A 50,484-nucleotide genomic window follows, 5' to 3' on the forward strand; every position below is an offset into this window, starting at 1 on the left:
TTGCCGCACTAGCTGCGAAGTGACGCGTAGTCGTTCCGCGATCTCGGCGATTTCGATCAACCCGTGCGTACAGCTGAGTGCCTGACACTTCCTTGCTGCCATCAGTTCTCACCCCCTTCCCTCTGCGTAGTCGTTGCCGTCTTCGGCTGCCGCAGCTGCGCGCTTTGCGGCCTGCTCCTTATCGACTGCCTCCATGGCCGCTTTGATTGCCACGATCAGCTCGCGCAGCGTTGTCGGTGTGCCTTCGTGGTCGACGGTGGGCGCGCCGAGCATCCGATAGGACTCGACTTCGAGCCAGATCGCACGCAACTGCGTCATCTCTTCGACATCGAGAATCCGCTGCCGGAACTCCCCGACCGTGGGCACTGCCTGCCCGCTGTCAAGCCAGTCAGCGATCTGAGTCGCGAGTTCGGCTCCGGGTTGGGCGAAGACCTCGTTGGCCAGGAACGGCAGCCGGGTCTTGGAGATGTGCAGGTTGTTGCGCAGATCGAGATCACCGACGATGTCGAATTCGTACTCGAGCCCGTCACGCTGGACCGGCTTCGTGCCGACCTTGCGCGGGACGGCTTTGCCTTTGGAATCCTCTTCGACGAGGTATTCGGTCTTGGTCCGCAGCGTCACGATCAGATGCCCTGGATAGGTGAGCATCGCTTCGATCATCTTGCGCTCGTCGGGGGTGACTTCCTTCCAGCCCGAGAAGCTGTTGGTACCAGCCTTGCGTCGGTCGACCTGTTCGAGCATCCCGTCGGGGCCGAACCAGTAGTGCGACCACGAGTCGATGATGAACGGGTTGAACCCGCGCCCGGCGGCCGCACCGAGGATCTCGACCAACCCCAGAGGCGAGAACCGCTCGGGCTCAAGGGTTTCCCACTGCCAACCGTTCGTCCCTTGATACATGCTGGCGCGGCCATGTTCGGTATCGACCATCCCGATCACCGACTTCTCACGTTGCGCCCACTCCCAGGCCATCGCCAGCGCGGTATAGGTCTTGCCCGCCCCAGACGGGCCGGCGAGCGCCAGCCGTGCCGGAGTCTTGCGCCGCACCGCAGGCTTGAACTCGATCACCATCACGACCGCCTGTTCAGCGGCAACGCCGTGCGCCCGTCTGTCGCCTTCGCGACCGACGGGTTAAACTGAAATCGCATAACTACTCCCGTAGATGTGCGCCGACCCGGCGGAGTGCTAGCCCGCCGGGTCAACTATTTCTCTCCCGTAGATCTGTTGAGCACTGGCTCAGTTCACGCCTCCTTCCTTCTCGTCGGGGAACAGCTCATCAGTCGGGATCTCCAGTGCCGCAGCGATTTTCGCCGCCAGCTCCGGACTGCACGACCTTCGGGCTCCTGAGCGGAGAAATCCGATGATGCTCTTGCCGCAGCCTGCTCGGCTGGCCAGCTGCCGGACCGTAAAGCGCTTGGCTGTCATCGCATCTCGTAGCGCTGTCCGGTTTCTCAACTGCGCGCTGTCCGCCATCAAAGTTCCCTCCTGTGTACTACCTCCCCTGCTACAGACATTAACAACAGAAGACATTGATGTCTACTGTCATTGATCTCGGTATAGAGAATTACCGCAGGTAGTAGCGCTTGCTGGAAGGATCTAGTCGCACGGCGCACAGGAAATCAGCACCATGTCCACGGATGGTGTGGACGTATGCCTTACTCTTGTGGACATGGCACGAACACGCCCGATACCCGAACCGTGGGCCTCCGCGATGGCCGCGGTCGGCATCAAAAGTCGCAACCAGCTCGCCGACGAGGCGGGCGTGCACGCCACCACCGTCACTCGTCTGATCGACAACCCTGAGCACCCGGCAGCGATGGAGACCATCCGCGCGATCGCTACTGCGCTCAAGCTCGACACCCGCGACGTCGCACATTGGTCCGGTATCGCACTCGAGCTCGACGAGCCCTACATCCCGCCGCCCGAAGCCGCGATCCTGGATCGCGATCAGCGCAAACTCGTCTCCGACCTTATACGCGCCCTGGCCGCTAACAACCGACACCCACGGCCTCCGTTGAAGATTCAGACGACCGGCGTGGTCGTACTTTCCAACGAATGACCGAACACGTTGAAATGGGCAGATATTCGCATATCCGTTCTCACTGAATCATCGAATAGAGCTGCGGCCCCGTAGAATTGAAATGCACGACACCGGCTAGCACCGGTAAATCATCTACGGGAGTACAAATGAACAATACGAGCACCGCCTGCCGTGTCTTCGATGGATACGGACACCTCTGATGCCGCGGGCAAGAACGAAACTTGGTACGTGGGGCAAGATTACGCGGAACAAGCTTACTGCCGATGGCGAGAAGCCAGAGAAGTGGGAGGCCATTACCTACTATCGCGATATCGACGGGCGGAGCCGACAGGTGACCGCGACAGGTCCTAGTGGACCAAAAGCGGAATCCAGGCTCACCGAGAAGCTCGCCAAGCGCTACAACGCCACAGCGGACAGAGACGAGCTGACACCCGAATCTCTGGTTGAGGATCTTGCCCGAGCGTGGTTGACCATGGCGAAGACAAAACATCCGCCCTCGACATACCAGCGCTATCGCCGAGCCACCGAACGCCACATCGTCACGAGAGTAGGCCAACTGACCATCGACGAGCTCTCGATCGTCCGCATGGAGCGACTGTTCGACGACGTATCGAGCGAGGTGGGAAAACCCACTGCTCAGATCGCACGGGTATGCCTGTCCGCGATGTGGGTCTTGGCCACCAAACACGGGGCCGCCAGGTTCGGCAACCTCGTCAAGCTCACCACACCGGTCTCGGTAGATACGAAGCCAGTCATCGCGTTGAAGCCCGAGGAGGTCAAACGCGTTCGCAAAGGACTTCGCGCAGATCGGTTGGCCAAAGCCAATGGCATCGCCGACATTGTCGACTTCATGCTCGGCACCGGTGCCCGGATAGGTGAAGTGGTCGTCCTCAAATGGCGTCACGTCGACCTCAATGCAGCAATACCAACCGTGCTCATAGAATCAACCGCAGCATGGGGGGACGGTCGCTCGATTTACGCGCAGCCTTACCCCAAAGGTGGCCCGCAAGCCCGCCGACGCCTCAAGCTCCCGAAGTGGCTGGTCGCGGTGCTACGCAGCTGCCGCCAACGCACACCACATGAGCCCGAGGACCTTGTCTTCCCGAGCCGGAGGCGAACCATCCGGCATCCCAACAACGTTCGTCCACAGATCAAGGACGCTCATGCGCGGGCTGGACTAGACGAGCTGCCCATGTATCCGCACGTGTATCGCAAGACCGTCGGCACCAGGATCGGCCAGAAGGATCCCGACAAAGCTGCCTCTCAGCTTGGTCATTCGAACAGCGCAGTCACCAAACGCCACTACATTGAACCCACATATGAAGGACCTGATGCACGGAAGGAGCTGAAGGGCTTCGGCGATCTCAGCTGAATTTATGGAGTAAACATGGACCAGGCCCGTCTCGGGCCTGGCATCCACTCCCCCGAGATCCACGCTGGCCTCGCAACTTGCCTGGTCAACAGCTTGTGACCCTTTCAGCCCCTGCCGCAGCTGTGTGCAAGGTTGCAGAAGACTTCCTTCCGCAATCCGAACCTTCTTCCAAATTCCTTGTTGCTGGAGCCTGAGCGATGCGGGCCGATGGGCGGTTCCATGATCGTGAGCAGCGAAATGATTGAAAAATTACGTGTGTGGGGTAACGGGCCATGCGTGGCCGTCGATGAGACCTAGCGGTCCGTATGAGGGGACCGAAAGCCATGCATTGTCCCGTCAGGGAAGAGCGGCATCAGGGAAAGGTGAGCATGATTAGCGCAGGAGACGCCGAGCTTCCGATGAGAGATCGCGTCAGGGCGGCTCGGATCGAGGCGAAGATCATCGCGGTCGCTCTTGTTGTTCTGGGGGTGGTTCTGGGGCTGTGCTACTGGCAGCCATGGGCTCAGGCAGAGTATCAAAAAGTCAAGTCGGACGACGGGACCTACACCTGGTGCGTGACGTACAAAAACAGTGTGACGTGCCCGGGCTGATTTCCTGAGCGATCAGTCGGCACCGCGGGTGTCCGGTCTCGCGAGGAGTATCGGAATGAGACCGAGCGCACCGCACTGCGCGCCCTGTTCGCCTTGCCCACCGGTGAAAAGGAGTCTTTCCGCACCGAGATGACCGAACTGCTGCACCAGCACAACGCACTGCTCGACCGACTCTCCGAGCTGCGCGAACTATCCTCCTACCTGATCGATCGGCCACGCACTCGGCTTCCGCTCCGGCCACTCGCGTTGGCCACCCTGGCCTACCGCCATCACGGTTGGCCACCACCCGTCGAGTCCGACTACCTACCGCACACTCTGGTTACTGGATTCCACAATGTCGGGTGACCGGTCGGCATCGGAATTTGGCTGGTACAGAACAGGTTCGAATCGGCCGAGGCGGCACGAGAGTTCGAGTTCGCCTGCGGGCCACGCAGCACTTCGCGGACAATGACCATGCGACCCCGGTTGCGTTCGAATGTTGTTCGCCGCGACCGACGTTCATCACAGCGGCGAGCTGTTGCCCGGCATCGCAGGTCGATCGCGGTGCGTGCGGCAATGGTGTCGTCGAGATACCAGAGCAGGGGACATCGATGGACACTTCAGGGATTCCCGAGGGCGAACAGCTGTACTTGTTCACGGGCGGCACGATATTGACCGTTGACCGGGCCTTCTCGATTGCCGAGGCAATCGCGGTTCAGGGCAATCGGATCGTAGCGGTCGGCGCGGAGGCGCAGGTACGCGACATCGTGGGGGTGGGAGCCACGGAGATCGATCTGGCCGGCCGAACGATGTTGCCGGGCTTCGTCGATGCGCACACCCATGTATTGACCGGCAGCATGGTGGCGGCGCTGATGGAGTACGTCGGCATGGCACGCTTCGCCACCGCGCGAGAGGTGCTCGATCATCTGACGGACATGGCAAGCCAAGCGCCCGAAGGCAAATGGATCCTCGCCCGCAATTTCGATCCGGCCGTACAGCCGGACCTGGCAGCGCTGACGTTCGCCGAACTCGACGCGGTATCGACCACGCACCCGGTGTTCGTCCTCAACGCCTCCGGACACATTGCCTACGCGAATTCCGCGGCCTTCGCCGCCGCAGGCATCGGGGAGGATGTGGAGGATCCGGAGGGAGCCGAGTTCGTTCGCGATGCCGACGGAAAACTCACCGGGACAATGAAAAACGGTGTCGCATACAACCAGGTCCTTGGAAAATGCGACGCCGCTGCCGGATTGAACCCGGTCGACGCGCTGATCGACCTACTCGAAGGTTGGCGGCAGGTCGGGTTGACCACAGTAAGTGAACTGGGATTGGGCACCTTGAGCCACACGCCCGACGACCTCACCGTCCTGACGCAGGCGGCCGGCACCGGCAAGCTCAACACCCGTATCCGCGCCTACCCCTTCTACACCCTCGGCACTGACACCTGGGACGCGGCGGGGGTGCGGCCGGGCGACGGCGACGCGTTGGTGCGTATCGCGGGCTACAAACTCGTCGCCGACGGCTCCAACCAGGGATTCACCGGCCTGCAACGCGAGCCGTATCTCAATACCGACAACTACGGAATCGCCTACATGGAGCCTAAGGTGCTCGCCGCGGAGGCGGTCGACCGCGCGAGCAAAGGCTGGTCGCTCGCGATCCACGGCAATGGCGACGCCGGTATCGACAACATCCTGGATGCCTGCGACGCGATACGCGATGCCGGGGTGGAGCCAGGCGCTGCGCGGGTGCGGATCGAGCATTGCTCGATCCTGCACGACGAACAGATCACCCGCATGAAAGACCTGGGCGTATCCGCCAGCTTCCTGATCGGGCATGTCCACTACTGGGGTATTGCGATGCGCGACAAGGTCTTCGGCGCACAAAAGGCACTGCTGCTCGACCGGTGCCGCAGCGTGGAGGCAGCGGGAATCGGGTTCACGCTGCACTCCGACTTCATGGTCACCGACCCCCGCCCACTGCACATGATCGAGATGGCCGTCACCCGTCGCACCTGGAAAGAACCCGACTACGTGCTGGCACCCGAAGAGCGCATATCGGTGGAATCAGCAATCCGCGCCGTGACATCCGAAGCGGCGTGGCAGCTCTCCTCCGAACATGAAGTCGGCAGCCTCGAAGTCGGCAAATACGCCGACTTCGTCATCCTCGACCAAGACCCCCGCGCCTGCCCACCGGATCAGATCAAAGACATCACAGTCCTGGAAACCTGGATGAACGGCAACCAGGTCTATTCAGGGAGCCCGGCGGCATGAGCGGATGTTCTGAACCGCACCACCACCTCAGCCTGTAGGCCGTGCATGCAGGGATGCTGTGTGATTGGCCGACATCGATCGAGATACGTTGCTGGACAGGTGATCAGAGGGCACTGAGGTAAGTGGCCTCTCGACCGATGCCGCCCACAGTGCCCCCTGATCACGTGACCAGCTGCGGTCTCCGCGCGCACATCTGCGTTGTGGTGCGATTCGGCCGACGTCGGATCACCCTCGGCCCGTTGATCTTCCGCAGGCCCGCTCTGTCCCATCGGGTCCGTGCACCGAGGAGTGCTCCTGAATCCAATGCAGGCAAGAGGGCGGCATCGGGCGAGCTGCCTCAGTTCCCCTGATCACTTGTCCAGCGGTGCATCTCGGAAAATGCGAGCCAAAGCCGCATCGGCTCTACGACTGATGAAGTCGAAAACCAATGCAGCGCATACTATTCCCTCTGTTGGGGACAGATATTCTGACTACATGGTTCGGTGCGCGGTGCGAAGGATAGGCATGTTGGAGCGGATGTGAGCGGCAGTGCTCGTGGGAAGTTTTTGGAGTTGATCGGACGCATCCGCAAGCTGGCCGGGAAGATCGAGTTCGTCATGGACCACGATTTCCGCAGCCCGGCTCAGGCGGCAGCCGATGTGGTCGAGAAAGCCACCAATACCGATCATTCGTGGCTCGAAAAGGCCGTGGGGAATGCCGTGGATGACATTGCGGCTAAACAGAAGTACGCCGAGGAACTGGCTCCGCGCGTATTTGATGTCATCGCACTCTCGCCGACTTTGACCCGTCATTTGCGCGAATTGCGTGGACAGGGGTGGCGAATCAAGTACGACGGACCCGAATTCGGCGGTGATGAGTATTTCGACAGGAAGGTCCTCAACATACCGACGCCGGAGAAGACCATGTTCCGCGCAGATGTCGCTTGGACCACTAATGCCTTCGCGGAGGAGGTTGCCTGGCGCGCGCTGAGCCGGCGTCTCGAATCATCGCGCCGCCGGAGCCAGGTGCCAAGCTGCCCGACTGGCAGAAATATCAAGTGAAGAAGCTGATCGACGCACGGAGTGTTCGATACCTCGAGGCGGCAAGGGTGCGGCACGAGATCAAGGCACGACACGGCCCCGACATCGGCCCAGAGGTGTCCGAGTACGACAACGCGCGGACCGCGCAGAATTTGTACGATCGTATCCATCGAGAAGAAACCACCTGGGACGAGGCCGTTCGAGAAATGGGTGAGTCCTTGCGCGACCAGGTCGTGACACCGTGGGGCGACGATCGAAAGACATATTTCGCCAAGCTTGCCGAGAAACACTGGCACGATTTCCACGAGGGTCTGTGGCCGAAGTAGGCCGCTAGCCCCCCGTCACCGGCCACGAATTCCCCTCGGCGCGCGGTGAGCGTCACCCGCGTGCCCGGCCGGTATTTCAGGGTGCTGTTCGTCGAGGAGACCGAACTGCCCGGCACCCCGGGGTCGCCTCACCGCGGCGGGGCGCTGATATCCCCCGCGTGCCGCAGATCGGCCTGGTACCGGCCCGGGGTCTGGCCGATGATTGCGGTGAAGGCCTCGATGAAGCTGGTGGGATTGGACCAGCCGCAGCGAACCGCGATCTCGGTGACCGAGTGGCCGTGCACGAGATGCACCAGCGCGTGCTGCACGCGCAGCAGCGTGCGCCACTGGTTGAAGCTCATGCCCAGCTCGGTACGGAACAGGCGGCTGAGGGTGCGCTCGCTCGCACCAACGGCTCGTCCCAGTTCCTCGAGCGTGGCCGACTCGGCCGGATCGGCGTGCAGCCGGTCGGTCACCGCGCGCAGTCGGTCGTCGACGGGTTCGGGCAAGTGCAGTGACTGCTCGGGTAGTTCGGTCAATTCGTCGACGATCACCCGCAGCAGCCGGTCCGCGGCCGTCGGCCGCAGCGTGCTGCCGCCGGTGAGCTTCAACACGGCCTCGCGCAGCAGCCCGGACACCGCGAACACGCTCGGCTGCGCGGGAAGCACGGCACACAATGCTTCGGGCACCTCGAGGATGCTGATCTCAGTGTCGCCGTAGGCGCGGTGATAGTGCTCGAAATGCGGTGGGGTCCAGGATATTCGGTTCGCCGGCGAGACCCAGGTGCCGCCAACGGTGGTGGTGGCAAGCACCCCGCTGGCCGCGTACAGCAGCTGACCCTGCTCATGCGAATGCGGTGCGATGCCCTCGCCGTGCACGAGCGCCCAGCGGCCCTGAATGTCGTCGTAGCCGAACCACGGGATCTGGCGGTGTTGAGGCACACCCCATAGTGACACCGATCTTGGCGGAAATCCGGAATCCGCTGTCCGGATGACGGTAGCAGGCAACACCCACCGCGGACGACATTGGTTAGGCACACCTGACCAAGGAGATCGAGATGTCGATTGCGGCAACCGGAACACGGACGAGACCACCGGAGACCGAAGTGAACGTGGGCCTGGTCCTGGCGCCACTGATGCTGGGCGCGTTGGCATATGGCGTCCTGGGATCGGTGGTCGTCCCGGCGCTCCCCCTGCTCCAGCGAGACCTGCACACCAGCGAGAACGGCATCACCTGGTTGCTGACCGCCTACTTCCTCGCCGCCGCCGCGGCGACCGCGGTGATCGGCCGACTCGGCGACATGTTCGGCAAGCGGCGGATGCTGCTGCTCGTCCTGGCCGTCATGGCCGCGGGCGGACTCGTCTGCGCCGTATCGAATTCGCTCGCCCCGGAAATCGCCGGACGTGCGATGCAAGGCCTCGCGGGCGGGTTGTTCCCGTTGGCGTTCGGCATCATTCGCGACGAGTTCCCGCACGAGCGCGTCGCGGCGGGCATCGGCGCGGTGACCGCGATGATCGGCGTCGGCGCGGTCGGGATCATCCTGCCCGGCCTGATCCTGCCGTACCTGAACTGGCACTGGCTGTTCTGGATTCCGATGGTCATCACGTTGATCGCCTTGGCCGGGACCTGGATGCTGGTGCGCGAGTCTCCGGTGCGCCCGGGCGGTCGGGTCAACTGGCTCAACGCGGCGTTGATGGTCGTCGGTGTCACGGCTGTGGTGCTGGGGATCAGCGAAGGGGGCCAATGGGGTTGGGTGACGGGCCGGACCCTCGGGGTAATCATCGGCGGTGTCGTGGTGTGCGGTGTTTGGATCGCCGCTGAGACGTTCGGCAGCAGGCCACTGATCAACATGAGTTTGATGCGGCTGCGCGGGGTGTGGACCACCAACGTCGTCGCCCTGCTGTTCGGCGCGGGCATGTACGGCGCCTTCGCCGTCTACCCGATCTTCGCCCAACTCCCGCCGGAGGCCGGATTCGGTTACCACGCAGGCATTCTGGCGTGCGGGCTGTACTGCCTGCCGATGTCGATCCCGACGATCATCGTCAGCCCGTATGCCGGGCGGCTGGCCGCCAGGATCAGGGCGACGACCGCCCTCACCCTCGGAACCCTGATCACCGCAGCGGGATTCGGCTACATGGCCGTGTGGAGCGCACACCCCTACGACATGATGATCAGCCTCGGACTCATGGGACTCGGCTTCGGCATCGCCTTCCCCACCCTCATGACCGTGATCGTGCATTCGGTTCCCGTCGTGAACGTCGCGGAGACGACCGGCATGAACACCGTCGTCCGCATGCTCGGCGGCGCGATCGGCACCCAGGTCACCGCGGCCATGATCGCGGGCCATCAGCGCGACGGACTACCCACCCAGGCGGGCTTCACCGGCTCTTATCTCACGCTGGCCGCGTTCATGGTCGTGGCCGCGCTCGCCGCCATCGCCGTAGGCATCCGTCGACGTGAATAGCGAATCAGGACTCAATCAGTATGCGAACAAGGAGGTTTCGGACATGACCGATGATCGAATCGCCGACCGTCTGGCAATCAGCGAGCTGATGTCGGGCTGGATCCATCGCGACCGGCAGCAGTGGGAGGAACTGGCCGGGCTGTTCCACGAGGACGCGACACTGACGATCCTGTGGTTCTCCGGCAGTGCCCGCGACTTCATCGACGGCTCCCGTCGCCTCAGCGGCGGCCCGTTACGCAACAAGCACTTCATCGGCTCCCCCGCCATCGAATTCGCGGGCGATCGCGCGTTCGTCGAGACCAACGCGATCCTGCTCGCCGACCACCTCGAGTCCGGTCTCGGCGCGACAATCCACAACCGCTTCCTCGATCGCGTGCGCCGCCACGACGGCGTCTGGCGCATCGCCCATCGCGACTCCGTTTACGACCTAGGCGGATTCACCTACCCCTACGGCGTCGACGGCGCGGAACACATCGGCGCCGAGGCCCTTCGTGGTCGCCATCCCCGCGAATACGCGGCACTGGCGTACCTGCTCGAACGCAGCGGAGTCCCGGTGACCGGCACGTACCCGACTCGCTTCAGCGACAAGGAGCGCACCATCCTCGAATCGGGCCGCGCCTGGCTGGACGGGGAGTGACCATGGGAAACCTCGACGGAAAGGTCGCGCTGGTCACCGGCGGCAGCCGGGGCATCGGGCGCGGCATCGCCGAAAGATTGGCCAGGGACGGCGCTTTGGTTGCGGTGCACTACGGCAGCAATGAGCCGGCGGCGCAGCAGACCGCAGCGGCCATCGCCGAGGCAGGCGGCCGGGCGTTCATCGTGGGTGCCGAGTTGGGCGTTCCCGGCGATGTGGAGACCCTAGCGGACGGTCTGGCTGCCGAACTGAATGCGCACGGGGAGTGGGGAATTGACATTCTGGTGCACAACGCGGGGCACTACGTCATGGAGCGTCCGATCGAGATTCTCGCCGCCGAGGAGTTCGACCGCATGATCGCCGTCAACCTCAAGGCACCGGTATTCCTCACCCAGCGGCTGCTGCCACGGCTGCGTGACGGCGGCCGGATCATCAACATCTCCTCCGTCGTCGCCCGTCTCGCCACGGTCCCCGGCATCGGCTACGCGCTCACCAAAGGCGCACTCGACGTGTTCAGTCATACCCTGGCCAAACACCTTGGGCCACAAGCAATCACCGTGAACTCCGTCGCGGTCGGCTACACCCACACCGACATGACGGCCGACGCGCTCGCCGACCCGGCGAACATGGCCCGCACCATCGGCCTCACCGCCCTCGGCCGGATCGGCCAAGTCCCCGACATCGCCGACGCAGTGGCGTTCCTGGCCGCCGAGGACGCCCGCTGGATCACCGGCGCCACAATCGATGTCACCGGCGGTGTCGGGTTATGAACGGCAGTTCAGCTCCCGGACCGGGCTCAGGTCGGTTCTGGTTCAAGGTCAGTCAGAAACTGGGTAGCGTGTTGCCATGTCAGGTCGGTGGCCAGGCGATCGAAGTCCGGCAGAGTGTCGTCGGTGTAGAAATGCCCGGCGCCGGAATAGGTGTGCACTGTCGCTGCGGCTCCGTGGCGGCGGGCGCGAGCCTGCCAGGCAGTCAGCTGCTCTGCGGGTGCAAACCTGTCGGATGCTGAGATGTGTAGCTGCACCGGCAGGCCTGCCCGTGTTTCGGACGGAATATCAGCAAGGCCGTGCAGGAGCAGGACGGCCGCGGTAGCGGGTCGCGAGGGAAGTAGGTCGTGAATCACGCCGCAGCCGATCATCGGCACGAAGCGCTGCGGTAGCGGCCTCGTGGCGCGAATGTTCCATCCAGATGGCGCGGTGGTTCAAGCGCGCGCAGTACCGAAGCTCCGCCTGGCAGTCGACCCGACCGAGTTGCGGCCCGTGAGTAGCTTCATCTCCAACGGACATTCCCGACTACCGGTCTTCCTCACCACCTGAAGCGCGGTTTGTCTGTAGTGATCAACGCCTCGGTTCACGCTGCCGGAAGGCACGTTGCCGTCCGCATAGAATGGTGGTGTCGCGTGTACGCGCCAGGTGGACGGCGTCGGCATGGAGGCACCACATTTCCGGAGGCAGACATGGAACGACTCTTCCTGCCCTGCTGATATCGGGCGCGCCGTTCGAAGCGCATGATCGCTACTGCCACAACACCTTTGAGGCCCTCGCGCATTCTTTACCATCCGCGACGGCCGCCTCCCGCCTGCTTCGCGAAAGAGATCTCCATGTCCACCGACCCCCGTCGCGCCCGCGCTCTAGGCCGCGAACTGATCGACACTCACCACTGGTTGCGTAGCGAACTACGCCGCGTCGCCCGCGCACTGGACGAATATCCGGGTGACGAGCCGATCGGCCCGCTCCGGGACCTGCGCGCGCACTGCCTTGCCTTCTGCCAGGCCCTCACCGACCACCACACCAGCGAGGACCGAACAGCGTTTCCCGTTCTGGCCCAACACTTCCCAGACCTGGCCCCGGTACTCACCGAACTCTCCGCCGACCACCATCTGGTCGCCGACATCCTGACCCGGATGACCACCGCACTCACCGAACTCAACACCGAGAATCTCGCGACAGTCCGCAACGAGATCGCCGGCCTATCAGCCATTCTGGAATCCCATTTCCAATGGGAGGAACGCCGAATCACGACCGCCCTCGACAAACTACCCGGCGCCGAGTACACCGCAGCAGAACTGTTCAGTCGCAGGCAATGACGTCCTGATAGACGCGCACGACCCATCAGGGATTCGGCAGGTGCCGCTGTCCGCCGGTATCACCATCACGCCGTGAGAACTCAACCTGCATTCGGCAGAAGCGGCTGTTCTGAGCGGCACGCCCTAGTGGATTTGGAGACACACCCTAGATAGCCGAGAGGCCGGAGCTCACCTCGGGGAGCAGCGGGTTGATCTGAACAAACCTGTAGCACAACGAGGTTGGCCTCGGAGCCGAGTCGTGGATCAGCCGTGCCAGCGCGTCAGGCTATGACCCGATCCCGTCGGGCCGATTTCGAGATGTGCGGCATATGGATCCTATATTCTTGAGCCGCAAATACTTTCAGGCTCTTGGGGGTATCGTGCGTTACCGGACTTTCGTCACCACGATCTTGGCTGCACTGCTTCTTCTGGTCGGCCCACCGCTCCCGGCGCAGGCTCAGCCCGGCTCAGGGCAATCCATGTGCACCCCGGGAACTCCGGACACCGCGCCGGCGACGACCAGCTTCTACGACCCGAATCGACCGTATCTCGGACCCGACCCGCTGCCGCGAACGCCGCCGGTAGGGCCGCTCCTGATCGGATATCAGCGGTTCGAGTCACTGTCCGCGGAAGACTTCGTAGCGAAATACCGCAACGGTTCCGGCTGGATCTACCCACCCGCCGACGGATTCCTGATGCTCGGCGGACACGCGATCCGCTATGCGCAGGCACTGTGGCCCGGCCAGCGAATCGACCGATTCGGGTTTCCTGGTGGACGGTTCCTGGCACCGGCCGGTGATCGGTTCGCCGCGCGAGCGCTGCCGCCCCAGAATCTGAACACCCCTCAGGGAACATCGCAGAGCAACTACCACCTCTACTGTGTACTGAAGCCGTTCATGGTCGACGCCGGGCCGATCGCTCCCTGGTTCGAACAGCCCGGCGGCGGCACGCAATTCATGCTGCAGGCCACCTATCTGCCCGACGCCGGATCGGCACTGAGTGTCACCTGGCTCCTACAGAACGGCTACCTCGTCGAAGAAAGGCCCGCCTGAATGGATCGCAAGCAACTCAGCGCAGCGTTGCTCGGGGCCGGACTGCCCCCGGAATCGTTCCAGATCCCAGGTATCCACTCCCACGACCAGCTCCCCACCGATTTCTGGTTCTTGCGACCAGGCTCAGGCGGCTGGGAGGTCGGCGCGTTCGAACGCGGCACATACGATGTGCGAGAACGGTTCAGGGCTGAGTCCGACGCCACCGCCTGGCTGTACCGAGCCCTCACCGGCCACTCACCGATGTGATCGAGCGGTGAACAAGGCGGGCTATGCGAGTGCGTCTGGCTGACACCGTGAGCGCAGCCGCAGCTGCGTCGCCGGTTCGATCAGCGCGGCCGGGGCATGAGCGTGCGTTCCAGAGGTGAATTCGGCAAACGTGTCACCGTCGGTGACCAGCGTCACGTCGGCATCGTCGTCAGGACTTCCATGATCTGGTCTCGGGTTGCTTGTTGTCCCGGCGCCGTGTCGTGACCGCTGGCGTGGGTTCCGTCCCGGCGGCACCGAAGAGTGCGTCCACTCCACGGCCCCAGGCGGGATACCTCTCTACTTTGCTCGCGTGGATTGCGGAGATCTTATGCAGCAGTTCGGGGTCGGGATCGTCGGACAACCGCACTGGCGACAGTTTGGCCAATCGCGGCAGGATGTACTCGTCACCCTCCAGATGTACCGGATCGTGCATGTATCGCTCGAGCGCGTCCAGGTCGGGGATCGCGGTCAGATAGGCATGGGTGAAACCGTCGTCGGGGTCCCCGAGATCCTGGCCGACAGTGGCGAACACCGTTGACTCGACCGACGCGGTACGGCGCATTGCGGCCAGGACTTCTGCCTTCTCTTCCTCGGTGACACCGGGTTTGAAGCTGAACCGCAGCAGATTGATGATCATCGTCCCTCCAAAAACTCCAACTGCACTAGCCAGTGCAATTTAGCGCACTAGCGGGTGCTGACGCTATGGTTGCTTCGTGCGCGCAGAGAAACCGGGCGGCCCGACCGGGCGGATCGACAAGCGGCAAGCGATCCTCGACGCCGCGTTCACGATCTTCGCCCGCGACGGGTACCACCTGGCCGGTGTCGACGCGATCGCGGTCGAGGCTCGGGTCGCCAAGCACACGATCTATAACCACTTCGGCGACAAGGAGAATCTGTTCCGCGAAGTGGTTGCCGCACTGTCCGACCAGGCCCTGATTCGAAACCTCGCCGCGGTCGAACTGCTCGGTGGCCGCGGCGATCTGGCCGCACTGCTGACCGAGACCGGGCTCAGACTCGCCGAGTGCTATTGCGATGAGCGGTCCGAAGCGTTGCGGCGCCTGCTGCAGGCGAACGTGTTGAACATGCCGGATCTGCTCGACATCGTCAGCGACAGGGCCACCGACCGAGTCAACGACGCCCTGGCGGCGCAGCTGGCAAGGCTTGCGTTGGCCGACAGGCTGACATTCGATGGTGATCCCGCGATCGCCGCCGAACAGTTCGGCGCCCTGCTCACGGGCCCGTTGGAGAATCGTTCCCGGTTGGGAACACGGAAGGTCTCCCGAGCCGAGTTGCGCCGAGTCACCGAGAACGCAGTGACGACCTTTCTGCGTGCCTTCGGCAACGATGCGCAGTGAGACAGGGCGCGCAGCGATCCCCTGGCCCGCAGTCGTCGATCAATTCATGAAGATCATCGACAACACGAAACGGCTTCAGCCGTAAAGTAATCCTGTCCATCCGACCCCGTCGTCACGGTCGGTTGCGCGGCAATCGACTGGTACACCTCCGGCGGACAGTAGGCCCCCGAACAGTCCGAGAAGTCGAACAAGGCGGGATTCTCCACCCACTTACCGAACACCCACAACCCGCCGGACAACACCAACAGCACCCCGAACACGATCACGTACTTTTTGAACCACACGCGCGCCATGCTAGCCCGATACCGCCTCCGCATGCCCCGTACATTGACGGACTGAACTCGGCATGTGCGTGCGTCACCGACGCTGAAATGATCTCTGCCCGTTGATCTTCCGTCGACCCGCGCTGGCCGCGCCGAACCGAGTGGGTAGCGGTCGACCGCCCGAACCCGCAGACATCATCCGGCGTTCGGCAGGCCCCGGATCGCCACGACCGGTTGGCCTTTCATCCCACGCGAACCAGGTCGATCAGCGCGACCATGGGCGCGCTTTCGACACACCGAGAGGAACGACGGAGCGGAGTCGATGCCAGGGTGGTAGCCAAGCATCGCCGGGCCACCATCCTCGACCAGCTTGGTTGCCGGATTGTTTGGTATCACGGAGGGCCAATGAGCGTTTGGGCCGCCCGCTTGCGGGCGGCCCAAAATGGGGTCAGCGACCGGTGATTGCGCTCGCGGCCGGTCGGGTGCGGCGCGGGTAGGGGTTGCGGGCGTGCGGATGACGAGGGTCAGGAGATCGGGGTGCGGCCGGATCGGCGGGCATGGCGGGTTGCATGATCGTGTCCCACCAAGGGCGCAGGGGGCTGGGTTCGGGCCAGTACACCACGGAGGAGCCGTCGGGATCGGTTGCGGCGGCGGGTATCCGGTGCGTGGCGGTGCGAGGACGCGGGCGGCCGGTGGCCTGGGTCGGGTGTGTGGAAGTCATGGCGATTACCGGGGGTTGGGCTGTGCTGGTGAGGAGCTGTGCTGCGGTCGCGGCTGTGCTGCGGCGGGCGGTGGCAGGGTTGGCCACCGCCGGTGTCCGACTCACGCGGCGCGCGCACGGCAGCGGGAACGATGCGGCCGATCAGGTGGGGTTCGTGGGAGCGGTCGACCGGTGCCCGGCGCGGGTAGGGGCAGGACGCTGGTGGTGCGCGTGTAGGGCACGACGCGGGTGGCTTCGGAGCCGCGCGGGGTGTCGGCGGCGGTGAACGTCACCGGTTGCCCGGCAGTGAGCGTTTTGAATCCGGGGACGTCGATCACCTGGTAATCGACGAACACCGCGGGACCGGTATCGGGTGTCAGGAAGCCGAAGCCCTTCTCGGTGTTGAACCAGGCGACGTGGCCGTGCTGCCAGCGCGGCAGCGGCTGCGCGTCATGGGTGTGAGGTTCGCATCGCGAGGTGGCGAGGATTGGGCTGTCAGTCGGCATTGTGGTGGTCGTAGTCGTCGTCATCGCAGTCCAGTGGGGTGATCCAGGCTTGGTCGATACGGTCGGTGAGTGCGGCGTACTCGAGCGCGCCGCGCACGGTTTCCGGCGGCGGTGCCAGCGTGGTCGGATCCAGTCCGGCCTGGCCGTCGTTGTCGCGGAGGAGAACGTTCTGTTCGGCGCGGTCGAAGTCACTGCCTGCCGCAGCAAAGGGTGCGGTACTGCTCATTAGCTCTCTCCTCCTCTTGTGTCGATCGTGGTCGATGAAGTGAAGGGCCGGGTGAGCCCGGAAAACCCCAGCTGACCGGGCTCACCCGTAGACGGAAGGAATCTGAACAGGACTTCTCTGTGATGTGTTCGCGCGCGGGCCGACGAATCCGTGCCTGTCAACCGGATGCCACTCGCGGTGGCTGTGCACGTGCCGGACCGAGAGTGTTCGGTGCGGCGCTTGGTGCCGGTGTGCGGGTCCGGGCAATCGGCCGCCGGCCCTTGATCGCGAGAACAGCTGTGTAGGAGAACGTTTCGTATGGTCTGTGTTGTTTGTCGATGTGTTTGACGGGCATCACCTCGCTCTCACTGGTCGTCGAATACCAAGTCGAGCCCGGCTCGGATGTGCGGTGGGCGGGCCGCGTCCTCGACCCTGCTCGGGGCCGGGCCGGTGGCCGTGGTGACACATGATCGGCCACCTGCGGCCAGGCCGTGGCCGAGGTGTGCGGGGTTCACGTCGCGGCGGGCAGTCCCAGCGGTTGCGGGCCCGGCACAGGATGTCGTCGATCTCGGCGAACAATCCCTCGAGATCAGGATCCAAGCTCAGCAGCCGGGGATCCAGCCACGACAACTCCTCGGCAGTCTCGCTCGGCGCGGGACCGGTCGCGCCATTCGTCATGAGGATCATCACAGGGCCTTCCCGTGATGGCGCCGGGCTCAGGCGTTGATGGCCTGATGGTTGCTGTTGTGGTGGATGATCTCGATCTTGCGGGGTTTGGCCTTCTCCGCGACCGGGATCACCAAGCGCAGCACCCCGTCGCGGTAGTCCGCGCGGATGGCGTCGGTGTCGAGGTTCTCCCCCAGGAACAGCTGGCGGGAGAACACCCCGCGGGTACGTTCCGCGGCGATCATCGACCGGTCCGGGTCCAGTTGTGCGCGTGACGCCTTGACGGTCACCACGTTGCGTTCGATATCCAAGTCCAGGGATTCAGGGTCGATGCCGGGCAGGTCGAGTTCGACGTAGAACTCATCGCTCTCGCGCCAGGCGTCCATCGGCATGGCTGCCGGACGGGCCGACGTGCCGAACACCTGCTGGGTCAGGCGATCCAGATCCCGGAACGGATCGGTGCGCATCAGCATGGTCGCCACCTCCACTCACTCCAATCTCTTTCGACGGCACTCAGATAACCTCTGTCATCTGGCTGAGATTTGTTTTAGCACTCTACTGAGAAGAGTGCAAGTGTCGTGGTTAGGTAATCTGGAAGTATCGAGAAGAAGGAGCAGGATGCTGGATCGAAACGACCCCATGCCCGGCCCCACCAGTGATCACCGGCCGGGCCACGGGCAAGCGGTGTACGGGATCTCGGTAGCCGCCGAGCTGGCCGGGATGGGGGCCCATTCGCTGCGCTTGTACGAGCAGCACGGCCTGGTTACGCCAGCCCGCAGCGCGGGAGGTACCCGCCGCTACAGCAACGACGACCTCACCCGGTTAGCGCGTATCTCCGCGCTGGCCGGCCAAGGGATCAACCTCGCCGCGATCGCGCGGATCCTTGACCTCGAAGACACCAACACCGCCCTCGCGGACGCCAACACCGCACTACGCCACTCCAACGCCGCGCTCACCGCCGAACGCGACCGGCTCCGCGACACACCATGACCACCACATCCGAGCGGATCGGCCCTGGGATGCCTGACATCGCCCGTTGACCTGGCCACCCTGCGCCAGCTCGAACACATCCAGCGCCAGATCACACTCGCCCGCACCGAGACCGTCACCACCGACATGTGCGCCGAGATCATCACGCTGGCCCATCGCGCCCCTTGCCCAAGGATCAGGAACTCGTGCACCCGCACGCTCTTCCCAGGTCACGTCCGCGGGGATCGGAACAACGTGTCACGCACCCGTAGCGGTCGACAGCCGGTCAGTCCGAGTGCAGCGAGTTCGGCGTCGAGGTAGACCAGCACACTGGAGCTCGTGGTCACGAGCAGATCCCCACAGGCGCTCAAATGGGCGAAGTCGATCGTGCCTTCGGCCGAAACACACAGGCCGACAACGGATCCCGTCAGAAGGCATGCCGGGATGACGAAGATGGGTGCTGGAGACTGCGAACACCCAAGACATGAGAGCTACGGCACCCGGAGCTGACAACGAGGTGCGCGAGAACGTCCAGCATGCCCGTCAACGATTACCGCGCACCGACTTTCGCGCCAGTACTGCCGTGTACAGCGCCACCGGCGACCCGAGCCATCCACAACGAGTGCCAGCGCCGGTGTCCACGGTGCATGACTGTGACGGAACCAGTGCGCTCGGCCTCCGACCTTTTGACTGTCGCGACACGTATTCTCACCCCGTGCCGACTGGCGGTAGCAAACAGGTTCGCGCCGCGCGCAAGCGCAAGAAGCGGATGGCGCGTGTCACCCACGACCTCACCGATGCGCAATGGGACGCGCTCAAGGCGTCCTGGGGTGGGTGTGCTTACTGCGGCTCCCCCGGCACCTCGCTGCAGAAGGACTGCGTGCAGGCCCTCTCGCGCGGCGGCCGCTACACGCTCGGCAACGTCGTGCCCGCATGCGGGTCGTGCAACGCCAGCAAATGCAACATCGAGGTGACTAGTTGGCTGCGGCGCAAGAAGCTCGACGAACGCTTGTTCCTCGTGCGCCACTACGAGATCTCGACCGAGCTCACGACACGATTCGCCTAGAGAACACACGTTATTCGGGCCCCCTAACGCCCACCCGTTCCAACTGAAGTCAGCGTGGACGAGCACCGCCTTATGGTCTGAAGTGCGCCACACCTCAACCGGTTAGCCGTCCGGCATGTTGCAACGCCGCGTGGCTGGCCGTCACCGAGATACGTTGCTGGACAGCCGATCAGGAGGCACTGAGGTAACTGGCCTCTCGGCCGATTCCGCCAACAATGCCCACTGATCAACCGTCCAGTCGCGGTCGCCCCACGCTCATCGACATTCAGTGATGCCGCAAACCACCTGAGGTGAGCTCGCAGACCCGATTCATGGCCACGCTAGAGTCGGTCGTGCACGGAGACTTACGTCGGATTCGGGGTATGAGGTGGCGCTCACCAGCCAACAACAGGAAGAACTACTCGACGAGATCGAGCGGGCGTTGCGCGGTGGACTGCCCGAGGGGGCACGCGGGGTGTTCACCTGGTCTTCGGTGGGCGACGGAGGCTCTCAGGCCGGGTTCGCGGTCGTCGATGGCGGAGGAAAGCCCATCGCGCATCGCCATCCCGAGGGGCTGGCCGACCTGTGCTGGCAGTTGAAGAAGGGCATGAACCGGCCCGAGGTCGGGACATGGTTCACCGTGCGGTGCGAGGTCGACGAAAGCGGTTCGTTCCGTGCTGATTTCGACTACGACGAAGAGCCCTCGCTCAGAGCGATACCGGAGCATTACGCCAAGGAGATGGAGTGGTTTCCCCGTGACGCTGCGCATACTCCCGACTGGCTGAGTGCGGTCCTCGAGCGAGTTCCCAACGTGTACATGGGAATCGTCGCCGAACCAGGCGACCAGTACGAGGACGAGATCGGCCCGCATCTGGGTGAGGTTGCCACCGCGTTTCGCCGGGCCGGTTGGGAAGTCCGTCGCGGCCACCTCGGCGAACTCGACCTCAGCGTCGAATGGGGAACCCTCGAAACACTGTCCAGCTACGGACACATCCGCTTCGCAGGAAAGATCGATCCCGACCGCTGGACCGTTCTCGTCGACCTGATGTCACAACACGGTTGGAACTCCGGCGGTGAGCTCTACGAAGGCGGCACAGTCACGGCCGAATTCCACCGACCCGACGAGGGCGACGCACCATCGGCTCGGTGACCAGAATATCGATTGTCTTGGGTACCTTCAGGATTCGTCGATTGCCGCGCGGCGGAGCTGGTCGATCTTGCGAAGAATCTCCGTTCGATGCTTGGCCGACTTGATCCACCGCGGCAGTCGTTCGACCGCGGTATGCCCGATCCCGCCGTCCTCCCACGGCGCGTGCTCGCGCAGCGATGCGTGAACATAGCGCCTGATCAAGTATGCGACACACCGGGCTGCCCCCGGCAGCACCCAAAGCGGCCCGATTGCGTTGTGTCCGCCCTACTGCCCCAATGTCTTCGATCCACTGCGGGGGATACTGAAGTCTGGATCTCTCGCCGAGTTAGGACTCGAACTGTCCTATCCCTGCGACACACTCGAATCATGAGCCACAGCGAATCGACTGCCGGACAGCAGGAACGGGCCGACATCACCGACTACAACGATCCGAACGCGCCGTGGAACCAGGCTTGGGACCAGGAGGGCGGTATTGCCAACTGGAACGATGACGTGATCAAGGAGTTCAGGGAGAACTCGGGCAAGGTGGGCGGCGCTTACGCGGGCGGGGACCTCATCCTGCTCACCACCACCGGAGCCAAGAGCGGCAAGCGGCACACGACTCCCCTTGGACCCCTGTACCGGGACAACACCATGTACGTGAGCTCGTTCATCGATGACAAGTACCCGGCCTGGTGGTACAACATCAAGGCGAATCCGCAGGTCACCATCGAACTCCAGGACAAGAGCTACCAGGCGACCGGGAAGACGCTCGAAGGCGCGGACTACGACGAGTTCGCGGCCTGGGTGCTGGCCAACAACCCACTGCTGGCGGACTTCCAGTCCAAGATCGACCGGCCCATCCCGCTGGTCGTGCTTACCCTCCACGGCGAGGGCTGACCCTCCCCTCGGCCCGGCGCGCCGACAACGGTGCGCACGGGGCCGCACAGCGGCACCAGAATGCCGCCGAGGTGGGAGCGACTACACCGAATCGGTCAGTGTGGTGGTGGGCGTGGACAATTGGCTCGACGCGAGGTTGCCTCGGTGCCTACGGTTTTTGCATGTCCTCTGTGCCGGGATCGAGTGCTCTCGAGTTGATACGTCTGCGCCCGCTGCGGGAATCGGATGAGCGGGTGGTGCGCGCTGCCCATCAGGAGATGGCCGCCGACGACGGGTTCGGGTTCGCGTTGGGATTGACGCCGACTATGACTTGGGCACAGTACCTTTCGGCACTCGAGGACTACCGACGCGGCATCAACCTGCCCCCGGGGATCGTCGCTGCCGAATTTCTGGTCGCCACAGTCGAAGACCGCGTGGTCGGGCGCGCCTCGATCAGGCACACCCTCAACGAGTCGCTGCGGCGCCGTGGCGGTCACATCGGATACGCCGTCTTAGCTCAGCACCGAGGTCGCGGCTACGGGACGGCCATTCTGCGGCAGAGCATCACTGTCGCCCGTGCAATCGGTATCGAACGGATCTTGATCACCTGCGACGACACCAACGTCGGATCGCGGCGGATCATCGAATCTTGCGGCGGCGTACTGGAATCGGTGGAACCGTGGACTGACGGCACGCCGATCCGGCGGTACTGGATCGACTGACCATCGGGAGTTGACATCCGCGTGCTGCGGCCAGTAGCCGGTGGGTAGGCCCAACGGGCGCGGCAGGTCTGGCCGACCAGCGACACACCTTGCGCCGACGGCGCACGGGCACACAGCCGGAACGGACTGCCGCTTTCAAGCACCGTCCCGGAGTTGGTACGACGTGCGGGACACTTCGAATCCGTTGCCACTGCCGTCATCTCGCGCGCAGAACACGGCCGGTGCCGCTGCGGTGCCGGTGACAGCGCAGCGGAACACGCCGATTTGTTGGGAGTGTCCCACCTGCCAACGCACGGCGTTGGGTCCGCCGAGCGCTCCTGTACATCGCCAGCTCGCGGTGGCGGGTCCCGATCGCGCGAGCGTGAGTGCGACACGGGGGCCGGGGCACGTGGACGGCTTCTCGCCGGGCGCCGGGTAGGTGGGTTCGATGGGAAAGCACTGCACCGCGGTGATTCCTATGCGGCACACCACATCCGCAGGTGAACCCATACCCGGGTAGTCGCCGACGAAGACGACGAGATCTTCCGCCTGTGCGGTGCCTGCGGCTCCCACGACGGTCGCGACTGCGGCGGTGGCCGACACCAGAAGCCGGCCGATGATCGAATTCTTCATGCGGTCACGGTAGGAAGCGGCCGTCTCAAACCGATTTCAAGCCGATTTCACGGCTCCGGCGGTCAGTCGCGGAGGCGGGAGAGCACGCGGTCGAGGGCGCGGCGGACGGTGTCGGGCACACCGTCATGGCGGAGGTCGGTGAGAAGTTGGAGGTTGATTCCGCCTGGAGTCATGTGTTTTTCGGTGAGGGTGGGCAGGGAGTCGGTCGGCTGCAGGAGTGATTGGCCGAGTTGGCCGAAGATGTGGGTGGTGTAGGTGGTGGCGGCGCTGTGGTCGACGCCGTGATCGGTGAGCCAGGTCGCGATGGTGGTGAGATAGTCGAGGTGCGCGGCGAAGGTGGAGGTCGCCGCACTGAACGCGTCGAGGGCGGGTTCTTCGGAGGGGACGAGCACATCGCCTACCCGAGTGAACAATTCGCGGGCTGTCGCGTTCTCCGGGTACATCGCGGTCAGGCTGCGCGCGCGAGACGCCGAGGGCAGCGGGATGGATCGGACGACCTCGCGGGCGGGCGCGGACCAGGCACGCAGCCGGTCCAACGGTATCCCCGCCATCGCGCTCATCACCACATGCTGAGGTCGAAAGCTCAACTCCGTCAGCACTGCTCGCGCGATCGGCGGGCGGACGGCCACGACAATCGAGGTGGCACACTCGAGCACCTCTTGGTTGCTGCCGCAGACATGGACGCCAGGGAACCGGTCGGCCAGCTCCTGCGCCACTTGCTGATTGCGTGGCGAGAGGAAAACCGTGGGCGGCGCACCGACGTGCAGACCCTCCACGATGGCGGTCGTGATCGCACCGACACCGATGAATCCGTAGGTGGCGGACGCTGATCGGGGCGGTACCCCGGACTTGGCCGGTTGCTGCATGGTTCGCCTTTCTCTTCGGACTGGTGCCCACGAGTGCCGGTCAGGACCGCGCCCGCACGTCGGCAATCATGGTTGGCGAGGCCCTCCCCCGACGGGCGCACCGGAGCGTCATCGCCCCATGACCCGGACACGACCAACTGCCAAGCGCCCGTATGCATTCCGGCCACAGCGGTGGCGCAGGAGCAAGCCGAGACCCTACCAGCCACCGGGGAACGCCGATTGCGCTCCCTGGTGCGGTGATCGAGCATGGACCCGTGATCAACACACGACGACTGATCGGCGACGACTGGCAGCTGCACCGTGACGTCCAGCTGGCCGGGTTGCTCGATGCGCCGTATGCAGCACTGGTGACGCACGCCGAGGCAGCGCAGCGTTCCGAGGCGGACTGGCGACGCAGGCTGGCGGAGGCGGTGCAGTTCATGGCCTTCCTCGACGACGTTCCGGTCGGCATGGGCGGTGGCTCCCTCCCCAGGGGGTCGAATGTGCCGACGCTCGATTCGATGTGGGTGGCGCCGGAGGCCCGCGGGAAGGGTGTCGGCGACGCGCTCGTGCTTGCCGTCCTCGACTGGGCCCGCAGCGAGCATTTCGACCGCATCGCCCTCTGGGTGCTGGATGGCAATGACGCCGCCGAGCGGCTGTACCGTCGCCACGGCTTCGCCCGCACCGGCCAGAAGGAGGCGATGCCGCGCGACGCCACACTGGTCGAGGTCGAGATGATGCGCACGCTGGACTGACCGGCGCGCCAGGGCGGTAACGGCCGCAAACAACCAGATCCTTTGTGCCCCAGCACAAGCACCACCCCGCCTCTGACCATCCACGTCCGGATCAGTTCTCCGAACGCGGCATGTGATCGGGCCTACATCGCAAGCCGGCCCCGAATAGTGGTGCGGCTCACTGCCTCAGCCCGAAAACACAGCGGGGGCCTCAGCTCGTCACTGAGGCCCCGCTGTCGTGCCGACCGATGTCCGAGTGGTTTCCTCTGGGCCCCGGCCTCGATACATGAGGCTCTCACACTTGTGCGCATTCGGCTCACCGAGCGAACACGGTGACGGCGAGGTCACGCGCCCGTGCATCTGTACGCGCGGTACGACGGTGTCGAACGTCGGCAATCGAACCGTCAAAGATGCTCGCAGATAACGAAATAGCAACATCGTTCACCTGTTGTGCCCGAACTGTTCTGAAGATCGACACCGACACCACGCACAGAACACACCGCGCAGCAACACCACCGCTCGTTACTGTCCTGCGTCACTCGGCTAGCCTGGCCCGATGTTCTTGGCCCAGATCGTCGCCGCACGTGTCCCGAGTCGGATGCTGTCCGTGTTCGTACGGAACGCGGAACTGTTGAAATTCCTGACCGTCGGAGCGATCGCGTTCGTGACGACGCTGGTGCTGTTCTTCGGGTTGAAATGGACGGTGTTGGACGGGAAGCCGGTGACCGCGAACGTGGTCGCGGTGCTGATCGCGACCGTCGTGTCCTATGTGCTGAACCGGGAGTGGGCGTTCACCGCACGCGGCGGCCGTGAGCGGCGTCACGAAGCGGCGCTGTTCTTTCTGGTGGCCGGCATCGGCATGGTGATCAACCAGCTGCCGCTTGCTGTGTCGAGCTACCTGTTCCAGCTGCGCACCCCGCACGTTTCGGTGCTGGTGGAGAACATCGCCGACTTCGTCAGCGCGACCATCATCGGCACGCTGCTCGCCACCGTCTTCCGCTGGTGGGCGATGCGCAAGTTCGTGTTCCCGCAACCCGCCCAGCCCGACATGGCTGACCACCAGGTTTCCGAGACCCGGGCGTAGTCGTGCAGACCATCCCGGCCGGGAAGGTGACGCTGTCGGATCGGCGGATGCAGCGCAGCTGGCAGGTCGAGGTCGCCGCCTTCCAGCTCGCCGCGCATCAGGTCACCCAGGAGCACTACGCGCAGGTCACCGGGCTGCGGCCGAGTCGAACGCACGGCGACCGGCTACCCGTCGAGAGCGTCTCCTGGTGGGACGCGCTGCGGTTCTGCAATGCGTTGTCGGTGCGTGAGGGCCTGACGCCGGTGTATCGCCTCGACGACGAGAACGCCGCGTGGGACGCCGCGGCGGACGGCTATCGACTACCGACCGAAGCCGAATGGGAACACGCCTGCCGCGCGGGCAGCACCGGCCCTCGCTACGGCGAGCTCAACGAAATCGCCTGGTATCGCGCTAATTCCGCCGAACGCATGCACGAGGTCGGCGGCAAACGCCCGAACGCGTTCGGCCTCTACGACATGCTCGGCAACGCGTGGGACTGGTGCTGGGACATCTACGATGCCCAGGTCTACGGCAGCTATCGGGTGCTGCGTGGCGGCGGCTGGTTCGATGAACATTGGAGCTGCCGCGCTTCGGTCCGCCGCCGCAGTCACCCGACCTTGCAGCTGGAGGACGTCGGTTTCCGCGTCGCCCGTTCCCTGACGCCTTGAGCCGAGTCGGTATCCCCGCAATCGTCTCTGCGCTGCCCGAGGTGAATGTCCATCCTGTACTGGACGTTCCGCATGGATTGGAAACGGTTGCGATTCCCTTTGTCCTCGCGCACCTGATCGCGACCGCGCACCCACATCGCTGATCGGACATTCCCGACAGATTTTCTCGTCCGCCGCACGAAATCGACGGCGCCCCACATACTGTGCGGGACAAGCATGGCTATCACCCAGACAACATGCCGTGCCGCCGGATCCCGGTGGCGCATCTACCCGAAGCGAGCGCATTCATGGTCATCATCGCTGTGCACGACGCTTTCCTCGCGCAACTCGGCAACCCGACGCCGGAGGCTCCGCCCGTCTCGGACAAGATTCTGCAGATGGTCCGCTACCTCACCTGGCTGGTGCTGCTGTCCGGTGTCTGCGGAATCACCTACGCCGGTGGCCGCTTCGCCTGGGAGAAGTGGCAGGGCGGCCCGCTCGACTCGCCGAAGATGATCGCCGGAGCCATGATCGGCGGCGTCGTCGCCACCAGCGCGGGGACCATCATGAACGCCGTCGTCGGCTGACCGCGCCGATCGCGGAAGGAAGCTTTCCGCGATCACTGGGATGATCGAGGAATGTTGGAGACCTCGGCACGGCTGCTGCGCTTGCTGTCATTGCTGCAGTTGCCACGCGACTGGACCGGGCCCGCGCTCGCGGAACGACTCGAGGTGTCGACCAGAACCGTCCGCACCGACATCGAACGGCTGCGGACCCTCGGCTACCCGGTGCACGCCACCCCCGGCGTCGCGGGCGGATACCGGCTCGGCGCAGGCTCCGCGCTGCCACCGCTGCTGCTCGACGACGACGAGGCCGTCGCGGTCGCGGTCGGCCTGGCCACCGCGGCCAACGGCGCGGTCACCGGAATCGAGGAGACCTCGGTGCGGGCACTGGTGAAGCTGCAGCAGGTGCTGCCCGCCCGGCTTCGCCACCGAGTCGAGGCGCTCACCTCCGCGACCATGCACCTGCCCGGCATCGGCAGGCCGACCGTCGACGCCTCGACACTGACGACGATCGCCGGTGCGATCCGCGTCAGCGAGCGGCTGCGCTTCGACTACGAAACCCACTCCGGCACTGCGTCGCGGCGCGACGTGGAGCCGCATCGGCTGGTGCACTGGCGCGGCCACTGGTATCTGGTCGCGTGGGATCCCGCCCGCGACGACTGGCGGACCTTCCGCGTCGACCGGATCACGCCGAAAACGCCGAACGGACCACGGTTTACCCACCGGGAGGTGCCGGAGGCCGACATCGCCGAGCGGGTGCAGGGCGGAGTCGGCTCCGCGACCTGGCGTTACCGGGCGCAGGTACGAATGGCCGCGCCCGCGAGCGAGATTCGCGCGAAGATGCCTGCCGCCGTGACCGTCGAGCCGGACGGGCCGGAACACTGTGTGGTTCAAGTGGGTTCGGATTCGCCGCAGTTGCTCACGCTGTATCTCGGTCTGGCCGATGTCGATTTCGAGGTGCTCGACAACCCCGAACTCGCGGCCGAGTTGCTAGCGACCGCCGAGCGATTCCGCAGAGCGGCGGGGCGCGAATGAGTTCCCACGTTCGTCACGAATGAAACATCGATGCACCGGAATTCGACGCAAAGAGAAACCCGGCCGCTCGGGACAACCACCCCGAGTGCGGCCGGGCTACTACTACTATTGCGATGCCCTATTAGGGCTGGTTCGCGCCTGCGATACCGCCGATGATCCCGCCGATGACGCAGCCGAAGATCGCGCCGACAATGATGAAGAGCAGTCCGATCAAGAACCCGATGGCGCAGCCGATCAACACGCCGGCGACGGTGGTACCTGCGTCACCGATGAACTGCGGCGCACCGGGCTCCGGGACGGCAGCACCGACCGGCTTCAGCGTCAAACTCGTTGCTGCGGCATTCACCTCGGGAGCGACCTGCACCTGCTGACCCGAGACGGACTGCACCGTGGTCGGCACGGTGGCAACCACCGATCCGTCCGGCGCCACCACAGAAATGCCCTGATCAGGCGTCAGCACGAACTTGCCGGACGCCAGCGTGACGGTCGCGCTCGAGTGATCGGGTGCGACCGATGCCGTGTAAGCGACGCCCTGGTCGACCCCGTTGAACGAGGCCTCGGCCACCTCTGCCTGACCCTGTGCGGTCGCAGCGGCGATCCCTGTTGCGGCAATAGTAAGCGCTGCTGCCGCTACCAATTTCCTGATACCCATAAGGCTTTCCAATCCATCTAGCCCAATCGATTGGCGTTTCCCTGAAAAACGGCCACTAACACCATCGATCATGCGCCCTTGACATGCGATGTGTCGAGAGCAACCAGCAGTTTGAATTACCTTGCAAGATCATATTTTTCGAATTCCCCCAAGAATTGGGGGGTTGCCATTCCCGCTATTCCAATTCCCCTTCGGTCTCCAGATAGACCTGCCGCAACCGATCCAGCGTCGCCTGCTCCGGATGCTCCCACAGCTCCCGCTCGGCGGCCTCCAGCAGCCGCTCGGCAATGCCGTGCAAGGCCCACGGGTTGGACTGCTCCATGAACTTGCGGTTCACGTCATCGAAAACGTAGCTCTCCGCGAGCTTCTCGTACATCCAGTCGGCGACCACGTTGGTGGTGGCGTCGTAGCCGAACAGGTAGTCGACGGTGGCGGCCATCTCGAACGCGCCCTTGTAGCCGTGCCTGCGCATCGCCTCCAGCCAGCGCGGGTTCACCACGCGGGCACGGAAGACCCGGGAGGTCTCCTCGGACAGCGTGCGGGTCCGCACCGCGTCGGGGCGGGTGCTGTCACCGATGTAGGCCTCCGGGTTCTTGCCGGTCAGCGCCCGCACCGTGGCGACCATGCCGCCGTGGAACTGGAAGTAGTCGTCGGAGTCGGCGATATCGTGTTCGCGGGTGTCGGTGTTCTTGGCGGCCACCGCGATTCGACGGTAGGCGGTGCGCATGTCGTCGGCGGCGGGGGCGCCGTCGAGGTCGCGACCGTAGGCGTAGCCGCCCCAGGTCGTATAGACCTGCGCGAGATCGTCGTCGGTGCGCCAGCTCTTCGAATCGATCAGCTGGAGCAGGCCCGCGCCATAGGTGCCCGGTTTGGAACCGAAGATCCGGGTGGTCGCGCGGCGGGCATCACCGTGCTCGGCGAGATCGGCGTCGGCATGCGCGCGAACGTAGTTCGACTCGGCGGGCTCGTCCAGCTCGGCGACCAGCCGCACCGCGTCGTCGAGCAGCGCGAGCACATGCGGGAACGCGTCGCGGAAGAAGCCGCTGATGCGGACCGTCACATCGATACGCGGCCTGGCCAATTCGTCGAGCGAGATCACCTCGAGAGTGGTCACCCGACGGCTTGCCTCGTCCCACACCGGTCGAACACCGAGCAGCGCAAAGACTTCGGCGATGTCGTCACCGGAGGTGCGCATCGCCGAGGTGCCCCACACCGACAGGCCGACCGAGCGCGGGTACTCGCCGTGGTCGGCCAGGTAGCGGGCCAGCAGCGAATCCGCCATCGCCTGACCGGTTTCCCACGCCAGCCGGGACGGGACGGCTTTCGGGTCGACGGAGTAGAAGTTGCGGCCGGTCGGCAGGACGTTGATCAGGCCGCGCAGCGGGGAACCGCTGGGGCCTGCGGGGATGAAGCCGCCGTTGAGCGCGTGCAGGACCCGGTCGACCTCGACGCCGGTCTGGCGGAGGCGGGGGACGACCTCGGTGGCGGCGAAGCGGAGGACCGAACGGACTGCGGGGAAACGGGAGTCGGTGTCGGCTCCGGCTCCGGCTCCGGCTCCGGCTCCGGCTCCGGCTCCGGCGAGAGTATCCGCGAACTCGTCAACCAGTCGATCGACCGCGTCGGCGGACCACTCGGCGGCCTGCAGCGCGGCGACCAGACCACGGGCCTGGTGCTCCACCGTGTCCACCCGCTCACGGGCTTCGGTGCCGGACTCGTCCAGCCCCAACGCTTCCCGCAGACCGGGCACATTCCGCTCGCCACCCCACAGCTGACGGGCACGCAGCATGGCGAGCACCAGGTCGACCTCGTTCTCCCCCGCCGGCGCCTGGCCGAGGATGTGCAGGCCGTCGCGGATCTGCACGTCCTTGATCTCGCACAGCCAGCCGTCGACGTGCAGCAGCATGTCGTCGAAGACGTCCTCCTCCGGGCGCTCGGCGAGGCCGAGGTCGTGGTCCATCTTCGCCGCGCGCATCAACGTCCAGATCTGCTGGCGGATGGCGGGCAGCTTCGCCGGGTCGAGGGTGGAGATGTTCGCGTGCTCGTCGAGCAGTTGCTCCAAACGGGAGATGTCGCCGTAGCTTTCGGCGCGCGCCATCGGCGGGATCAGATGGTCGACCAGGGTCGCGTGTGCGCGGCGCTTCGCTTGCGTACCTTCGCCCGGGTCGTTGACCAGGAACGGGTAGATGAGCGGCAGATCGCCGAGGGCGGCGTCGGTGCCGCACGAGGCGGACATGCCGAGAGTCTTGCCGGGCAGCCACTCCAGGTTGCCGTGCTTGCCGAGGTGCACCATCGCGTCGGCACCGAAACCCGCTGGGGCACTGTGCTCGTCGGTTGAATGCTCCGAGAGCCATCGGTAGGCCGCCAGGTAATGGTGGCTCGGCGGCAGATCAGGGTCGTGGTAGATGGCGACCGGGTTCTCACCGAATCCGCGTGGCGGCTGCACCATCAGCACGACATTGCCGAAACGCAGTGCCGCGATGACGATCTCGCCATTCGGGTCGGCGGAACGGTCGACATAGAGTTCACCGGGCGGCGGGCCCCACGCCTCGACAATCGCTTCCCGCAGATCGTCGGGCAACGTCTCGAACCAGCTCGTGTAGGTGGCGGCGCTGATCCGAATCGGGTTGCCCTCCAACTGTTCCGCGGTCAGCCAGTCCGGATCCTGGCCACCTGCCGCGATCAGCGCATGGATGAGCTTGTCGCCGTCTTGCTCGTCGAGGCCGGGAATCTCCCCCGGTGCGCCGAGATCGTAACCAGCGCTGCGCATTTCGGTGAGCAGGCGGATGGCGCTGGCCGGGGTGTCCAGGCCGACCGCGTTGCCGATGCGCGCATGCTTGGTCGGGTACGCGGACAGCATGAGCGCGATCCGCTTGCGCTCGTTGGGGATGTGCCGCAGGCGCGCATAACGCACCGCGATGCCCGCGACCCTGGCCGCGCGCTCAGCGTCGGGCACGTACGTCGACAGCCCGTCGGCGTCGAACTCCTTGAACGAGAACGGGACCGTGATGATTCGCCCGTCGAACTCCGGCACCGCGACCTGCGTGGCGACATCCAACGGGGACAGGCCGTCGTCGTTGGCCGCCCACTGTTCGCGACCGCTGGTCAGGCAGAGGCCTTGCAGGATAGGCACATCCAGGTCGGCGAGGGCGCCGACATCCCACGCCTCGTCCTCCCCGCCCGCCGAAGCCGTGGCAGGCTTGGTGCCGCCCGCGGCAAGCACGGTCACCACCAGTGCGTCCGCCTGCCGCAGCGTCGCGAGCAACTCGGGCTCAGCGGTACGCAGCGACGCACAGTACAACGGCAACGGGCGCGCTCCCGCTGCCTCGATCGCCTGACAAAGCCCCTCGATGTAGCCGGTGTTCCCGGCGAGATGCTGCGCGCGGTAATAGATCACCGCAACGGTCGGCACGGCAGGCGCATCGATCTCGGCGGAAACCCGTTCCAGCGCACCCCAACTCGGCAGCTGCACCGGCGGCTCGAAGCCGTGCCCCGTGAGCAGCACCGTGTCCGACAGGAAGTTGTGCAGCTGCCGCAGGTTCTCCGCCCCGCCCGCCGCCAAATAGTTGTGCGCATCGGCAGCGACACCGCCGGGCACCGTCGAGCATTCCATCAGCTCGGCGTCCGGCGCGATCTCGCCGCCGAGCGCGACGAGCGGCACGCCGCTGGCGCGCACCGCGTCGAGACCGTCCTCCCACGCGCGCTTGCCGCCGAGGATGCGCACGATCACCAAATCGGCGTCGTCGAGCAGTGCGGGCAGATCATCGACGAGCAGCCGAGCGGGATTGCCCCACCGATACTCCGCGCCACTGGCGCGCGCACTCAAAAGATCAGTGTCGGACGTGGACAGCAGCACAATCACAGGTGACGGCCTTCCTCGGGTTACGCGCCCATCGGGGGTTGCTGCTCGCCACCGGGGTCGGCAGCCAGCGGAGCCGGCGGGGTGGGTTAGCACAGAGGGTCTGGCTTTCACAGTGGCGCGACCGCTCCGGATTTCCACCGGTTTCCTCGTAACCCGCCGAGCCATGGGATGCTACCGCGCGGGCCGACACCCGCTCGTCACCGCGTCTGTCGCGTCGCCTACGTCAGGTCGACGTTCCCGTCGATGACCTTCAGGTGGTAGTGGAACCGGTTGACCCGCCACCCTTCCGGAGTCCGCACGGTGCCGAGGTCGTAGCTGCCGACGAACCGCCGCGTGTGCCCGTTGCTCGCCGAATTCTTGACATGCACCGCGATCGAATCGGCGTGCACGGTCGCCGCGTCCCCTTGCAGGTCGATCAGATGATTCCCCGACTGGTGATGAATCGCGTCCAGGTCGGCCAGCCCCTCCCGCCAACCCTCGACGACATCGACCGCGTTCCGTTCGCTGACCCCGTCACCGAACCCACCATCGAAATCCACCTTCGCGGTGAACACCTCGCCCACCAACTCGCTCCAACGCCGCTGATCGGTATACACAAACATCCGAGTAACCACCTCGATGATCGCGAGTCGGTCAGCCACAGAAGAGTTTTCAACCATAGCCCACCCTAACCACCCACCACCCCACCCGCGCACCCTCCAAGGCCCGCATCCCTCCCATCGTCCGCACCCCCTCCGGCGATCCGCACCCCCTCCAAGTGCACGCGGCCTTCCACGCCGCACCCCCTGCCAATGGCCCGCGGCCCTCTACGGATCGCACCCCTCCAAGTGCACGCGCTCCTCCCATGGATCGCCCCGACTCCGACAGTTCGCACCTCTTCTGCGGATCCGCATCCGTTCCGGACGCCCGCAGCCAGTGCGGATCGACAGAACGAGTGCGGATCTCAAGAACCGACAACTCGCCCCGGGAGGGCAAGCCGCCCTGGCCCAACGGAACCCGACCGAGGAGGCTTGCGGCGCGGCGGCACAGTGATGCCCTGACCGTGGATCCGCACCACTTCCGACAGTCCGCACCCCTCCGTGGATCGCATCCTTCCCAGGTCCGCCCCTTCCCAGGTCCGCGCCCTTCCAACGATCCGCACCACTTCTCTGGGTCCGCACCGGTTCCGGACGCCCGCAGCCAGTGCGGATCGACGGAACGAGTGCGGATCTCGACAACCGACAACTCGCCCCGGGAGGGCAAGCCGCCCTGGCCCAACCGAACCCGACCGAGGAGGCTTGCGGCGCGGCGGCACAGTGATGCCCTGACCGTGGATCCGCACCACTTCCGACAGTCCGCACCACTTCCGTGGATCCGCACCCGTTCCGGGCGCCCACAGCCAGTGCGAATCCACAGAACGAGTGCGGATCTCGAGAACCGACGACTCGCCCGGGTGGACTCGGCGCGGGGATTCGATGAGCGACGCATGGTCCAGGAGTTGAGTGCGTCGGCCGCCGGTTCGAGGGCGGCGGCTCGCTGGATGGTGGGTTGGGTTGGGTACGTAGGCTGAGGGTCTATGACTCGACGTGTTCCGGACTCCTGTCCCGGTGTGCTGCGGCTGCATCAGGCGGCCGATGGGCCGCTGGCGCGGATTCGGGTGCCTGGCGGACGGGTGGCGGCTGCGCAGTTGCAGGCGCTGGCGGAGGCGGCGCGGGATCTCGCGGACGGGAACATCGAGTTGACGTCGCGGGGGAATGTTCAGCTGCGGCAGGTTCGGGATGCGGGCGAGCTGACCGGGCGGCTCGAGGCGGCCGGGTTGTTGCCGAGCCACAGTCATGAGCGGGTGCGCAATATCGTTGCGTCGCCGCTGGCCGGTCGGATCGGCGGAGTGGCGGATGTGCACCCGCTCGTTCCGGCTCTCGACGCGGGTCTGGTGAGCGCACCACGGTTGGCCGAGTTGCCGGGGCGCGTGCTGTTCACCCTCGACGACGGACGCGGCGATGTCAGCGTGCTCGGCGGCGATATCGGCGTACATGCCACGGGCGCAGACGAATTCGCGCTGTTGCTCGCCGGGCAGGACACCGGGATCCGGATCTCGACCGCCGACGCGGTGGACATCATGCTCGCCGCCGCGCACGGTTTCCTCGATCTGCGCGGCGACGATCCCGGGCAGTGGCGGCTGCACGACATCACCGACGGCGCCGAGCGAGTCGCCGAACTCCTCGGCCTGACCCGCGGCGCAGATCGCCTGGAACTCGGTGCGGCCCACGATATTCCGATCGGCTGGCTGGATCAGGACAACGGACTGGTCAGCCTCGGCGCAGGCGTGCGCCTCGGCACGCTCCCCGCCCGCACCGCCGAATTCATCGCCGCCGCCGAACGCCCCGTCCTGATCACCCCCTGGCGCAGCCTGATCATCGCCGACCTGGACGAATGGACCGCCGAACAGGTCGTCCGAGTCCTCGCCCCGATGGGCCTCATCTTCGACGCCAACTCCCCCTGGCTCCAGGTCAGCGCCTGCGCAGGCCGCCCAGGCTGCGCAAAATCCCACACCGACGTCCGCGCCGACGCAGCGGCCGCCGTCGACTCCGGCCGCGTCCTCCCACCAAACCCGGATCCCCCTGCGCACCACAATGTCCCGGCGACCGGCACCGCCGAAACGAACACCCTCCCCCCGAACACGAATCCCTCAACACACCAAGAGGTTCCAACACCAACCACCGAATTGGGCAACACCCGCCCACCGGAACCGACCCCCCTTGCGCACCAACTTGTCCTCGTGACCGACGTAACCGTCGCAGGCCGCCAACACTGGTCCGGCTGCGACCGCCGCTGCGGCCGCCCCCGCGGTCAAGTCACCGACATCGTCGCCATCGACCCCACCAACTACCGCATCACCTAGACATCATCCTGCCGAGTGGGAACTGGTGGCGGCATCGCGCCCGAGATCGGTCCGCCACCAGTTCCCACTCTGTGTGGGATGGGTTGAGTCCTAGTGGATTTCCAGGGTGCAGCACTTCACGCTGCCGCCCGCTTTGAGCAGTTCGGACATGTCGATGCCGACCGGGTTGTAACCCCTGGCCCGCAGCTCCGCGTGGAGCGAGGTCGCCTTGTCGCTGAGGAAGACGTTGAAACCGTCGGAGACACCGTTCAATCCGAGCACTTCGGCGTCCGCGTCGGTCGCGACGATGGCGTTCGGGAACAGCTCGGTGAGCACCGCCTGGCTCGCCGCGCTGAAGGCGGGCGGGAAGTAGGCGATGGTGGCGGCGTCGAGCGGCAGCAGCACGGTGTCGAGGTGGTAGAAGCGCGGGTCGACCAGCTCGAGCGAGATCACCGGTCGGGAAAAGTGCTGTGCCACTTCCTCGTGCGCGGCCAGCGAGCTGCGGAAGCCCATGCCTGCCAGCATCCGGTCGCCGACCAGCAGGAAGTCGCCTTCGCCCTCGTTGAGTTCTTTGGCGTCGACGAGGCCGGCGAGGCCGTGCTGCGCGAACCACTGGTGGTAGGCGGGGCCCTCGGCGGCGCGCTCGGTGTGGGTGAATCGCGCCGACATCGCGCGATCACCGACGACGAGGCCGCCGTTCGCCGCGAACACCATGTCGGGCAGGCCTGGCACGCCGGGCACCACGTCGACCTTGTGTCCGTGTTCTTCATAGGTGGCGCGCAGGGTTTCCCACTGGTCGATGGCGAGGGACCGGTCGACCGGCTCGTCCGGGTTCATCCACGGGTTGATCGAATAGGTGACCTCGAAGTAGTCCGGACGGCACATCACGAACCGGCGCGGCAGCGGCTGCCGGGCGGCGGTTTCGGCGGTGAGGGTGGCTACAGACGTCAACGTGTCTCCCGGTAGGTCGGCGCGATCTTGCGGCTCACATGACGGTAATTCGCCTACTATTGCGCTAGAAACAACGATTCATTGCACATTTCAGCCCCAAAACAGCGAATCGTTGCGTGGCGAGCGATTGGATGTGACGTGGACGACATCGACCGGCGGATATTGGAACACCTGCTCAGACAGGCACGCGCCTCGTTCCAGGAGATCGGCAGCGCGGTCGGCCTGACCGCGCCCGCAGTGAAACGGCGCGTCGACAAGATGGTCGCGAGCAAACAGATCACCGGCTTCACCGCGCTGGTCAACCCCGCCGCGCTCGGCTGGAAGACCGAGGCGTACGTCGAGGTGTACTACCGCGACAACATCTCGCCCGCCGAACTGCGCCGCACCCTCGAGCCGATCCCGCAGGTCGTCGGCGTATGGACCATCGCGGGCGAGGCCGACGCCCTCGTGCACGTGATGGCCACGGACATGGCCGAGATCGAGGTGACCGTCGAGCGCATTCGGGAGAACGCCCGCGTCGGACGCACCCGCAGTTCGATCGTCATGTCCCGCATCCTCGAACGTCCCCGAACCTGATCGGTGCCGGGTTCGTTCGGCGATTCGTCGGCGACCCGCGCCGAACCGGCCGGAAGCACACCTCTTAGGGTGGACGCCATGTCCGACGTGCGCGCCAGCTACCTCACCGACGGGGCCGAGATCTATCGGCGCTCGTTCGCGATGATCCGTGCCGAGGCGGACCTGAGCGGCTTTCCGCCGGACGTGGCGCAGGTGGTGGTGCGGATGATCCACGGATGCGGTCAAGTGGATCTAGCCGGGGACATTGCCTTTTCGCCGGGGGTGGTCGCCGCGGCCCGTACCGCGCTTCGTGCCGGCGCGCCGATTCTGTGTGACGCGACCATGGTCGCGTCCGGGGTCACGCGCAAGCGGCTGCCCGCCGAGAACCCGGTGATCTGCACGCTCGCCGATCCCAGGGTGCCCGAACTTGCTGCGGCCATGGGCAATACGCGCTCGGCGGCGGCACTGGAGCTCTGGCGTGACCAGCTCGACGGCGCCGTCGTCGCCATCGGCAACGCGCCGACCGCATTGTTCCATCTCCTCGACATGCTCGACGCGGGCGCCGCACGCCCCGCCGCGATCCTCGGCATTCCGGTCGGCTTCATCGGCGCCGCCGAATCCAAGGACGCCCTCGCCGATTTCGGCGGCGTCGAGTTCCTCACCGTCCGCGGCAGGCGCGGCGGCAGTGCCATCACCGCCTCCGCCCTGAATGCGATTGCGAGCGAACAGGAATGACGGACGAGTCGGTGACAACGCCGGGCAAACTGTGGGGCGTCGGGCTCGGCCCCGGCGATCCCGAGCTGGTGACGGTGAAGGCGGCACGGGTGATCGCCGCGGCCGACGTCATCGCGTTCCACAGCGCGCGGCACGGGCGCAGCATCTCCAGAAGTATTGCAGCACCGTACATGCGGCCGGATCAGCGCGAGGAACACCTCGTCTATCCGGTGACCACCGAGACGACCGATCACCCCGGCGGATACCAGGGCGCCATCGACGAGTTCTACGAGCAGGCCGCGCAGCGGCTGGCCGCACATCTGGCGGCGGGCCGGTCGGTGGCGCTGCTCGCTGCGGGTGACCCGCTGTTCTACAGCTCCTATATGCACATGCATCGCAGGCTGGCCGACCGGTTCGACGCGGAGATCATCCCGGGCATCACGTCGGTGAGCGCCGCGTCGGCCGCGCTGGGCACCCCGCTGGTCGAGGGCGAGCAGGTGCTGACGGTCCTGCCGGGCACCATGCCCGTCGACGAGCTCACCCGCCGCCTGCGCGACACCGAAGCCGCCGCAATCATGAAACTCGGCCGCACCTATCCCGTTGTGCGCCAGGCTCTTTCGGACTCCGGGCGGCTCACCGACGCTTACTACGTCGAACGCGCAAGCAGCACTGGCCAGCGCATCCTGCGCGCAGCCGACGTCGACGAGGCTGACGTCCCCTACTTCTCCATCACCTTGGTCCCCGGCCCGACCCCCACCACTCCCCCGCGCGTGGACAGCGAACCCGTTGCGATACAGCAGACGTCGGCACAAGCTCCCGAACCCGCGATTGCCCGGCTAGGCACCACGGCTGTCTCCGCCCGCGAGTTCGACTCCACAACTACTGGTTCCACCCCACACCAGTCGGGTCAGGTCGTTGTCGTCGGGCTCGGTCCCGGTGCGGCCGAGTGGACGACCCGGGAGGTGCACGAAGCACTCACGGAGGCAACCGATCTCGTCGGCTACACGACCTACCTGAATCGGGTGCCGGTGCGCCCCGGCCAGCGCAGGCATGCCAGCGACAATCGGGTGGAGTCGGAGCGCGCCGCGATGGCGTTGGATCTGGCCAAGCGGGGCGCGCGGGTCGCGGTGGTGTCGTCGGGCGACCCCGGCGTGTTCGCGATGGCGGCGGCCGTGCTGGAGGAAGCCGCCGACCCGCAGTGGCGCGGGGTACCGGTGCGAGTGTTGCCTGGGCTCACCGCGGCGAACGCGGTGGCGAGCCGGGTCGGCGCCCCGCTCGGGCACGACTACGCGATGATCTCGCTGTCGGATCGGCTGAAGCCGTGGGAGGTTGTCGCCCAGCGTCTTTCGGCGGTCGCCGCCGCCGACATGGCGATCGCGATCTACAACCCCGCGTCGTCGCAGCGCACCTGGCAGGTCGGCGCCATGCGCGATCTGCTGCTCGAGCACCGCAAACCCGACACGCCCGTGGTGCTCGGCCGCGATGTCGGCGGCCCGACCGAGTCGGTGCGGGTGGTGCCGCTCGCCGAACTCGACCCGGCCGAGGTCGACATGCGCACCTTGCTGATCATCGGCGCGTCGACCACCGCGACGCTCGAAACCGACCAGGGCGTCCGCGTTTATACCTCGCGACGCTATGCGGGCATAGGCGACGTCACGTCGACCGGCGCGTAAGATCTGCTGACGCACTGACGATTGGAGGGACCTTGGCCGCGACACTGTCGGAGCTGACGCTGCGCGCCCGAGCCCTGGAGGCCCGCGCGAACGCCAGCGAACAGGCACTCGACGAGCAGGGTGACGTACTCGGCGAGCTCGCGGCTCTCACCAGAAGGGCGCTCGACGGCATCGACCGGATCGATGAGCGCACCGAGAAGATCGAGGAAGATCTCGTCGAAATCCGCCTCGGCCAGGCTCGGCTGGAGGAAGGCATGGCGCAGGTCCTTGCTCGGCTGGAACAGCTGGTCGGCGGCAAGTAGGTCTCGGCCGCGGAACCCGGCGCACGTTCGTATAACATTCCATTATGGAAGGTTGATAGCGAAGGGAGCAGTCGGTTGACGAACATCGCGACGACCCGCAAGCCGTTGAACTCCACGGCCGCGTCGCTGCTCGGATTTCTCCACGAAGGCCCGATGTCCGGCTGGGATCTGGTCGCCAAGGCGCAGGACCGCATCGGCGACTTCTGGACCATCACCCAAAGCCAGGTCTACCGGGAACTCAACGCCATGGACACCGCAGGCCTGGTCGAGAAGGGCCAGCCCGGCGCCCGCGAACGCACCCCGTATCTGATCACCGACGCGGGACGAGAAGCATTCCTGGAGTGGATCGTCCGCGATCCCGGCGGCGAAAACATCCGCTTCCCACTGCTGCTCACCCTCTCCTTCGGCGAACACCTCGACCCCGCGCACCTCGCCCGAATCATCGACGCCAACAAGGAGATCCACGAGACCAGGCTCGCCAAATACCTGGCCGACGACCCGACCGAGCTCCCGCCGTACGCCCGCGCCACGCTGGACTTCGGCATCGGCTACGAACGCGCCGTCCTCGACTGGTTCGACCGACTCCCCGGCCTGCTCGGTCGCTGACCCAAACCTGCAACTGACGTCGCCGACCGCGCGCCGGCGACTCACCATGCTCGGCCACCAACCCGACTCCGCAGCCCACCCCGGCGGGCCCACCACATCTGGCACCACCAACCGCGCGCAGACAACTCACATACTCGGCCTACGCGTCACTGGCCTCGCACCCGCGGCTGGCACTACCTGCCGCACGCACAGGCGACTTGCCGTGTTCGGCCTAACTCAGCCGCGGGTTTCCCGTTGCTCGCACAGCCACTTCCAGGCCTCCGCAACGGTTTCCACGACCGCGCTGCCCACCGGGAGCGCGGGCCGATCGATCATCACGACCGGCAGGCCAGCCGCGCGGGCCGCGGTCAGCTTGGCGTCGGTCTGATCGCCGCCGCTGTCCTTGGTGACGACGACATCGATGCGCCGGTCCGCCAGCAGCCCGGCTTCGTCTTCGACCGTGAAAGGCCCACGCGCCAGCAGCAGTTCGTGCTGCGGCGGCAACGGACCGTCCGGTGGATCGATGGCGCGAATCAGGAACCACGCGCCGGTGGTTGCGGCGAAAGCGCCGACACCTTGGCGACCAATCGTCAAGAACACGCGGTTACCCAGCTCTGCGGCGGTTTTCGCGGCAGCAGCGAGATCAGGCACCCGGAACCATCGATCGCCCGGCTGTGCCGACCACGACGGCCGCCGCAGGTGTACCAGCGGCAGCCGCAGATCCGCCACTGCCGAAGCGGCATTCGCGCTGATGATGCCCGCGAACGGATGGGTGGCGTCGACCACGGCGGCGATCCTGTTCACCGCCAACCATTCCCGCAGGCCGTCGACCCCACCGAAACCACCGACGCGGACCGCGCCGTCCGGCAGCATGGGGTCACGAACGCGTCCGGCGAGCGAGGAAACGATATCGAATCCTGGCTCGCCGGAAGCGATATGGGCGAGGTCTCGGGCTTCCCGAGTGCCGCCCAGAATCAGGGTTTTCAGGGTTGACCGCTGAAGTAGGCGATGCCCGCGTTCAGCAGCGACGGCCCGCCCGCGACGGCGAGGCCGATGAGCGCGCCGAGCACGACACCGGGGATGAGCCCGACACCGAAGAACAGCAGACCGACCGCGGCGCCGATCAGGCCGCCGACCAATGCGCCGAGCGACGCGCGCTGCAGCTCGGCGAAGAACCAGTCCTGCGCGCCGATGAACTCGGCGGCGGCAGGCGCATTCGCGGCGGGTGCGACCTGCGGGGTCAGCGTCAGCTGCTTGGCGTCATCGGCGATGACCGCGGCGAGCTGCACCGACTGGCCCTTGGCCGTGGCGGTGAGTGGAATGGTGGTGACGGTCTCGCCTGCGACGTTCTTCAGCGTGACCGACTGCTTGTCGGCGTCCACGCTGAACGCGCCGCCAATGACGCTGGTGACCAGAGACTTGCCCGCATCGGCGATGTTCAACGCATAGTCGACGCCGTGGTCCTGTCCCTTGACGGTGGTCACCGCCGAGGCCTGGTCCTGCGCCGCGGGCGGCACCGGCGCGGGCCCGGCGTAGGCAGTGCCAGCGGTGACGCCGGTGGCGGCGACGGCCAAAAGTGCAGTAGCGGCGAACTTCTTGTACTTCATCTATCTCCCCAACAGGAACCGGAAATCCGATCATGACCGGATCTGGGCCCCGACCCTACCCGCCGCCAGGCACCGGTTTCAGCCGTGGGACTCATTTTGCGACCCAGCTTTGTGCATTTTCACTACGGACCATTGCGTAACCGGCAGTTGTGGGCGCCACGTCGTGAATGATCCCAGTGGCTCGGCGCGGTAGATCTGAAACTTCCGCAATGTGCCGCCGTGGGTGGAAGCCAAGTGCAGCAGCAAAGATTCGGATTCCGCGGTCACGGCGTTCACGACCAGCCTGCCGCCGAGGCGCAGCTTGGACCAGCAAGCTTCGAACAAGCCGTCGGCGGTGAGGCCGCCGCCCACGAAAATCGCGTCCGGTGGCGCGGATTCGGCTCCGCTGAGCTCGGCGAGCACCTCGCCGCGCACGACAATGTTCGGGACACCGAGCGTCGCAGCGTTTTCGGCGATCTGCTGGCGGCGGTGTTCCAGCCGCTCGAAAGTGACCGCGCGGCAACCGGCATGAGTGCGGCACCATTCGATCGCGATGCTGCCCGATCCGCCGCCGATGTCCCACAACAGCTCTCCCGGTGCGGGCGCGAGGGCGGCGAGCGTCAAAGCGCGCACCTCGTTCTTGGTGAGCTGGCCATCGCCGCCGAACAGTTCGTCCGGCAGACCTGGCACGCGCGTCGCGCGGAGCTGCCCTGGCGTAGCGACACATTCGATCGCCACGATGTTCAACGGGTCGCCCGCAGACCGCTGCCACTGCTTCGCGATGCCCGCGTCGACGCGCTCGGCCGGACCGCCGAGCTGCTCGAGCACCGTCACCGTGGAATCGCCGAACCCGTTGCTCACCAACAACTCCACCAGCTGACCAGGTGTCCGCTCGTCCGCGCTGAGCACCAGCACCTTTCGCCCGTCGATCAACTCGGGGAGCACCGTCGCCAACGCCCGCCCCACCACGCTGACCACGGGCGTTTCCGCCAGTCCCCAACCGAGCCGTGCACACGCCAGCGATGCCGACGACGGTTGCGGCAACACCCGTAGCGCGTCCGCGCCCAGCAGCCGCGCCAGCGTGACACCGATTCCGTAGAACATCGGGTCACCGCTGGCCAGCACGCAAATCCGCGCGCCCGCATGCCGTTCGAACAGTTCGGGGAGGGCGGGCAGCAGCGGTGACGGCCACGCCGCCTGCTCCCCTGCCGCATCCGCCGACACCAGCGCGAGCTGTCGCGCCGATCCGAAAATCACCTCAGCCGTCGCAACCGCCTCGCGTGCCGCCTGCCCGAGCCCTGCCCAGCCGTCGGCCCCGATACCCACCACGGAAACCGGTGGGCCGGAATGCGTTCCGGTCACCGGGGCATCCGACGCCAGATCGCTCGAGGCGTCAGGCACATGCCGAAGAAGACCAGACGCAGGATGCCGGGCACGACAACGACTTCCGCGCGCTTGTCCAAACCCTTGACGACAGCGGCCGCCACCTGCCCCGGGGTGCTGGAAAAGGGTGCAGGGTCCATGCCCTCGGTCATCTTGCCGATCACAAAGCCGGAACGGACGAGCAGAAGGTGAACACCGCTGCCGTGCAACGCATCCTTGAGCCCGCTGGCGAAGCCGTCGAGACCTGCCTTCGCTGAGCCGTACACATAGTTCGCACGGCGAACCCGGACGCCCGCTATCGAACTGAACACCACGAGCTGCCCGGCGCCCTGGGCACGAAACATATTCGCGAGCGTGGTGAGCACGCTGATCTGCGCGACATAGTCGGTATGCACCACCGCCATCGCGTGCGCCGGATCCTGTTCCGCACGAGCCTGATCCCCGAGAATCCCGAACGCGAGCACCGCGACCCCGATCGGCCCGTGCTCACTCGCGATCTTCTCCAGCAACGCCGGATGTCCGGCCGTTTCATCGGCATCGAACTCGACAGCATGCACGGCAGTAGCCCCCGCCGCCACGATCAGCGCACTCTCCTGCGCCAACTCCCCACTGCGCCGCGCCGCGAGGATCACCACCCGGCCCGGCGCCAACCGCCGCGCCACCTCGAGCCCGATCTCGCTGCGCCCGCCGAGCAGCAGCACCGCTCCCTCGGCAATCCCTCGCAATCCCATGCCCCCAGTCTGTCAGCCCGGTGCCCAGCGCTACGGTCTGGGGATGCCGACCAAGACTGTCGATCTTTCCGCCGCCGCGCTCGAGTTCGTCACCGAGCGGCACCTGGCGACATTGACCACGGTGCGGGCCGACGGGACGCCGCATGTGGTCGCGGTGGGGTTCACCTGGGATCCCGAGGCGCGGATCGCGCGGATCATCACCGACGGCGGATCGGCGAAGGTGCGCAACGTCCGGCGCGGCGGGTACGCGGCTGTCAGCCAGGTGGCCGGGCCTCGATGGATCACGCTCGAAGGCACCGCGACGGTGCTCGACGAGCCCGAGGACGTCGTCGAGGCGGAGCGTCGATACGCGGGCCGCTACCGAGTCCCCCGCGAGAACCCCACCCGAGTGGTCATCGCCATCGCCGTCCAGCGCGTGCTCTCCAGCCGCACCCTCGCCGCACCGACGGAGACTGCTCCGCAGGAGTAGGCCGAGCACGTCGTAGCCGGACGGACTCTCCCCCGAGGTTTCGCCGTCCAAAGCACCGCTGAGCTAGGCACGGGTAGGCCCGTGGCGCTCGAGTTCGCGCATGCTCCGGTTGCGTGTGGCGGTTTCGGAGTTCGCCCGCACTCCGGTTGTCCCGGAATGCGTGCGAACCCGAAACGTATTGCAGCTGGCCGGGTTACAGGACCGTCAGACCATGCGGCCGCTGGTTCATCGATTCGCAGCCGTCCGCGGTGACGACGACGATGTCTTCGATCCGCGCGCCCCAGTTGCCGCGGAAGTAGATGCCGGGCTCGATGCTGAAGGCCATCCCTTCCTGCAGGACAAGGTCGTTGCCTTCGACGATGTAGGGCTCCTCGTGCACCGACAGCCCGATACCGTGGCCGGTGCGATGCACGAACGCTTCGCCTAAACCGGCCTCCTTCAACAGGTTTCGGGCAGCGGCATCCACCGATTCCGCGGTGACACCCGGTCGCGCCGCGGCGACAGCGGCAGCCTGGGCCTGTTCGAGGACCGCAAACTGGGCGGCGACCTTCGGGTCCGGCTCGCCGAGCGCGTAGGTGCGGGTCGAGTCCGAGTAGTAGCCGGGCTGCACCGGGCCGCCGATATCGATGACGACCACGTCGCCTGCTTCGATGCGCCGCTCGGAATCGTGGTGGTGCGGGTCGGCGCCGTGCGGTCCGCTGCCGACGATGACGAACGCGGCCTCGAGGTGGCCCTCCTCGACGATGGCCGCGGCAATATCGGCGCCGACCTCGGCTTCGGTCCGGCCGACCTGCAGGAACTCACCCATCCGCGCATGCACCCGATCGATGGCCGCGCCCGCCCGGCGCAGCGCGTCGATCTCGGCGGCATCCTTGATCATGCGCATCTCGCGCAGCACCGGAGTGGCGGAGACCGGCAGGCCACCGAACGCGTTGGCCAGCGGGATCAGATGCAGGGCAGGCATGGCGTCGGCGACCGCCACCCGCGAGCCTGCGTGCAGCGCGGACTTCACGATGCCGTACGGGTCGGTGCCGTCGACCCAGTCCAGCACCTGCAAGCCGAGCTCACCCGCCGCGGAGCCGGCGAGCGAAGCCAGCTCGAGCTTGGGAATGACAACAGACGGGGTTGCGCCGTCGGCGGGGATCACCAGGCAGGTCAACCGTTCGAACGATTCGGCGGCGGATCCGATCAGATACCGCAGATCCGGGCCGGGAGTGATCAGCAAGGCGTCCAGATGAGCGGCCCGCATCAGCTCCACCGCCCGTTCCAAACGCCCACCGTAAACATCCGCCGCGAACCTGGAATCCGTATGCGAGCTCATTCATCCGACGTTACCTGCCGCACCCGCCGCCACGAACTCGAACTCCTGGCAGTCGGTCTGTAATCCGAGACTTGTCGGGCGCGGGAGGTAGCCTCAGCGCGTGACCTCAAACGCCGGTGGACCGCTGCTGCTCCTGGATGGGGCGAGCCTGTGGTTCCGCGCCTTTCACGCGATTCCCGAGAAGATCACCGCGCCCGACGGCCGGTCGGTGAATGCGCTGCGCGGGTTCACCGACATGGTCGCGTCGCTCATCACCAAGCACGCGCCGAGCAGGCTCGTGGTGTGCCTCGACCTGAACTGGCGACCGACGTTCCGGGTCGACCTGGTGCCGTCCTACAAGGCGCATCGGCTCGACACGTCGGCGGACGCGGGACCCGGTGCCGAAGTGGTGCCGGACACACTGACCCCGCAGGTCGACATGATCCTCGAGGTGCTGGCGGCGGCAGGCATCGCCACCGGCGGCGCGGACGGGCTCGAAGCCGACGACGTGCTCGGCACCCTCGCCACCCGGGAACGCACCGACGAGGTCGTGGTGGTCAGCGGCGACCGCGACCTGCTCCAACTCGTCCGCGACACGCCTGCCCCGCCCGTGCGGGTGCTCTACGCCGGACGCGGACTGGCCAAAGCCGAACTGTTCGGCCCCGCCGAGGTTTCCGTCAAATACGGTGTGCCGCAAGAGAACGCGGGTCGCGCCTACGCCGACCTCGCCACCCTGCGCGGCGACGCCTCGGACGGCCTACCCGGCGTCGCAGGCATCGGTGAAAAATCCGCGTCCCTGCTGATCTCCCGCTTCGGTTCGCTAGAGGCGCTGGTCGCCGCCGTCGACGACCCCGAAGCCGACCTCGCCCAAGGCATTCGTGCCAAACTCCGTGCCGCAGAAGCCTATTTGAAGGCGGCCGCCCCGGTAGTCCGCGTCGTCTGCGACGCCGACGTCCACCTTTCGCGCCCCGACACCCTCCCAACCACCCCCGCCGACCCCACCCGCCTCCGCGCCCTCGCCACCGCGTACAACGCCGAAAGCCCCATCACCCGCCTCACCACCGCCCTCAACACCCGCACCGCCTGATCCCAGTCTTCCGATCCGCCTCAGGCCGAACGGTGGACGCAGGGCAAGGTGGACGCAGGGCGTAGCGAGCCGAACGGTGGACTGGCGGGGCGGACGGCGGACTGGCGGAGCCGACGGCACACCGAGCAACCCGAACAGCAGACTGCCGAAGCCAACGGCACACCGAGCAACCCGAACAGCAGACTGCCGAAGCCAACGGCACACCGAACGCCGGACCGGCCGAGCGGACGGCTGACCGGGCAGCCGAACGCTGGACCGGGGCGAGCCAGACGGCGAACACCGAGTCGGCACGCCAAACGCCATGCAGGACAATCCGAACTCCAGACTGGCACCCCGAATCGCCGAACACGCACTCCGAACGGTGGACGGCGCAGCGGGGGCGGACGTAGGCGGACGGCGCAGCGGCGAGCGGCAGCTGGGCATCGTTGAACCAGGCAAGACAGGCCGAACGCGGGCATGGCCTGCCGAACCGAGAGCGGATCGCACGACGGGCCTGCTCACGCGGTCAGGCCGAGTGGGACATCACCGAGCCGATTCCGGCGTGTCACCTCGACCGTGTCCCGTTCACGAACCATGACCGGCGCGAACGGGACCCCGCTGAGGAATCCCCTGATCTCGATGGCTAACCAGCTGTCCAACAACAACATCCGACACTTTCAGCGGATCTACGATCGAAATCCGCCCCTATCCTCTGGATCCACACCGCTTCCGAAGTTGGTCGGTTGATCACGAGGCACTGGTGGCGGCATCGCCCGAGAAGCCCCCGCCACCAGTGCCCACTCGGCGCGAAACCACCCCCTGGCGATCCCACAAACCGGGATCGCTGGTGTTCCTGAGATCGGCGACCTGGGTTAGCACTGCACTAACCCCGAAATCCGCACCTCCCCTGGGGATCCGCACCCGTGATGGGCATCCAGAAGTGGGTCTGCCCCGGGTTCCGAAGTTGGTCGGTTGATCACGAGGCACTGGTGGCGGCATCGCCCGAGAAGCCCCCGCCACCAGTGCCCTCTCGACCAGAAACCAGCCCCGCGATCCCACATACCGGGATCGCGGGCAACTTCGAGAGCGCATCTGAGGACTCGGTAGCTGGCTGGCGTGTGATGCCTGATATGCAGAGGGACTACCGGTACGAGTTAGGTTCCACAGCAGGTCGTCGTGATCCGAGAGTCCCTGTGTCAGGTCGCTTATCTGCTCGTGTTCGTCGTGCTCGGCTCACAGCGAGTCGCTGAAGCGCTCATTTACCCGGCCTTGTCGCATCAAGTGGACCAACCACCCAAGTTCCCACCGGGCTCTCTGGAATACCAAGAGTCCGTTGAATTCACCAGTGCCCACACTGGGATCGGCGGCTAGCGCTGAGGCGCGATGCGTGGGCTCCGGGACTTTCACAACGCCCACCAGCAGAACAATCGCAGACCCGTTGATCGGGCACGACCGGCCAACCCCGACAACAGAAGCAGCACCTCGAGCGCAGTGTCGGCCGTTATTCCCCACTCTCGCAACTCTTCGATATCCGCCCACACCCCGGCGGCTCCCGCAAGCAAAGAATGCTCGGCCGATGCCAACGCCTCCTGCAAGGTGTCCGACACGCTGACGACGAAGGCGCCCTCGGCCTCCGGAGACGAAAGCAACTGCCCCGCGCGCGGCCGCTCCGATGCCTCGTCATAGCTGCAGCCGGTCAAGATCGCTTCGAGCTGAACCATCGCGATGACCGGATCGATCCCCTTCAGCGACACCACATCGAACATCGAGGACTCCGGCCCGCCGGGCTCATCGAGGACGCGGACGGCCGTGTCGTCATCGGCGGCCGAGAAGTAGTCACACATCACCATGCCCTGATCCTCGCATCCAGAACCGGCAAGGCCACAGCACTCGACTCCCCATGGGCGCAAAGTCTTTCGGCTCTACCTCTGCTGCGCGTGCAGGTTGGTGGGCCGCCGGCATTCGACCGCCCACCCTTCGGCATCCGGGATGCGTACTGAATTGTCGGTGGCGGGTGGGAGACTCAGCGACTATGGGCGAAATCGTTCAGCTTCGTGATGTTGAACTGGCAGATCTGGACTTGTTTTTCGAGTAGGAGCAGGATCCGGAGGCGCTTCGGCGGTCGCGTTTTGCGGCGCGCGATCGGGAGTCCTTCATTGCGCACTGGAAGAACACCATTCTCGGTGATCCCGCTGTCCTGGTTCGCACGGTCATGGTGGACGGGGAGGCCGCAGGCAATCTGGTGTCTTGGTGGAAAGGTGATCGACGGTATCTCGGTTACTGGTTCGGCCGAAAGTATTGGGGCCGTGGCGTTGCGACCGAGGCGCTGGCGCTGTACTTGGGCGTTGAGACCACGCGCCCACTGTGGGCTGACCCGTTCGCAGGCAATGCCGGTTCCGTAAAGCTGTTGGAGAAGCACGGTTTTCGCCGAACCGGCTCGGACTGGGACGGCGAAGACGAGTACATCGTGCTGGTGCTCGACAAGCAGAACTGAACGCTCGCTCGGCATTCCCTTTCACCACGACAACACCGGCGTCGACACACAGTTCCACACCGCTGCCGACAACGCGCTCCTCGCAACGGATTTCGCACACTGACAAGAAGCAGGATCGGCACACAGCACGAAGACTCCTGCACCCAGTCGAACCATTTCGGGCCGACCGGATATGCACGCCGACCACGCGGGCTGGGGCGCACCAACCCGGTTGGGCGCGCCCAACGCGCCGGGTCAAGCCGGGTATGCGCCAGCGATACGGGCCAACCGGATTTCGCGCGCGCACCGACGCAGCACACGGAGCGAAAACTCCTGGTACCCGGTCGAACCACGACGGACCGACCGGGTATACCTGGGGCAAGGGCTAGTTCGGGCGACCGACCTCGTAGGTACCGTCGTCCTTGGTGATTTTGATGCTCACCTTCTTGGCTTCGCCGCTGACCTTCAGGTTGCAGTCGAAGGTGGCGTCTACCTTGACTTCTTGGCCCGACGGGCAGGAGACGTCGCTGACGTCCTGAATACCGTAGGAGTCGGTGAGCACCTTCTTGACGCCGTCCTGAACGGCGGACTGATCCAGCTTGTCCTTGGCGGTCAGCACCAGCACCAGCGCGACGATCGCGCCGATAACCACGACACCGAGCACGATCAGGCCGACGAGCAGGCCTTTTCCTTTACCGCCCGACGGCTGAGCGGGCTGCTGACCACTCCACTGCGGCTGCTGACCCCATTGCGGCTGCTGACCCTGCTGCCAGTCCTGCGGCTGCTGACCCCACTGCGGCTGCTGACCCGACTGACCCGGCGGCTGCCACTGGGTATTCGGCTGCTGCCCCCATGACGGCTGGGCGGGCTGCTGTCCCCACTGCTGTTGCGGCTGCTGCTGGTCGCCCCAGTGCTGGGTCGGCTGCGCCGACGCAGGCGTCTGCGGTTGACCCCACTGCTGACCACCGGGTGTCTGCTGTCCACCCCACTGCTGGGTGGGATCGTTGCGCCCCTCCCCGGGTTCGTTGGGTCCAAACGGGCCGCTCATCTGGTTGCCTCCACTCGCATTCGTTGTACATACGGTAGCCCCCCGCGTGGGACTCGTCGCGCACATACCATCGCCTTGCCTCCGCTCGGTTCCAGCATGCCCACAACACGGTGTATCGCTACTTCGCTCAGTTGTGTTGATTGTTCGCGATTCCTCGCCACGGTCGGTACGCGAAAGAAATCAAATCACAATCGAATCCGCAACGCGTACGGTTGCGTCCAATAGCGTGGTGTAGCAGCTGTCGCTCGGCCGATGAGGTCGAATCTCGGACGTGAGGGTGGCCATCGCGTGATCCTTCAAGAGAC

General features: G+C 65.7%; 54 protein-coding genes and 2 pseudogenes. 32 read left to right on the forward strand and 24 right to left on the reverse strand.

Annotated features, from left to right (window positions below):
* Window positions 1-108: 108 nt before the first annotated feature.
* A complete protein-coding gene (locus ACGFNJ_RS34885; RefSeq protein ID WP_393458314.1) occupies window positions 109-1,068 on the reverse strand; it encodes an AAA family ATPase in 960 nt (319 codons plus the stop codon).
* 165 nt (window positions 1,069-1,233) lie between these two features.
* Window positions 1,234-1,470 carry a helix-turn-helix domain-containing protein gene (locus ACGFNJ_RS34890; protein WP_393458317.1) on the reverse strand — a complete coding sequence of 79 codons (237 nt, stop codon included), beginning with the start codon at window positions 1,468-1,470 and terminating at the stop codon, window positions 1,234-1,236.
* Window positions 1,471-1,666: 196 nt separating this feature from the next.
* On the opposite strand from ACGFNJ_RS34890, the gene ACGFNJ_RS34895 reads away from it, so the two are divergent.
* The 6 genes and pseudogenes from ACGFNJ_RS34895 (at window position 1,667) to ACGFNJ_RS34920 (ending at window position 7,594) form a co-directional block, all read left to right on the forward strand.
* On the forward strand, window positions 1,667-2,056 hold the full coding sequence (locus ACGFNJ_RS34895) for a hypothetical protein (RefSeq protein WP_393458320.1): 390 nt from the start codon (window positions 1,667-1,669) through the stop codon (window positions 2,054-2,056).
* Window positions 2,057-2,237: 181 nt separating this feature from the next.
* Entirely contained in the window at window positions 2,238-3,410 is a 1,173-nt protein-coding gene (xerC, locus tag ACGFNJ_RS34900) for a tyrosine recombinase XerC (RefSeq protein WP_393458323.1), read from the forward strand.
* A gap of 644 nt (window positions 3,411-4,054) precedes the next feature.
* A pseudogene (locus ACGFNJ_RS34905) lies at window positions 4,055-4,345 on the forward strand (Imm49 family immunity protein); the annotation flags it as partial.
* 245 nt (window positions 4,346-4,590) lie between these two features.
* Window positions 4,591-6,249 (forward strand): amidohydrolase, encoded by a 1,659-nt coding sequence (locus ACGFNJ_RS34910; protein WP_393458326.1) that lies wholly within the window; start codon window positions 4,591-4,593, stop codon window positions 6,247-6,249.
* Window positions 6,250-6,767: 518 nt separating this feature from the next.
* A complete protein-coding gene (locus ACGFNJ_RS34915) occupies window positions 6,768-7,289 on the forward strand; it encodes a hypothetical protein (protein ID WP_393458329.1) in 522 nt (173 codons plus the stop codon).
* The gene (locus ACGFNJ_RS34920; RefSeq protein ID WP_393458332.1) at window positions 7,286-7,594 is read left to right on the forward strand and encodes a hypothetical protein; all 309 of its coding nucleotides are present in this window, start codon (window positions 7,286-7,288) and stop codon (window positions 7,592-7,594) included. The genes ACGFNJ_RS34915 and ACGFNJ_RS34920 overlap by 4 nt, the downstream gene beginning before the upstream one ends.
* 128 nt (window positions 7,595-7,722) lie before the next feature.
* On the opposite strand, the gene ACGFNJ_RS34925 is transcribed toward ACGFNJ_RS34920, so the two are convergent.
* A complete protein-coding gene (locus tag ACGFNJ_RS34925; protein WP_393458335.1) occupies window positions 7,723-8,514 on the reverse strand; it encodes a helix-turn-helix domain-containing protein in 792 nt (263 codons plus the stop codon).
* 116 nt (window positions 8,515-8,630) lie between these two features.
* On the opposite strand from ACGFNJ_RS34925, the gene ACGFNJ_RS34930 reads away from it, so the two are divergent.
* From ACGFNJ_RS34930 to ACGFNJ_RS34940, 3 genes are read left to right on the forward strand one after another with little or no spacing between them, the layout of a single operon-like run.
* Window positions 8,631-10,037: an MFS transporter gene (locus ACGFNJ_RS34930; protein WP_393458338.1), complete on the forward strand. Its 1,407-nt coding sequence runs from the start codon at window positions 8,631-8,633 to the stop codon at window positions 10,035-10,037.
* A gap of 43 nt (window positions 10,038-10,080) precedes the next feature.
* Window positions 10,081-10,674: a nuclear transport factor 2 family protein gene (locus tag ACGFNJ_RS34935; protein WP_393458341.1), complete on the forward strand. Its 594-nt coding sequence runs from the start codon at window positions 10,081-10,083 to the stop codon at window positions 10,672-10,674.
* A 2-nt stretch (window positions 10,675-10,676) separates the two neighbouring features.
* Complete coding sequence (locus tag ACGFNJ_RS34940; protein ID WP_393458344.1) at window positions 10,677-11,441, forward strand: SDR family oxidoreductase; 765 nt, start codon at window positions 10,677-10,679, stop codon at window positions 11,439-11,441.
* A 26-nt stretch (window positions 11,442-11,467) separates the two neighbouring features.
* Here ACGFNJ_RS34940 and ACGFNJ_RS34945 read toward each other — a convergent pair whose 3' ends face one another.
* Window positions 11,468-11,809 carry a dienelactone hydrolase family protein gene (locus ACGFNJ_RS34945; protein ID WP_393458493.1) on the reverse strand — a complete coding sequence of 114 codons (342 nt, stop codon included), beginning with the start codon at window positions 11,807-11,809 and terminating at the stop codon, window positions 11,468-11,470.
* Between the two features lie 462 nt (window positions 11,810-12,271).
* Here ACGFNJ_RS34945 and ACGFNJ_RS34950 point away from each other — a divergent pair, with 462 nt between their 5' ends.
* From ACGFNJ_RS34950 to ACGFNJ_RS34960, 3 genes are all read left to right on the forward strand, one after another.
* On the forward strand, window positions 12,272-12,757 hold the full coding sequence (locus ACGFNJ_RS34950) for a hemerythrin domain-containing protein (protein WP_393458347.1): 486 nt from the start codon (window positions 12,272-12,274) through the stop codon (window positions 12,755-12,757).
* Window positions 12,758-13,116: 359 nt separating this feature from the next.
* Window positions 13,117-13,788 carry a TNT domain-containing protein gene (locus tag ACGFNJ_RS34955; protein WP_393458350.1) on the forward strand — a complete coding sequence of 224 codons (672 nt, stop codon included), beginning with the start codon at window positions 13,117-13,119 and terminating at the stop codon, window positions 13,786-13,788.
* Window positions 13,789-14,034, forward strand: a complete 246-nt coding sequence (locus tag ACGFNJ_RS34960; protein ID WP_393458353.1) for a hypothetical protein — start codon at window positions 13,789-13,791, stop codon at window positions 14,032-14,034.
* A gap of 169 nt (window positions 14,035-14,203) precedes the next feature.
* Here the strand turns inward: ACGFNJ_RS34960 and ACGFNJ_RS34965 are convergent, their stop codons facing one another.
* Window positions 14,204-14,671, reverse strand: a complete 468-nt coding sequence (locus ACGFNJ_RS34965; RefSeq protein WP_393458356.1) for a Dabb family protein — start codon at window positions 14,669-14,671, stop codon at window positions 14,204-14,206.
* A gap of 76 nt (window positions 14,672-14,747) precedes the next feature.
* Here ACGFNJ_RS34965 and ACGFNJ_RS34970 point away from each other — a divergent pair, with 76 nt between their 5' ends.
* On the forward strand, window positions 14,748-15,389 hold the full coding sequence (locus tag ACGFNJ_RS34970; protein ID WP_393458359.1) for a TetR/AcrR family transcriptional regulator: 642 nt from the start codon (window positions 14,748-14,750) through the stop codon (window positions 15,387-15,389).
* 53 nt (window positions 15,390-15,442) lie between these two features.
* On the opposite strand, the gene ACGFNJ_RS34975 is transcribed toward ACGFNJ_RS34970, so the two are convergent.
* From ACGFNJ_RS34975 to ACGFNJ_RS34995, 5 genes are all read right to left on the reverse strand, one after another.
* The gene (locus ACGFNJ_RS34975) at window positions 15,443-15,682 is read right to left on the reverse strand and encodes a hypothetical protein (protein WP_393458362.1); all 240 of its coding nucleotides are present in this window, start codon (window positions 15,680-15,682) and stop codon (window positions 15,443-15,445) included.
* A gap of 418 nt (window positions 15,683-16,100) precedes the next feature.
* Window positions 16,101-16,373 (reverse strand): hypothetical protein, encoded by a 273-nt coding sequence (locus tag ACGFNJ_RS34980; RefSeq protein ID WP_393458365.1) that lies wholly within the window; start codon window positions 16,371-16,373, stop codon window positions 16,101-16,103.
* Window positions 16,374-16,474: 101 nt separating this feature from the next.
* On the reverse strand, window positions 16,475-16,858 hold the full coding sequence (locus tag ACGFNJ_RS34985) for a cold-shock protein (protein ID WP_393458368.1): 384 nt from the start codon (window positions 16,856-16,858) through the stop codon (window positions 16,475-16,477).
* Window positions 16,848-17,084 (reverse strand): hypothetical protein, encoded by a 237-nt coding sequence (locus ACGFNJ_RS34990; protein ID WP_393458371.1) that lies wholly within the window; start codon window positions 17,082-17,084, stop codon window positions 16,848-16,850. Before ACGFNJ_RS34990 ends, ACGFNJ_RS34985 begins: the two co-directional genes overlap by 11 nt.
* A gap of 695 nt (window positions 17,085-17,779) precedes the next feature.
* Window positions 17,780-18,217, reverse strand: a complete 438-nt coding sequence (locus ACGFNJ_RS34995) for an Hsp20/alpha crystallin family protein (RefSeq protein WP_393458374.1) — start codon at window positions 18,215-18,217, stop codon at window positions 17,780-17,782.
* Window positions 18,218-18,347: 130 nt separating this feature from the next.
* Here ACGFNJ_RS34995 and ACGFNJ_RS35000 point away from each other — a divergent pair, with 130 nt between their 5' ends.
* From ACGFNJ_RS35000 to ACGFNJ_RS35020, 5 genes are all read left to right on the forward strand, one after another.
* Entirely contained in the window at window positions 18,348-18,719 is a 372-nt protein-coding gene (locus tag ACGFNJ_RS35000) for a MerR family transcriptional regulator (protein ID WP_393458377.1), read from the forward strand.
* Between the two features lie 748 nt (window positions 18,720-19,467).
* Complete coding sequence (locus ACGFNJ_RS35005; RefSeq protein ID WP_393458496.1) at window positions 19,468-19,764, forward strand: HNH endonuclease; 297 nt, start codon at window positions 19,468-19,470, stop codon at window positions 19,762-19,764.
* Between the two features lie 367 nt (window positions 19,765-20,131).
* Window positions 20,132-20,893: a hypothetical protein gene (locus tag ACGFNJ_RS35010; RefSeq protein ID WP_393458380.1), complete on the forward strand. Its 762-nt coding sequence runs from the start codon at window positions 20,132-20,134 to the stop codon at window positions 20,891-20,893.
* Window positions 20,894-21,259: 366 nt separating this feature from the next.
* A complete protein-coding gene (locus ACGFNJ_RS35015) occupies window positions 21,260-21,772 on the forward strand; it encodes a nitroreductase/quinone reductase family protein (protein ID WP_393458383.1) in 513 nt (170 codons plus the stop codon).
* 161 nt (window positions 21,773-21,933) lie between these two features.
* Complete coding sequence (locus tag ACGFNJ_RS35020) at window positions 21,934-22,473, forward strand: GNAT family N-acetyltransferase (protein ID WP_393458386.1); 540 nt, start codon at window positions 21,934-21,936, stop codon at window positions 22,471-22,473.
* A 135-nt stretch (window positions 22,474-22,608) separates the two neighbouring features.
* Here ACGFNJ_RS35020 and ACGFNJ_RS35025 read toward each other — a convergent pair whose 3' ends face one another.
* Both ACGFNJ_RS35025 and ACGFNJ_RS35030 read right to left on the reverse strand, forming a co-directional pair.
* Entirely contained in the window at window positions 22,609-23,085 is a 477-nt protein-coding gene (locus ACGFNJ_RS35025; protein ID WP_393458389.1) for a hypothetical protein, read from the reverse strand.
* Window positions 23,086-23,147: 62 nt separating this feature from the next.
* The gene (locus tag ACGFNJ_RS35030; protein WP_393458392.1) at window positions 23,148-23,951 is read right to left on the reverse strand and encodes an NAD(P)-binding domain-containing protein; all 804 of its coding nucleotides are present in this window, start codon (window positions 23,949-23,951) and stop codon (window positions 23,148-23,150) included.
* 254 nt (window positions 23,952-24,205) lie between these two features.
* Between ACGFNJ_RS35030 and ACGFNJ_RS35035 the strand changes: the two genes are divergently transcribed.
* The 5 genes from ACGFNJ_RS35035 (at window position 24,206) to ACGFNJ_RS35055 (ending at window position 27,972) form a co-directional block, all read left to right on the forward strand.
* Entirely contained in the window at window positions 24,206-24,685 is a 480-nt protein-coding gene (locus ACGFNJ_RS35035; protein ID WP_393458395.1) for a GNAT family N-acetyltransferase, read from the forward strand.
* Window positions 24,686-25,262: 577 nt separating this feature from the next.
* Complete coding sequence (locus tag ACGFNJ_RS35040; RefSeq protein ID WP_393458498.1) at window positions 25,263-25,748, forward strand: GtrA family protein; 486 nt, start codon at window positions 25,263-25,265, stop codon at window positions 25,746-25,748.
* A 2-nt stretch (window positions 25,749-25,750) separates the two neighbouring features.
* Window positions 25,751-26,395: a formylglycine-generating enzyme family protein gene (locus ACGFNJ_RS35045; RefSeq protein WP_393458398.1), complete on the forward strand. Its 645-nt coding sequence runs from the start codon at window positions 25,751-25,753 to the stop codon at window positions 26,393-26,395.
* A 287-nt stretch (window positions 26,396-26,682) separates the two neighbouring features.
* The gene (locus ACGFNJ_RS35050) at window positions 26,683-26,961 is read left to right on the forward strand and encodes a hypothetical protein (protein WP_069162571.1); all 279 of its coding nucleotides are present in this window, start codon (window positions 26,683-26,685) and stop codon (window positions 26,959-26,961) included.
* A 51-nt stretch (window positions 26,962-27,012) separates the two neighbouring features.
* Window positions 27,013-27,972, forward strand: coding sequence for a helix-turn-helix transcriptional regulator (locus ACGFNJ_RS35055; RefSeq protein ID WP_393458401.1), 960 nt, complete (start codon window positions 27,013-27,015; stop codon window positions 27,970-27,972).
* A 121-nt stretch (window positions 27,973-28,093) separates the two neighbouring features.
* Here the strand turns inward: ACGFNJ_RS35055 and ACGFNJ_RS35060 are convergent, their stop codons facing one another.
* The 3 genes from ACGFNJ_RS35060 to ACGFNJ_RS35070 form a co-directional block, all read right to left on the reverse strand.
* Window positions 28,094-28,696: a hypothetical protein gene (locus tag ACGFNJ_RS35060; protein WP_393458404.1), complete on the reverse strand. Its 603-nt coding sequence runs from the start codon at window positions 28,694-28,696 to the stop codon at window positions 28,094-28,096.
* 103 nt (window positions 28,697-28,799) lie between these two features.
* Window positions 28,800-32,483, reverse strand: a complete 3,684-nt coding sequence (gene cobN, locus ACGFNJ_RS35065; RefSeq protein WP_393458407.1) for a cobaltochelatase subunit CobN — start codon at window positions 32,481-32,483, stop codon at window positions 28,800-28,802.
* Window positions 32,484-32,701: 218 nt separating this feature from the next.
* A complete protein-coding gene (locus tag ACGFNJ_RS35070) occupies window positions 32,702-33,142 on the reverse strand; it encodes a nuclear transport factor 2 family protein (protein WP_393458410.1) in 441 nt (146 codons plus the stop codon).
* 896 nt (window positions 33,143-34,038) lie between these two features.
* Here ACGFNJ_RS35070 and ACGFNJ_RS35075 point away from each other — a divergent pair.
* Window positions 34,039-35,364: a precorrin-3B synthase gene (locus ACGFNJ_RS35075; protein WP_393458413.1), complete on the forward strand. Its 1,326-nt coding sequence runs from the start codon at window positions 34,039-34,041 to the stop codon at window positions 35,362-35,364.
* A gap of 90 nt (window positions 35,365-35,454) precedes the next feature.
* Here ACGFNJ_RS35075 and ddaH read toward each other — a convergent pair whose 3' ends face one another.
* The gene (gene ddaH, locus ACGFNJ_RS35080) at window positions 35,455-36,294 is read right to left on the reverse strand and encodes a dimethylargininase (protein ID WP_393458416.1); all 840 of its coding nucleotides are present in this window, start codon (window positions 36,292-36,294) and stop codon (window positions 35,455-35,457) included.
* 138 nt (window positions 36,295-36,432) lie between these two features.
* On the opposite strand from ddaH, the gene ACGFNJ_RS35085 reads away from it, so the two are divergent.
* The 5 genes from ACGFNJ_RS35085 (at window position 36,433) to ACGFNJ_RS35105 (ending at window position 40,144) form a co-directional block, all read left to right on the forward strand.
* Window positions 36,433-36,870 carry an Lrp/AsnC family transcriptional regulator gene (locus ACGFNJ_RS35085; protein WP_393458419.1) on the forward strand — a complete coding sequence of 146 codons (438 nt, stop codon included), beginning with the start codon at window positions 36,433-36,435 and terminating at the stop codon, window positions 36,868-36,870.
* 78 nt (window positions 36,871-36,948) lie between these two features.
* Window positions 36,949-37,584 carry a precorrin-8X methylmutase gene (locus ACGFNJ_RS35090; protein WP_393458422.1) on the forward strand — a complete coding sequence of 212 codons (636 nt, stop codon included), beginning with the start codon at window positions 36,949-36,951 and terminating at the stop codon, window positions 37,582-37,584.
* Window positions 37,581-39,236: a precorrin-2 C(20)-methyltransferase gene (locus ACGFNJ_RS35095; RefSeq protein WP_393458425.1), complete on the forward strand. Its 1,656-nt coding sequence runs from the start codon at window positions 37,581-37,583 to the stop codon at window positions 39,234-39,236. Before ACGFNJ_RS35090 ends, ACGFNJ_RS35095 begins: the two co-directional genes overlap by 4 nt.
* A 32-nt stretch (window positions 39,237-39,268) precedes the next feature.
* Window positions 39,269-39,538: a hypothetical protein gene (locus ACGFNJ_RS35100; protein WP_393458428.1), complete on the forward strand. Its 270-nt coding sequence runs from the start codon at window positions 39,269-39,271 to the stop codon at window positions 39,536-39,538.
* Between the two features lie 75 nt (window positions 39,539-39,613).
* Window positions 39,614-40,144 (forward strand): PadR family transcriptional regulator, encoded by a 531-nt coding sequence (locus ACGFNJ_RS35105; RefSeq protein ID WP_393458431.1) that lies wholly within the window; start codon window positions 39,614-39,616, stop codon window positions 40,142-40,144.
* Between the two features lie 216 nt (window positions 40,145-40,360).
* Here ACGFNJ_RS35105 and ACGFNJ_RS35110 read toward each other — a convergent pair whose 3' ends face one another.
* The 4 genes from ACGFNJ_RS35110 to ACGFNJ_RS35125 form a co-directional block, all read right to left on the reverse strand.
* A complete protein-coding gene (locus tag ACGFNJ_RS35110) occupies window positions 40,361-41,110 on the reverse strand; it encodes a cobalt-precorrin-6A reductase (protein ID WP_393458501.1) in 750 nt (249 codons plus the stop codon).
* On the reverse strand, window positions 41,107-41,730 hold the full coding sequence (locus ACGFNJ_RS35115) for a hypothetical protein (protein WP_393458434.1): 624 nt from the start codon (window positions 41,728-41,730) through the stop codon (window positions 41,107-41,109). The genes ACGFNJ_RS35110 and ACGFNJ_RS35115 overlap by 4 nt, the downstream gene beginning before the upstream one ends.
* 78 nt (window positions 41,731-41,808) lie before the next feature.
* Window positions 41,809-43,071 carry a precorrin-6y C5,15-methyltransferase (decarboxylating) subunit CbiE gene (cbiE, locus tag ACGFNJ_RS35120; RefSeq protein WP_393458437.1) on the reverse strand — a complete coding sequence of 421 codons (1,263 nt, stop codon included), beginning with the start codon at window positions 43,069-43,071 and terminating at the stop codon, window positions 41,809-41,811.
* Window positions 43,068-43,823: an SDR family NAD(P)-dependent oxidoreductase gene (locus tag ACGFNJ_RS35125; RefSeq protein WP_393458440.1), complete on the reverse strand. Its 756-nt coding sequence runs from the start codon at window positions 43,821-43,823 to the stop codon at window positions 43,068-43,070. Before ACGFNJ_RS35125 ends, cbiE begins: the two co-directional genes overlap by 4 nt.
* Before the next feature lie 43 nt (window positions 43,824-43,866).
* Here ACGFNJ_RS35125 and ACGFNJ_RS35130 point away from each other — a divergent pair, with 43 nt between their 5' ends.
* Window positions 43,867-44,292 carry a PPOX class F420-dependent oxidoreductase gene (locus tag ACGFNJ_RS35130; protein WP_393458443.1) on the forward strand — a complete coding sequence of 142 codons (426 nt, stop codon included), beginning with the start codon at window positions 43,867-43,869 and terminating at the stop codon, window positions 44,290-44,292.
* A 193-nt stretch (window positions 44,293-44,485) separates the two neighbouring features.
* On the opposite strand, the gene ACGFNJ_RS35135 is transcribed toward ACGFNJ_RS35130, so the two are convergent.
* Entirely contained in the window at window positions 44,486-45,613 is a 1,128-nt protein-coding gene (locus ACGFNJ_RS35135; protein WP_393458446.1) for a M24 family metallopeptidase, read from the reverse strand.
* A gap of 100 nt (window positions 45,614-45,713) precedes the next feature.
* On the opposite strand from ACGFNJ_RS35135, the gene ACGFNJ_RS35140 reads away from it, so the two are divergent.
* A complete protein-coding gene (locus tag ACGFNJ_RS35140; RefSeq protein ID WP_393458449.1) occupies window positions 45,714-46,679 on the forward strand; it encodes a 5'-3' exonuclease H3TH domain-containing protein in 966 nt (321 codons plus the stop codon).
* Window positions 46,680-47,176: 497 nt separating this feature from the next.
* On the opposite strand, the gene ACGFNJ_RS35145 is transcribed toward ACGFNJ_RS35140, so the two are convergent.
* A complete protein-coding gene (locus tag ACGFNJ_RS35145; RefSeq protein WP_393458452.1) occupies window positions 47,177-47,326 on the reverse strand; it encodes a hypothetical protein in 150 nt (49 codons plus the stop codon).
* Window positions 47,327-48,061: 735 nt separating this feature from the next.
* Window positions 48,062-48,508 carry a hypothetical protein gene (locus tag ACGFNJ_RS35150; protein ID WP_393458455.1) on the reverse strand — a complete coding sequence of 149 codons (447 nt, stop codon included), beginning with the start codon at window positions 48,506-48,508 and terminating at the stop codon, window positions 48,062-48,064.
* Window positions 48,509-48,795: 287 nt separating this feature from the next.
* On the opposite strand from ACGFNJ_RS35150, the pseudogene ACGFNJ_RS35155 reads away from it, so the two are divergent.
* Window positions 48,796-49,152 (forward strand): annotated as a pseudogene (locus tag ACGFNJ_RS35155) (GNAT family N-acetyltransferase); the annotation flags it as partial.
* Between the two features lie 364 nt (window positions 49,153-49,516).
* Here the strand turns inward: ACGFNJ_RS35155 and ACGFNJ_RS35160 are convergent.
* Window positions 49,517-50,179 carry a DUF4333 domain-containing protein gene (locus tag ACGFNJ_RS35160; protein WP_393458458.1) on the reverse strand — a complete coding sequence of 221 codons (663 nt, stop codon included), beginning with the start codon at window positions 50,177-50,179 and terminating at the stop codon, window positions 49,517-49,519.
* Window positions 50,180-50,484: the final 305 nt, after the last annotated feature.

This window comes from Nocardia sp. NPDC049149 (genome assembly GCF_043197455.1).
In the GTDB taxonomy this organism is placed as follows: Bacteria; Actinomycetota; Actinomycetes; order Mycobacteriales; family Mycobacteriaceae; genus Nocardia.

Coding starts and splice junctions, on each gene's coding strand:
- ACGFNJ_RS35095 (WP_393458425.1), top strand. CDS start 37,581: ATGACGGACGAGTCGGTGACAACGCCGGGCAAACTGTGGGGCGTCGGG.
- ACGFNJ_RS34990 (WP_393458371.1), bottom strand. CDS start 17,084: ATGAGCAGTACCGCACCCTTTGCTGCGGCAGGCAGTGACTTCGACCGC.
- ACGFNJ_RS34980 (WP_393458365.1), bottom strand. CDS start 16,373: ATGACTTCCACACACCCGACCCAGGCCACCGGCCGCCCGCGTCCTCGC.
- ACGFNJ_RS35130 (WP_393458443.1), top strand. CDS start 43,867: ATGCCGACCAAGACTGTCGATCTTTCCGCCGCCGCGCTCGAGTTCGTC.
- ACGFNJ_RS35005 (WP_393458496.1), top strand. CDS start 19,468: ATGGCGCGTGTCACCCACGACCTCACCGATGCGCAATGGGACGCGCTC.
- ACGFNJ_RS34890 (WP_393458317.1), bottom strand. CDS start 1,470: ATGGCGGACAGCGCGCAGTTGAGAAACCGGACAGCGCTACGAGATGCG.
- ACGFNJ_RS34985 (WP_393458368.1), bottom strand. CDS start 16,858: ATGCCGACTGACAGCCCAATCCTCGCCACCTCGCGATGCGAACCTCAC.
- ACGFNJ_RS35115 (WP_393458434.1), bottom strand. CDS start 41,730: ATGAAGTACAAGAAGTTCGCCGCTACTGCACTTTTGGCCGTCGCCGCC.
- ACGFNJ_RS35145 (WP_393458452.1), bottom strand. CDS start 47,326: ATGTTGTTGTTGGACAGCTGGTTAGCCATCGAGATCAGGGGATTCCTC.
- ACGFNJ_RS35025 (WP_393458389.1), bottom strand. CDS start 23,085: ATGAAGAATTCGATCATCGGCCGGCTTCTGGTGTCGGCCACCGCCGCA.
- ACGFNJ_RS34960 (WP_393458353.1), top strand. CDS start 13,789: ATGGATCGCAAGCAACTCAGCGCAGCGTTGCTCGGGGCCGGACTGCCC.
- ACGFNJ_RS35020 (WP_393458386.1), top strand. CDS start 21,934: ATGTCCTCTGTGCCGGGATCGAGTGCTCTCGAGTTGATACGTCTGCGC.
- ACGFNJ_RS35015 (WP_393458383.1), top strand. CDS start 21,260: ATGAGCCACAGCGAATCGACTGCCGGACAGCAGGAACGGGCCGACATC.
- ACGFNJ_RS35040 (WP_393458498.1), top strand. CDS start 25,263: ATGCTGTCCGTGTTCGTACGGAACGCGGAACTGTTGAAATTCCTGACC.
- ACGFNJ_RS35135 (WP_393458446.1), bottom strand. CDS start 45,613: ATGAGCTCGCATACGGATTCCAGGTTCGCGGCGGATGTTTACGGTGGG.
- ACGFNJ_RS35050 (WP_069162571.1), top strand. CDS start 26,683: ATGGTCATCATCGCTGTGCACGACGCTTTCCTCGCGCAACTCGGCAAC.
- xerC (WP_393458323.1), top strand. CDS start 2,238: ATGCCGCGGGCAAGAACGAAACTTGGTACGTGGGGCAAGATTACGCGG.
- ACGFNJ_RS35070 (WP_393458410.1), bottom strand. CDS start 33,142: ATGGTTGAAAACTCTTCTGTGGCTGACCGACTCGCGATCATCGAGGTG.
- ACGFNJ_RS35030 (WP_393458392.1), bottom strand. CDS start 23,951: ATGCAGCAACCGGCCAAGTCCGGGGTACCGCCCCGATCAGCGTCCGCC.
- ACGFNJ_RS35075 (WP_393458413.1), top strand. CDS start 34,039: ATGACTCGACGTGTTCCGGACTCCTGTCCCGGTGTGCTGCGGCTGCAT.
- ACGFNJ_RS34885 (WP_393458314.1), bottom strand. CDS start 1,068: ATGGTGATCGAGTTCAAGCCTGCGGTGCGGCGCAAGACTCCGGCACGG.
- ACGFNJ_RS35055 (WP_393458401.1), top strand. CDS start 27,013: ATGTTGGAGACCTCGGCACGGCTGCTGCGCTTGCTGTCATTGCTGCAG.
- ACGFNJ_RS35000 (WP_393458377.1), top strand. CDS start 18,348: ATGCTGGATCGAAACGACCCCATGCCCGGCCCCACCAGTGATCACCGG.
- ACGFNJ_RS34975 (WP_393458362.1), bottom strand. CDS start 15,682: ATGGCGCGCGTGTGGTTCAAAAAGTACGTGATCGTGTTCGGGGTGCTG.
- ACGFNJ_RS34965 (WP_393458356.1), bottom strand. CDS start 14,671: ATGATCATCAATCTGCTGCGGTTCAGCTTCAAACCCGGTGTCACCGAG.
- ACGFNJ_RS34930 (WP_393458338.1), top strand. CDS start 8,631: ATGTCGATTGCGGCAACCGGAACACGGACGAGACCACCGGAGACCGAA.
- ACGFNJ_RS34940 (WP_393458344.1), top strand. CDS start 10,677: ATGGGAAACCTCGACGGAAAGGTCGCGCTGGTCACCGGCGGCAGCCGG.
- ACGFNJ_RS34895 (WP_393458320.1), top strand. CDS start 1,667: ATGGCACGAACACGCCCGATACCCGAACCGTGGGCCTCCGCGATGGCC.
- ACGFNJ_RS35150 (WP_393458455.1), bottom strand. CDS start 48,508: ATGGTGATGTGTGACTACTTCTCGGCCGCCGATGACGACACGGCCGTC.
- ACGFNJ_RS34950 (WP_393458347.1), top strand. CDS start 12,272: ATGTCCACCGACCCCCGTCGCGCCCGCGCTCTAGGCCGCGAACTGATC.
- ACGFNJ_RS34935 (WP_393458341.1), top strand. CDS start 10,081: ATGACCGATGATCGAATCGCCGACCGTCTGGCAATCAGCGAGCTGATG.
- ACGFNJ_RS35060 (WP_393458404.1), bottom strand. CDS start 28,696: ATGATCGATGGTGTTAGTGGCCGTTTTTCAGGGAAACGCCAATCGATT.
- ACGFNJ_RS34910 (WP_393458326.1), top strand. CDS start 4,591: ATGGACACTTCAGGGATTCCCGAGGGCGAACAGCTGTACTTGTTCACG.
- ACGFNJ_RS35125 (WP_393458440.1), bottom strand. CDS start 43,823: ATGGGATTGCGAGGGATTGCCGAGGGAGCGGTGCTGCTGCTCGGCGGG.
- ACGFNJ_RS34945 (WP_393458493.1), bottom strand. CDS start 11,809: ATGATCGGCTGCGGCGTGATTCACGACCTACTTCCCTCGCGACCCGCT.
- ACGFNJ_RS35090 (WP_393458422.1), top strand. CDS start 36,949: ATGTCCGACGTGCGCGCCAGCTACCTCACCGACGGGGCCGAGATCTAT.
- ACGFNJ_RS35160 (WP_393458458.1), bottom strand. CDS start 50,179: ATGAGCGGCCCGTTTGGACCCAACGAACCCGGGGAGGGGCGCAACGAT.